This window comes from Branchiibius sp. NY16-3462-2, assembly GCF_001594145.1.
Classification (GTDB): domain Bacteria; phylum Actinomycetota; class Actinomycetes; order Actinomycetales; family Dermatophilaceae; genus Branchiibius.
Map to the genome: position 1 here is coordinate 1 of NZ_LVCF01000007.1, position 57,671 is coordinate 57,671.

The 57,671-nt window shown below is 68.6% G+C and carries 52 protein-coding genes, 2 pseudogenes and 1 riboswitch (1 of these 55 running past the window's edge); of the genes and pseudogenes, 23 read left to right on the forward strand and 31 right to left on the reverse strand.

Going from position 1 to position 57,671, the window contains the following annotated elements:
• Positions 1–185 precede the first annotated feature (185 nt).
• The gene (locus AZH51_RS04450; protein WP_291521762.1) at positions 186–1,637 is read left to right on the forward strand and encodes a YdiU family protein; all 1,452 of its coding nucleotides are present in this window, start codon (positions 186–188) and stop codon (positions 1,635–1,637) included.
• Here the strand turns inward: AZH51_RS04450 and hflX are convergent, their stop codons facing one another.
• The 4 genes from hflX to miaA are packed head-to-tail and all read right to left on the reverse strand — an operon-like array spanning position 1,638 to position 5,595.
• On the reverse strand, positions 1,638–3,107 hold the full coding sequence (gene hflX / locus AZH51_RS04455) for a GTPase HflX (protein ID WP_291521764.1): 1,470 nt from the start codon (positions 3,105–3,107) through the stop codon (positions 1,638–1,640).
• Between the two features lie 43 nt (positions 3,108–3,150).
• Complete coding sequence (locus AZH51_RS04460; protein ID WP_291521766.1) at positions 3,151–3,762, reverse strand: methyltransferase; 612 nt, start codon at positions 3,760–3,762, stop codon at positions 3,151–3,153.
• Positions 3,762–4,625 (reverse strand): diaminopimelate epimerase, encoded by an 864-nt coding sequence (gene dapF, locus AZH51_RS04465; RefSeq protein WP_291521768.1) that lies wholly within the window; start codon positions 4,623–4,625, stop codon positions 3,762–3,764. Before dapF ends, AZH51_RS04460 begins: the two co-directional genes overlap by 1 nt.
• Positions 4,626–4,629: 4 nt before the next feature.
• Positions 4,630–5,595: a tRNA (adenosine(37)-N6)-dimethylallyltransferase MiaA gene (gene miaA / locus AZH51_RS04470; protein ID WP_291521770.1), complete on the reverse strand. Its 966-nt coding sequence runs from the start codon at positions 5,593–5,595 to the stop codon at positions 4,630–4,632.
• Between the two features lie 101 nt (positions 5,596–5,696).
• On the opposite strand from miaA, the gene AZH51_RS04475 reads away from it, so the two are divergent.
• From AZH51_RS04475 to AZH51_RS04490, 4 genes are read left to right on the forward strand one after another with little or no spacing between them, the layout of a single operon-like run.
• Positions 5,697–6,950, forward strand: a complete 1,254-nt coding sequence (locus tag AZH51_RS04475; RefSeq protein WP_291521772.1) for an FAD-dependent oxidoreductase — start codon at positions 5,697–5,699, stop codon at positions 6,948–6,950.
• Positions 6,947–7,666 (forward strand): DUF1365 domain-containing protein, encoded by a 720-nt coding sequence (locus AZH51_RS04480; RefSeq protein ID WP_291521773.1) that lies wholly within the window; start codon positions 6,947–6,949, stop codon positions 7,664–7,666. Before AZH51_RS04475 ends, AZH51_RS04480 begins: the two co-directional genes overlap by 4 nt.
• Complete coding sequence (locus AZH51_RS04485) at positions 7,663–8,931, forward strand: cyclopropane-fatty-acyl-phospholipid synthase family protein (protein ID WP_291521775.1); 1,269 nt, start codon at positions 7,663–7,665, stop codon at positions 8,929–8,931. Before AZH51_RS04480 ends, AZH51_RS04485 begins: the two co-directional genes overlap by 4 nt.
• The gene (locus tag AZH51_RS04490; RefSeq protein ID WP_291521777.1) at positions 8,928–10,205 is read left to right on the forward strand and encodes a cyclopropane-fatty-acyl-phospholipid synthase family protein; all 1,278 of its coding nucleotides are present in this window, start codon (positions 8,928–8,930) and stop codon (positions 10,203–10,205) included. The genes AZH51_RS04485 and AZH51_RS04490 overlap by 4 nt, the downstream gene beginning before the upstream one ends.
• Positions 10,206–10,213: 8 nt before the next feature.
• Here AZH51_RS04490 and miaB read toward each other — a convergent pair whose 3' ends face one another.
• On the reverse strand, positions 10,214–11,743 hold the full coding sequence (gene miaB / locus AZH51_RS04495; protein WP_291521779.1) for a tRNA (N6-isopentenyl adenosine(37)-C2)-methylthiotransferase MiaB: 1,530 nt from the start codon (positions 11,741–11,743) through the stop codon (positions 10,214–10,216).
• Between the two features lie 65 nt (positions 11,744–11,808).
• Between miaB and AZH51_RS04500 the strand changes: the two genes are divergently transcribed.
• Positions 11,809–12,681, forward strand: coding sequence for a diacylglycerol kinase family protein (locus AZH51_RS04500; protein WP_291521781.1), 873 nt, complete (start codon positions 11,809–11,811; stop codon positions 12,679–12,681).
• On the opposite strand, the gene AZH51_RS04505 is transcribed toward AZH51_RS04500, so the two are convergent.
• The 7 genes and pseudogenes from AZH51_RS04505 to AZH51_RS04535 all read right to left on the reverse strand — a co-directional run bounded on the left by AZH51_RS04505 (position 12,678) and on the right by AZH51_RS04535 (position 17,002).
• Positions 12,678–12,992, reverse strand: coding sequence for a SelT/SelW/SelH family protein (locus AZH51_RS04505; RefSeq protein ID WP_291521783.1), 315 nt, complete (start codon positions 12,990–12,992; stop codon positions 12,678–12,680). The two genes, AZH51_RS04500 and AZH51_RS04505, sit on opposite strands and share 4 nt — an antisense overlap.
• Positions 12,985–13,533, reverse strand: coding sequence for a regulatory protein RecX (locus tag AZH51_RS04510; RefSeq protein WP_291521785.1), 549 nt, complete (start codon positions 13,531–13,533; stop codon positions 12,985–12,987). The genes AZH51_RS04505 and AZH51_RS04510 overlap by 8 nt, the downstream gene beginning before the upstream one ends.
• On the reverse strand, positions 13,533–14,213 hold the full coding sequence (locus AZH51_RS04515; protein WP_367188027.1) for a hypothetical protein: 681 nt from the start codon (positions 14,211–14,213) through the stop codon (positions 13,533–13,535). The genes AZH51_RS04510 and AZH51_RS04515 overlap by 1 nt, the downstream gene beginning before the upstream one ends.
• Positions 14,199–15,059: pseudogene (locus AZH51_RS04520) on the reverse strand (recombinase RecA); the annotation flags it as partial. The pseudogene AZH51_RS04520 and the gene AZH51_RS04515, both read right to left, overlap by 15 nt.
• Positions 15,054–15,680, reverse strand: a pseudogene (gene recA, locus AZH51_RS04525) (recombinase RecA); the annotation flags it as partial. The pseudogenes AZH51_RS04520 and recA, both read right to left, overlap by 6 nt.
• A gap of 287 nt (positions 15,681–15,967) precedes the next feature.
• A complete protein-coding gene (locus AZH51_RS04530) occupies positions 15,968–16,771 on the reverse strand; it encodes a transglutaminase family protein (protein WP_291521787.1) in 804 nt (267 codons plus the stop codon).
• A complete protein-coding gene (locus AZH51_RS04535) occupies positions 16,772–17,002 on the reverse strand; it encodes a DUF3046 domain-containing protein (protein WP_291521789.1) in 231 nt (76 codons plus the stop codon). It abuts the gene before it with no gap.
• A 66-nt stretch (positions 17,003–17,068) separates the two neighbouring features.
• On the opposite strand from AZH51_RS04535, the gene AZH51_RS04540 reads away from it, so the two are divergent.
• The 4 genes from AZH51_RS04540 (at position 17,069) to AZH51_RS04555 (ending at position 24,705) form a co-directional block, all read left to right on the forward strand.
• Positions 17,069–18,028 carry a nitrilase-related carbon-nitrogen hydrolase gene (locus AZH51_RS04540; protein WP_291521791.1) on the forward strand — a complete coding sequence of 320 codons (960 nt, stop codon included), beginning with the start codon at positions 17,069–17,071 and terminating at the stop codon, positions 18,026–18,028.
• Positions 18,025–19,050: an agmatine/peptidylarginine deiminase gene (locus AZH51_RS04545; protein ID WP_291521793.1), complete on the forward strand. Its 1,026-nt coding sequence runs from the start codon at positions 18,025–18,027 to the stop codon at positions 19,048–19,050. Before AZH51_RS04540 ends, AZH51_RS04545 begins: the two co-directional genes overlap by 4 nt.
• Positions 19,051–19,181: 131 nt before the next feature.
• Positions 19,182–23,852: an ATP-dependent helicase gene (locus tag AZH51_RS04550; RefSeq protein WP_291521795.1), complete on the forward strand. Its 4,671-nt coding sequence runs from the start codon at positions 19,182–19,184 to the stop codon at positions 23,850–23,852.
• A gap of 4 nt (positions 23,853–23,856) precedes the next feature.
• Positions 23,857–24,705, forward strand: a complete 849-nt coding sequence (locus AZH51_RS04555) for a DNA-formamidopyrimidine glycosylase family protein (RefSeq protein ID WP_291521797.1) — start codon at positions 23,857–23,859, stop codon at positions 24,703–24,705.
• Between the two features lie 9 nt (positions 24,706–24,714).
• Here the strand turns inward: AZH51_RS04555 and AZH51_RS04560 are convergent, their stop codons facing one another.
• The 4 genes from AZH51_RS04560 to rimO form a co-directional block, all read right to left on the reverse strand.
• Positions 24,715–25,002 (reverse strand): helix-turn-helix transcriptional regulator, encoded by a 288-nt coding sequence (locus AZH51_RS04560; RefSeq protein WP_291521799.1) that lies wholly within the window; start codon positions 25,000–25,002, stop codon positions 24,715–24,717.
• A gap of 89 nt (positions 25,003–25,091) precedes the next feature.
• Positions 25,092–25,565: a CinA family protein gene (locus AZH51_RS04565; RefSeq protein WP_291521801.1), complete on the reverse strand. Its 474-nt coding sequence runs from the start codon at positions 25,563–25,565 to the stop codon at positions 25,092–25,094.
• Positions 25,562–26,275 carry a CDP-diacylglycerol--glycerol-3-phosphate 3-phosphatidyltransferase gene (gene pgsA, locus AZH51_RS04570; protein ID WP_291521803.1) on the reverse strand — a complete coding sequence of 238 codons (714 nt, stop codon included), beginning with the start codon at positions 26,273–26,275 and terminating at the stop codon, positions 25,562–25,564. Before pgsA ends, AZH51_RS04565 begins: the two co-directional genes overlap by 4 nt.
• On the reverse strand, positions 26,272–27,705 hold the full coding sequence (gene rimO, locus AZH51_RS04575) for a 30S ribosomal protein S12 methylthiotransferase RimO (protein ID WP_291521805.1): 1,434 nt from the start codon (positions 27,703–27,705) through the stop codon (positions 26,272–26,274). Before rimO ends, pgsA begins: the two co-directional genes overlap by 4 nt.
• 109 nt (positions 27,706–27,814) lie before the next feature.
• On the opposite strand from rimO, the gene AZH51_RS04580 reads away from it, so the two are divergent.
• Entirely contained in the window at positions 27,815–28,972 is a 1,158-nt protein-coding gene (locus AZH51_RS04580; protein ID WP_291521807.1) for a dipeptidase, read from the forward strand.
• Here AZH51_RS04580 and AZH51_RS04585 read toward each other — a convergent pair.
• The 3 genes from AZH51_RS04585 to AZH51_RS04595 all read right to left on the reverse strand — a co-directional run bounded on the left by AZH51_RS04585 (position 28,954) and on the right by AZH51_RS04595 (position 34,029).
• Entirely contained in the window at positions 28,954–29,478 is a 525-nt protein-coding gene (locus AZH51_RS04585; protein WP_291521809.1) for a hypothetical protein, read from the reverse strand. The two genes, AZH51_RS04580 and AZH51_RS04585, sit on opposite strands and share 19 nt — an antisense overlap.
• Positions 29,451–31,910 carry a DNA translocase FtsK gene (locus AZH51_RS04590; RefSeq protein WP_291521984.1) on the reverse strand — a complete coding sequence of 820 codons (2,460 nt, stop codon included), beginning with the start codon at positions 31,908–31,910 and terminating at the stop codon, positions 29,451–29,453. The genes AZH51_RS04585 and AZH51_RS04590 overlap by 28 nt, the downstream gene beginning before the upstream one ends.
• A gap of 286 nt (positions 31,911–32,196) precedes the next feature.
• Positions 32,197–34,029: an NAD(P)/FAD-dependent oxidoreductase gene (locus AZH51_RS04595; protein ID WP_291521811.1), complete on the reverse strand. Its 1,833-nt coding sequence runs from the start codon at positions 34,027–34,029 to the stop codon at positions 32,197–32,199.
• A 105-nt stretch (positions 34,030–34,134) separates the two neighbouring features.
• Between AZH51_RS04595 and AZH51_RS04600 the strand changes: the two genes are divergently transcribed.
• The 5 genes from AZH51_RS04600 to AZH51_RS04620 all read left to right on the forward strand — a co-directional run bounded on the left by AZH51_RS04600 (position 34,135) and on the right by AZH51_RS04620 (position 39,683).
• Positions 34,135–35,319 carry a GAF domain-containing protein gene (locus AZH51_RS04600; RefSeq protein ID WP_291521813.1) on the forward strand — a complete coding sequence of 395 codons (1,185 nt, stop codon included), beginning with the start codon at positions 34,135–34,137 and terminating at the stop codon, positions 35,317–35,319.
• A gap of 29 nt (positions 35,320–35,348) precedes the next feature.
• Positions 35,349–35,465, forward strand: a riboswitch (SAM riboswitch).
• 62 nt (positions 35,466–35,527) lie between these two features.
• Positions 35,528–36,976 carry an aminotransferase class V-fold PLP-dependent enzyme gene (locus tag AZH51_RS04605; protein ID WP_291521815.1) on the forward strand — a complete coding sequence of 483 codons (1,449 nt, stop codon included), beginning with the start codon at positions 35,528–35,530 and terminating at the stop codon, positions 36,974–36,976.
• 128 nt (positions 36,977–37,104) lie between these two features.
• Positions 37,105–37,932, forward strand: coding sequence for a DUF4097 family beta strand repeat-containing protein (locus AZH51_RS04610; RefSeq protein WP_291521817.1), 828 nt, complete (start codon positions 37,105–37,107; stop codon positions 37,930–37,932).
• Positions 37,929–38,552 carry a PadR family transcriptional regulator gene (locus AZH51_RS04615; protein WP_291521819.1) on the forward strand — a complete coding sequence of 208 codons (624 nt, stop codon included), beginning with the start codon at positions 37,929–37,931 and terminating at the stop codon, positions 38,550–38,552. The genes AZH51_RS04610 and AZH51_RS04615 overlap by 4 nt, the downstream gene beginning before the upstream one ends.
• A 9-nt stretch (positions 38,553–38,561) precedes the next feature.
• On the forward strand, positions 38,562–39,683 hold the full coding sequence (locus AZH51_RS04620) for a citrate synthase (RefSeq protein WP_291521822.1): 1,122 nt from the start codon (positions 38,562–38,564) through the stop codon (positions 39,681–39,683).
• Here AZH51_RS04620 and AZH51_RS04625 read toward each other — a convergent pair.
• The 3 genes from AZH51_RS04625 to AZH51_RS04635 form a co-directional block, all read right to left on the reverse strand.
• Positions 39,635–40,801 (reverse strand): citrate/2-methylcitrate synthase, encoded by a 1,167-nt coding sequence (locus AZH51_RS04625; RefSeq protein ID WP_291521824.1) that lies wholly within the window; start codon positions 40,799–40,801, stop codon positions 39,635–39,637. The two genes, AZH51_RS04620 and AZH51_RS04625, sit on opposite strands and share 49 nt — an antisense overlap.
• Positions 40,802–40,848: 47 nt before the next feature.
• A complete protein-coding gene (locus tag AZH51_RS04630) occupies positions 40,849–42,549 on the reverse strand; it encodes an NlpC/P60 family protein (RefSeq protein WP_291521826.1) in 1,701 nt (566 codons plus the stop codon).
• Positions 42,550–42,669: 120 nt separating this feature from the next.
• Entirely contained in the window at positions 42,670–43,326 is a 657-nt protein-coding gene (locus AZH51_RS04635) for a SatD family protein (RefSeq protein ID WP_291521828.1), read from the reverse strand.
• Positions 43,327–43,384: 58 nt separating this feature from the next.
• On the opposite strand from AZH51_RS04635, the gene AZH51_RS04640 reads away from it, so the two are divergent.
• Complete coding sequence (locus AZH51_RS04640) at positions 43,385–44,371, forward strand: endonuclease/exonuclease/phosphatase family protein (protein ID WP_291521830.1); 987 nt, start codon at positions 43,385–43,387, stop codon at positions 44,369–44,371.
• Positions 44,368–45,114, forward strand: a complete 747-nt coding sequence (locus AZH51_RS04645) for a hypothetical protein (RefSeq protein ID WP_291521832.1) — start codon at positions 44,368–44,370, stop codon at positions 45,112–45,114. Before AZH51_RS04640 ends, AZH51_RS04645 begins: the two co-directional genes overlap by 4 nt.
• 8 nt (positions 45,115–45,122) lie before the next feature.
• Here the strand turns inward: AZH51_RS04645 and AZH51_RS04650 are convergent, their stop codons facing one another.
• Both AZH51_RS04650 and dapA read right to left on the reverse strand, forming a co-directional pair.
• On the reverse strand, positions 45,123–46,805 hold the full coding sequence (locus AZH51_RS04650; protein WP_291521834.1) for a ribonuclease J: 1,683 nt from the start codon (positions 46,803–46,805) through the stop codon (positions 45,123–45,125).
• A gap of 37 nt (positions 46,806–46,842) precedes the next feature.
• Positions 46,843–47,730: a 4-hydroxy-tetrahydrodipicolinate synthase gene (gene dapA, locus AZH51_RS04655; RefSeq protein WP_291521836.1), complete on the reverse strand. Its 888-nt coding sequence runs from the start codon at positions 47,728–47,730 to the stop codon at positions 46,843–46,845.
• Positions 47,731–48,102: 372 nt separating this feature from the next.
• On the opposite strand from dapA, the gene AZH51_RS04660 reads away from it, so the two are divergent.
• The 3 genes from AZH51_RS04660 to AZH51_RS04670 are packed head-to-tail and all read left to right on the forward strand — an operon-like array spanning position 48,103 to position 50,371.
• Positions 48,103–48,915, forward strand: a complete 813-nt coding sequence (locus tag AZH51_RS04660; protein ID WP_291521838.1) for a thymidylate synthase — start codon at positions 48,103–48,105, stop codon at positions 48,913–48,915.
• Positions 48,915–49,847, forward strand: coding sequence for a dihydrofolate reductase (locus AZH51_RS04665; RefSeq protein ID WP_291521840.1), 933 nt, complete (start codon positions 48,915–48,917; stop codon positions 49,845–49,847). The genes AZH51_RS04660 and AZH51_RS04665 overlap by 1 nt, the downstream gene beginning before the upstream one ends.
• Positions 49,847–50,371 carry a GNAT family N-acetyltransferase gene (locus AZH51_RS04670; protein WP_291521843.1) on the forward strand — a complete coding sequence of 175 codons (525 nt, stop codon included), beginning with the start codon at positions 49,847–49,849 and terminating at the stop codon, positions 50,369–50,371. The genes AZH51_RS04665 and AZH51_RS04670 overlap by 1 nt, the downstream gene beginning before the upstream one ends.
• Here AZH51_RS04670 and AZH51_RS04675 read toward each other — a convergent pair.
• Genes AZH51_RS04675 through dapB form a run of 3 tightly spaced genes read right to left on the reverse strand, consistent with a single transcriptional unit; the run spans position 50,349 to position 52,201 of the window.
• Positions 50,349–51,047, reverse strand: a complete 699-nt coding sequence (locus tag AZH51_RS04675; RefSeq protein ID WP_291521845.1) for a type 1 glutamine amidotransferase — start codon at positions 51,045–51,047, stop codon at positions 50,349–50,351. The two genes, AZH51_RS04670 and AZH51_RS04675, sit on opposite strands and share 23 nt — an antisense overlap.
• Entirely contained in the window at positions 51,044–51,454 is a 411-nt protein-coding gene (locus tag AZH51_RS04680) for a hypothetical protein (protein WP_291521846.1), read from the reverse strand. Before AZH51_RS04680 ends, AZH51_RS04675 begins: the two co-directional genes overlap by 4 nt.
• A 3-nt stretch (positions 51,455–51,457) precedes the next feature.
• Positions 51,458–52,201 (reverse strand): 4-hydroxy-tetrahydrodipicolinate reductase, encoded by a 744-nt coding sequence (gene dapB, locus AZH51_RS04685; protein WP_291521848.1) that lies wholly within the window; start codon positions 52,199–52,201, stop codon positions 51,458–51,460.
• A gap of 126 nt (positions 52,202–52,327) precedes the next feature.
• On the opposite strand from dapB, the gene AZH51_RS04690 reads away from it, so the two are divergent.
• Both AZH51_RS04690 and AZH51_RS04695 read left to right on the forward strand, forming a co-directional pair.
• Positions 52,328–54,130, forward strand: a complete 1,803-nt coding sequence (locus tag AZH51_RS04690) for an MFS transporter (protein WP_291521850.1) — start codon at positions 52,328–52,330, stop codon at positions 54,128–54,130.
• Between the two features lie 8 nt (positions 54,131–54,138).
• A complete protein-coding gene (locus AZH51_RS04695) occupies positions 54,139–55,050 on the forward strand; it encodes a cytochrome c oxidase assembly protein (RefSeq protein WP_291521852.1) in 912 nt (303 codons plus the stop codon).
• On the opposite strand, the gene AZH51_RS04700 is transcribed toward AZH51_RS04695, so the two are convergent.
• The 4 genes from AZH51_RS04700 to AZH51_RS04715 all read right to left on the reverse strand — a co-directional run.
• A complete protein-coding gene (locus AZH51_RS04700; protein WP_291521854.1) occupies positions 55,037–55,768 on the reverse strand; it encodes a glutamine amidotransferase in 732 nt (243 codons plus the stop codon). The genes AZH51_RS04695 and AZH51_RS04700 overlap by 14 nt on opposite strands.
• Entirely contained in the window at positions 55,765–56,442 is a 678-nt protein-coding gene (locus AZH51_RS04705) for a sirohydrochlorin chelatase (RefSeq protein ID WP_291521856.1), read from the reverse strand. Before AZH51_RS04705 ends, AZH51_RS04700 begins: the two co-directional genes overlap by 4 nt.
• Positions 56,439–57,389 (reverse strand): hypothetical protein, encoded by a 951-nt coding sequence (locus AZH51_RS04710; RefSeq protein ID WP_291521858.1) that lies wholly within the window; start codon positions 57,387–57,389, stop codon positions 56,439–56,441. Before AZH51_RS04710 ends, AZH51_RS04705 begins: the two co-directional genes overlap by 4 nt.
• Positions 57,390–57,490: 101 nt before the next feature.
• Positions 57,491–57,671, reverse strand: partial view of a polyribonucleotide nucleotidyltransferase gene (locus tag AZH51_RS04715; protein ID WP_291521859.1) — the 3' portion only. The gene runs 2,228 nt beyond the window's last position; 181 of the gene's 2,409 nt are visible here — the last part of the coding sequence; its start codon lies beyond the right edge, outside the window; it ends in the stop codon at positions 57,491–57,493.

Here is a 57,671-nt window from a genome sequence, read left to right on the forward strand (position 1 = left end):
ACACCACGCGCGACCTGCTCAGCGCTCATACCCTGCGACAACAACCGCAACGCCCGACGACGCTCTGCAGACAAATCTCGCAACACAACCTCCACGGTTCGTGTTGCACCCACCGCCTGAACCAGCCGGCGATTTCGGGTGAATCGCGTTCCAAAAGTGGGGAGGTAGCCGCCTACCGTGGAGAAGTGACCGTCACCGCATCCGCGCTACTCGAGCACCGCTTCGCCGACACATTGCCGGAGTTGTCGCTCGACTGGCAGGCGGTACCGGCTCCTTCGCCGTCGTTGCTGGCGCTGGACGAGGACCTCGCCCGCGAACTGGGTCTGGACCCGGACTGGCTGCGCTCCCCCGCCGGCCTGCGGTTCCTGATCGGCAACGACGTGCCCGAGGGTGCGCGGCCGGTGGCGCAGGGGTACGCCGGGCACCAGTTCGGCGGGTACTCACCGCGACTGGGCGATGGCCGGGCGTTGCTGCTCGGCGAGATCGTGACACCCGACGGTTCGCTGCGCGATCTGCACCTGAAGGGCTCGGGGCGCACCCCGTTCTCCCGCGGCGGCGACGGTTGGGCCACCGTCGGCCCGATGCTGCGCGAGCAGGTGATGGCGACCGCGATGCACGCCCTCGGGGTGCCGACGACCCGCTCGCTGGCGGTCACCGGCACCGGGGCCGAGGTCGCGCGCGAGACTCTGCTGCCGGGCGCCGTGCTGACCCGGGTCGCGAGCAGTCACCTGAGGGTCGGGACCTTCCAGTACGCCGCGGCCCTGGTCGCCGGTGGACACGCGCCTGCTGGGCTGCTGGACCGGTTGACCGAGCACGCGATCGACCGGCACTACCCGCAGTTGACTGACGCGGACCGGCCGGGGCTCGCGCTGCTGACCGCGGTCGCGCAGGCGCAGGCGCGACTGGTGGCGCACTGGATGAGCCTGGGTTTCGTGCACGGCGTGCTCAATACCGACAACGTCCTGATCAGCGGCGAGACCATCGACTACGGGCCGTGTGCCTTCGCCGACACCTTCGACCCGTCGGCGGTCTTCTCGTCCATCGACCAGGGTGGTCGCTACGCGTCCGGGAACCAGCCGCGGATCACCCAGTGGAATCTGGCCCGGTTCGCCGAAGCGCTGCTGCCGGTGATCGACGAAAACGTCGACACCGCAGTCGAACTGGCCAGTGAGGTCATCAACGATTTCCCCTCACACTACGACGACGCGTTCGCCGCTCGGATGGCCACCAGGTTGGGCCTGGATCCCGAGACAGCGGATCGCGCCCTGGTGAAGGACCTCGTCGAGCTGATGCAAACGGAGCAGGCCGACATCACGCTGCTCTTCCAGGACCTCACTCGGGTGGCAGGGGGCGAGGTGGGCACCTTTGCCGACCGACCGGCGTACGCCGAGTGGCTGGCCCGGTGGCTGACCCACCACCCCGACGCGCAGGCCATGGCGACCGCGAACCCGGTCTACATCCCGCGCAACCACCTGGTGCAGGCAGCGCTCGATGCCGCAGTCGCGGGCGACCTCGAACCCGTCAACCAACTACTGGACGTGTTGCGCGAACCCTTCACTGTCCGTGCGGGGTTCGAGGACTACGCCCGGCCAGCGCCCAGCGATTTCGGCGACTACGTCACCTACTGCGGAACCTGATCACACGGCGTACGCCGCGAGCTCACCTTCCAGCGTCGGGGTCACCTTGGCCTGGACCCGGGTGCCGTCGGCCGTGTGTTCACTGGCCAGCACTTCTCCCTCGGAGTGCACGCGCGACACGAGGTCGCCACGGTCGTAGGGCAGCAGCACGTCCACCCGGATGTCCGGCCTCGGCAGTTCGTCGGCAATCAGAGCCAGCAGTTCGTCGAATCCGGCTCCGGTGCGGGCGGATACGACGACCGAGTGCTTCTCGGCGCGGGTCAACCGGTCGATCACCTCGGGCTCGGCGACGTCAGCCTTGTTGATCACGATGACCTCTTTGACATCGGTCGCGCCAACGTCGGACAGCACTGCGCGCACGGCGGTGATCTGCGACTCGGGGTCTGGGTGCGAGCCGTCGACCACGTGCAGCAGCAGATCGGAGTCGCCGACCTCCTCCAGCGTGGAACGGAACGCCTCGACCAGCTCATGCGGCAGTTCGCGCACGAAGCCGACGGTGTCGGTGAGTGTGTACGGCCGGCCGTCCGGGGTCTGGGAGCGACGCACCGTCGGATCCAGGGTCGCGAAGAGCTGGTTCTCGACCAGCACACCCGCGCCGGTCAGCCGGTTCAGGATCGAGGACTTGCCGGCGTTGGTGTAACCCGCAATCGCCACGGACGGGACGTGATTGACCTTCCGGGAGTGCCGTTTGGTGTCACGCACCGTCTTCATCCCGGACAGTTCCCGCTTCAGCTTGGAGATGCGGGAGTTGATCCGCCGGCGGTCCAACTCGATCTTGGTCTCACCGGGTCCGCGGGAGCCCATACCCTGACCGCCAGCGGCCTGGCCACCGGCCTGCCGGGACATCGACTCACCCCAACCACGCAGTCGCGGCAGCAGGTACTGCAACTGGGCCAACTCGACCTGCGCCTTGCCCTCCTTGGACTTGGCGTGCTGGGCGAAGATGTCCAGGATCAGCGCGGTCCGGTCGATGACCTTCACCTTGACCACGTCCTCCAGGGCGCGGCGCTGGCTGGGCGCGAGTTCACCGTCGGCAATGACGGTGTCAGCGCCCTCCGCGATCACGACGTCGCGCAGTTCTTTGGCCTTACCGGAGCCGAGCCAGGTGCCGGGGTCGGGTTTGGTGCGCCGTTGCAGGACACCGGCCAGCACTTCGGACCCGGCGGTCTCGGCCAGCGCAGCCAACTCACGCAGGTTGGCCTCGGCGTCCTCGACGGTGCCCTCGGTCCAGACGCCGACCAGCACGACGCGCTCGAGGCGCAACTGGCGGTACTCGACCTCAGTGACGTCCTCGAGTTCGGTGGACAGTCCGCCGACGCGGCGCAGCGCGGATCGGGCCTCCCGGTCGAACTGGTCACCGTCGGTGCCCTCGTCCTCGACCAGGAAGCCGTACTCGTCGTAGCGTTCGTCCTCGCCGGTCTCCGCCAGGGCCTCGGCGCGACGGTTCAGGATGGTGTGTTCAGCAGTCATGTTCTTCATAGGGTTACAGGTGAAAACGCTGGGCGCGAGTGCTTTATGCCTCCGTGGGGGCGTTGACCTGCAGGATCCGGAAACCCCGCACGCTGGTCAGCCGCGTGGTCTCCAGGGCCGGGAACTGGTCGATGAGCCACCGTTGCAGGGAATCCGAGCCGAGGTTCTTGGCCACCACCAGGTACGCCGATCCGCCCGGCACCAGCCGCGGCAGCCATGTGTGCAGCATCTCGTGCAGCACCTCCTTGCCGACCCGGATCGGCGGATTGGACCAGATGACGTCAAAACGTACGTCGGGTGGCACCTCCCCTGGTGACGCCACCTGGACACCGTCGAGACCCAGCGACGCGGCGTTGACGGCGGTGAGGTCGCGGGCCCGGGCGTTCACGTCGACCGCCCACACCTGCGCCTGCGGTCGCAGCAAACCGAGCGTCAACGCGATCGGACCCCAACCACAGCCCAGGTCCAGGAACGTCCCGGCCTGCGGAGGGGGCGGTACGTGGTTCAGCAGGACGGTCGTGCCCTGGTCGAGGCGGTCCGGTGAGAACACCCCACCGGCCACCTGCACGGCCCGCGTCTGGCCGGCGAGCGGGATCCGGATCTCCCGGCGCTCGCTCGCGCTGGCCGGTTCGGCGGTGAAGTAGTGCTCGCTCATCAGTCCGGCAGGCTGACCTGTCCCGCCGCCACGATGTGTGCCGGGCCGGCCAATCCCACGCCGCCGCCGTCGATGTCGACCATCAGCGTGCCCCCGCGCACGTCCACCCGCCACGCCAATTCATCACTCGGCGTACCTGCCCACCACCACGTCGCCAGGGCGGCGGCAGCGGCGCCGGTGCCACACGACAACGTCTCCCCGACACCGCGCTCGTGCACGCGCATCGAGATGTGCCGGGGACCGATGGCCCGGACGAATTCGACGTTGGTGCCGTGCGGCGGCTCGGGGTCCACCCGCGGCGCCACGGACAGATCCAGGTGTTCCAGGGAGATCGACGGGGGCAACGCGACGACGGTGTGCGGGTTGCCCAGGTCGAGGCTGATCGCCGGCAACGGGTCCGGCGAGCCGACGACCTGCACCACGCTGTCCATCCCCCGGCCGCGCGCCTCATCGGCGCGCGACAGCGTCCAGGGGCCCAGATCGGTCCGGAAGCCGTGCTCGACCCGGCTGATCAGCTTGCGCCCGGCGCGGGTCGCGATGGGGAACTCGACGTTGCCCACCAGACCTCGATCGGCGAGGAACTGGGCGAAGACCCGGGTTCCGTTGCCGCACATCTCCGCCTCGGAGCCGTCGGCGTTGCGGTAGTCCATGAACCACCGGGCGTCCGGTGCCGCCTCGCCGACCTCAGCCGGCGCGGCGGCGAGCGGCGCGACCCGGATGACCCCGTCGCCACCGATCCCCGCGTGCCGGTCGGCGAGGAAACGCACGTCCGTCTCGGACAGTTCCAGCGAACCATCCAGGTCGGGCACCAGCACGAAATCATTCAGCGTGCCGTGTCCCTTGGCGAAGTCGATGGTGCGCACGCGGTCAGTCTGCCGCAGTGGCGCTGGCGGCGCGTACGACGTCCATCGCCCGATCGAGCAGGTCCGGCGCGTCGTGGTCCAGCCAGTGCACGCGCCGATCGGGTGCAAACCACGAACCCTGCCGTCGCGCCAGCCGCCGGGTGGCGGCGATCGTCGCCTCGATCGCTTCCTGCTCGGCGAGCTGGCCGTCGATCTGCTGCAGGGCCTGCGCGTAGCCGATAGCGCGGGACGCCGTACGCCCCTCCCGCAGGCCGTCTTCGAGCAGGAACTCCACCTCGTCCAGCAGACCCTCGCGCCACATCTGCTGGGTGCGCGTCGCGATCCGCTCGTCCAGGACGGGGCGCTCGGCGCGCAGACCGATCAGCACGGCCGGCTCGTGGAACTCCCGGCGCGGCAGCGTCGCGCTGAACAACCGTCCCGTGAGTTCGATCACTTCCAGCGCGCGCACGATCCGTCGGCCATTGGTCGCCAGGATCTGGGCGGCGGCGACAGGATCAGCCGCGGCGAGTTCCAGATGCAGGCGAGCGGCGCCCTCGGTGGCCAGGCGCGCCTCGTAGCGCTCCCGGACCCGCGGATCAGTGGGTGGAATCTCGAACCGGTCCAGCACCGCGCGCACGTACAGGCCCGAACCGCCAGCCAGGACGGGCACGTTGCCGCGGCTGCGGATGCGGGCCATATCCAGACGTGCGGCGCGTTGATAGGCGGCCACGGAGGCTTCGTCGCGAACGCTGAGCACGTCGATCTGATGGTGCCGGATGCCCTGCCGCTGCTCCGGCAGCACCTTGGCGGTCCCGATGTCCATGCCGGCGTAGAGCTGTGAGGCGTCCGCGTTGATGACCTCACCGCCCAACCGGTTCGCCAGCGCGATCGCCAGGTCGGACTTGCCGGTAGCGGTGGCGCCAACGATCGCCACCACGGGGTCAGGACGGGCGGACTTCGTGGCGGCCGGTTCGTTATCGTGATCGTGCATCCGTCCTATCGTCCCAAGACGCACAACGGCAGGAGAACCGAGTGCCCCCATCCGGAAGCCCGGTGGCGTCGAACGACGAGCATGGCACTTCTGGAGTTGATGTGAGCCGCCGTACAGCCGTGGTCGGGTCCGGCGTCTCGGGACTGGTCGCGGCGCACGTTCTGAGCCGCTCGAGCCGTGTGACGCTCTATGAGGCGGACGACCGGGCGGGCGGGCATGCCCACACCCACGACGTCGCCCTGGCCGACGGCACGGTGGTACCGGTCGATTCCGGCTTCATCGTGCACAACAACCGCACCTACCCCACCCTGGGCTGGCTGTTCGCCGAGTTGGGCGTCGCAACGCAGCCGACGGATATGAGCATGTCGGTCTTCTCCCCGGCTGAGGGATGGCAGTACGCCGGTGGCCAGGGTCTGCGGGGCATCTTCGCCGATCTGCGGACCAGCAGCCGTCCTGCGTTCCTGCGGATGTTGGTCGAGGTGCGCCGGTTCCACCGGGCGGCCCAGGCCTTCCTCGAGGGCGACGAGCCCGAGGTCCCGCTGCGCGACTGGCTGGCGCAGCGGGAGTTCAGCGACACCTTCCATCGCTATTTCATGACCCCCCTGGTCGCTGCTGTCTGGTCCTGCGAGGACGACAACGCGCTGGAATACCCGGCGCGTTCACTGTTCACCTTCCTGCGACACCACGGGATGCTCAGCGTCGGCGGGTCGCCGGCGTGGCGCACCGTGGTCGGTGGCTCCCGCGTCTACGTCGACAAGGTGCTCGAGCGGGTGGCCGACGTCCGGTTGACCACTCCCGTCGTCGGTATCTCGCGGCGCGCCACCGGCGGAGTGCGGATCGTCGACGCCTGCGGCGGCAGCGAGGACTTCGATGCCGTCGTCGTGGCGACCCATCCCCAGCAGGCGCTGGCCATGCTGCCGGAGCCGACCCAGGTGCAGCAACGGGTGCTCGGCGCGATCGAGTACAGCATCAACCAGGCTGTGCTGCATAGGGATTCATCACTGCTGCCCACCGCGCCGTCGGCTCGTGCGTCGTGGAACTACCGGCTGGACGGTGATGCCGGCGTGTTGGTGACCTACGACCTGACCCGGTTGATGCACTTGCCGTCACCCGCCGGCGAACGAATCCTGGTGACGCTCAACGGAGCGGACCGCATCGACAAAGCCGCGGTGATCGCGGAGATGACCTACGAGCACCCGCTCTTCGATTCTCGGACGGTTGCTGCGCAGCAGGAGCTGTCCGGGTGCAGCGACGACACCATCGCCTTCGCCGGTGCCTATCACGGCTGGGGGTTCCACGAGGACGGTGCGCTTTCCGGTCTGCGGGCAGCCGGGCGGATCGGCGGGGTGTGGTGACCGCCCGGCCTTACCTGACATCGGTGCGGCACATCCGGACCGGCCCCGTCGGCAACGACTTCCGCTACCGCGGGATCGCCTGGTTGGTCGATCTCGACGGTTCCGCGCCGTTGCCGCGCTGGCTGTCCCCCGTCGTCGGCTTCCGGGCCCGTGACCACCTCGGTGACCCCCACACCTCGTGGCGGGACAACGTGATCGCGTTCGCCGCAGCGCGAGGTATGACGGTGGGCGACGGTCCGATTCAGGCGTTCAGCGGTGCGCGCACGCTGGGCTATGCGTTCGATCCCATCACTCTCTACTGGTGCCACCAGCCGTCGGGCCGTCTCACCTGCGTCATCGCCGAAGTGCGCAACACCTACGGCGACCGGCACGTCTACCTGGTGCAGCCGGACGACCGCGGGGGCGCCCGCACCGACAAAGCGATGTACGTCTCGCCGTTCAACGACGTCCGCGGCTACTACCAGCTGAGCGTCCCGCCGCCAGCACCGGATCTTGACGTGCGGATCGTGCTCCACCGCGATGGGCAGCCACCGTTCGTCACGACGTGGACCGGGAAACCCGCGCGCTCGACCGCGCAGGTGGCGCTCGCAGTGCTGCGAACCCCGTTGGCCGCGCATCTGGTAACTGCCCGCATCCACTGGCAGGGCGTGAAACTCTGGCTACGACGACTACCCATCGTCGCCCGACCACAGCACCATCCGCAGGAGGCGGTATGACCACCCTCGCGAACACGTCGGTCAGCATCGACCCGGTCCGCTGGCCGGATGTTGCCTACATTCCGGGCAGCCTGAAGGCCGTTGCTGCTCAACGGATTGCGCAGTCCTTGTTCTTCCGTGCGGTCCACCAACTGCCGATCCGGGTACACCTGCCCGGCGGCGCTGTCATTGGTGGAGCGGCTCACGATGCCAGCGCGCCGGAGATGACCGTGCATCAACTTCGACCGTTCGTGCGCCGTCTCGGCGACAGCGGGCTGATCGGCTTCGGAGAGTCCTACCTGGCCGGCGAATGGGACAGTGCCCGGTTGGCGGACCTCATCGCCGCGTTCGCCCAGGGGGTCGACGATCTGGTTCCGGCGCCCCTCAAACGGTTGCGATCGGCGTACCTGCGTCGTCAACCGACCACGACCCGGCCGAGCACCGAGAACTCACGCAGCAACGTGGAGCGGCACTACGACCTGTCCAACGACATGTTCGCGACGTTCCTGGACGAGTCGATGACCTACTCGTCGGCGCTGTTCGATCCGGCCGCCACGGGCACGGCCAGCGCCGCGGACCTGGTCACCGCCCAGCACGCCAAGATCGACCGCATGCTCGACCAGGGCCGGGTCGGTCCCGGCAGTCGGGTACTCGAAATCGGTACGGGCTGGGGCGAACTCGCACTGCGGGCTGCCCAGCGCGGTGCGAGCGTGCACAGCATCACGTTGTCCTCCGAACAGTTGGCATGCGCCCGCGCCAAAGCACAGGCCGCCGGTGTGGCTGACCGGGTCGAGATCGAGCTGGGCGACTACCGCACGGTGCGTGGCACGTATGACGCCGTGCTGTCGGTGGAGATGATCGAGGCCGTGGGACTGGAGTTCCTACCCACCTACTTCCAGACCCTGCGGTCCTGCTTACGGCCGGGCGGCCGTGCGGTGGTGCAGGCGATCACCATGCCGCACCACCGCATGTTGGAGACGCGCAACACCTACACCTGGATCCACAAGTACATCTTCCCCGGTGGCGCCCTGCCGAGCCTGGAGATCCTCGAATCCACCGCTGCGGCAAGTGGATTGCGCCCCGGCGGCACGTTGTCGATGGGTCAGAGCTACGCCCGGACCCTCGACGCGTGGGCCGATCGCTTCATCGGTGCCACTGACCGGTTGGAGTCGCTCGGTTTCGATGAGGTGTTCCGGCGGATGTGGGTGTTCTATCTGCGCTACTCCGAGGGCGGGTTCCGGTCGGGGTACCTGGACGTGCACCAACTGACCTACGACGTCGCGTGAGCGGGATCGCCGGGCGGATCGCGCGCGCCCTCGAGCCAGTCGTCGGCGGCGACCTGCCCGTGCACCTCACGGCGTGGGACGGAAGCACCGCCGGTCCGCAGGACGCTCCCCACGTGAGGTTGAACTCCCCCAATGTGTTGCGCCGATTGCTCTGGGCGCCAGGGGAACTGGGCGCGGCCCAGGCGTACGTCACTGGAGAGCTGGAGGTCGAGGGCGACCTCGTGGCCGGGTTGCGGCACGCGTGGTCCGTCGTGGCTTCGCGCAACCTGTCCGGCGTGCGGGTGACCCCGCGGCTGCTGGCCTCGGTGGCGGCGCTGGCCAAGGACGCCGGCGTCATCGGCCCGCGGCCGCCGGTCCCGGACAGCCAGGTCGTCGTGCGCGGCCGGCTGCATTCGAAAGCGCGCGACGAGCAGGTCATAGCCCACCATTACGACATCACCAGCGCCTTCTACGAGGCGGTGCTGGATGAGCACATGGCCTATTCATGCGCCTACGTCACGGGTGCCCCGCTCGACGGCGCGGAGACGCCGACCTACCGGCTGGAGGACGCACAGCGCGACAAACTGGACCTCGTCTGTCGCAAACTGGGCCTGGACCAACGGCCCGGCCAGACGTTGCTGGACGTCGGGTGCGGGTGGGGATCCTTGTCGTTGTACGCCGCGCGCACCTACGGCGTCCGGGTGACCGGGGTGACGATCGCTGCTGAGCAGAAGGCATTCATCGACCGCCGGACGGCGATGGAGGGCCTGGACTCGTTGGTGACCATCCGCCTGCAGGACTACCGGGACGCCGACTGCGGACCGTTCGACGCGGTGGCGTCCCTGGAGATGGGCGAACACGCGGGCGACAAGGGTTATCCCGACTTCGTGGAAACGTTGCGGCGCAACGTCGCTGAGCACGGACGAGTGCTCGTCCAACAGATGAGCCGGCAGGGCAAACACCCCGGCGGGGGCCCGTTCATCGAGTCGTTCATCACGCCCGACATGACGATGCGGCCGGTCGGCAACACGATCGCCCTCCTCGAGCGGGGTGGCCTGGAGGTCCGCGATGTGCAGGCGTTACGCGAGCACTACGCGTGGACCGCCCGCGCCTGGACCACCCGGTTCGAAGCGCATAAGGAGAAGTTGCGCGACCTAGTCGGCGACGAACAGGTCCGGGTGTGGGAGCTGTACCTGGCGGGTGGCCAGCTGGCGTTCGAACAGGGCCGGATGGGCGTGGACCAGATCCTCGCGGTACGCCGCGGTGGGACAACTCCCACACGTACTCCGCGCTGAGGTGGTTCTCAGCCGGCCGAGCACACCGGGATCGGCGGCTGTTCCGGGCGGCCGACCGAGGGTAGACCCAGTGAGACGGCTGGTTTGCGAACGCCGCCCTCGCTGTCGGCCTGCAGCGACTGCCAGGCGTCCCCACCGCGGGTCCGGATGACCTCGAACCGGCCACCCGACGTAGCCGAGTCGGCCACCAGGTGGTGTGGCGCGGCGTACGTCAGGTCGACGCTGACCAGGTCACCCGGACGCGGACGCTGGCCGCCCTCGGGCACGGCGAAGTGCACCAGCCGGTTGTCGCGTGCACGGCCGGACAACCGATGGGTCGCCTCGTCCTTGCGGCCGCCCGCGGCGACGAGAACCTCGACCTGCCGCCCGACCAGCGTTTTGTTCTCGGCCCAGGACACCGCCTCCTGCAGGGCGAGCAGCCGGTCGAAGCGCTCCTGGACCACCTGCTTGGGCAACTGCCCGTCGAGCGTCGCAGCGGGGGTCCCGGGACGCGGTGAGTACTGGAAGGTGAAGGCCGAGGAGAACCGGGCGGCCTCGACCACCCGGAGCGTCTCCTCGAAGTCTTCGTCGGTCTCACCCGGGAAGCCGACGATGATGTCGGTGGTGATCGCAGCGTCCGGGATCGAGGCCCGCACATCGTCCAGGATCCGCAGGAACTTCTCCGAGCGGTACGAACGCCGCATCGCCTTGAGCACCTGGTCGGAGCCGGACTGCAGCGGCATGTGAAGGGACGGCATGACATTCGGCGTCTGCGCCATCGCGTCGATGACGTCCTGGGTGAACGCGGCCGGGTGCGGGGAGGTGAAGCGCACCCGCTCCAGACCGTCGATCTCTCCGCACGCGCGCAGCAACTTGCCGAACGCCTGACGGTCACCGAACTCGACACCGTAGGTGTTGACGTTCTGGCCCAGCAGGGTCACCTCGACGACGCCCTGGTCGACCAGCGCCTTGATCTCAGCCAGGATCTCCCCCGGGCGACGGTCGCGTTCCTTGCCCCGCAGCGACGGCACGATGCAGAAGGTGCACGTGTTGTTGCACCCCACGGAGATCGACACCCAGCCGCTGAACGCCGAATCGCGGCGCGTGGGCAGTGTCGACGGGAACGTCTCCAGGGACTCGAGGATCTCGACCTGGGCCTCGCGGTTGTGCCGCGCCCGCTCGAGCAGCACCGGCAACGCCCCCACGTTGTGGGTACCGAAGACGACGTCCACCCACGGGGCGCGGTCCACGATCGTGGCGCGGTCCTTCTGGGCCAGGCAGCCGCCGACCGCGATCTGCAGGTCGGGGTTGGCGTCCTTCGCGGGACGCAGGTGGCCCAGTTGGCCGTACAACTTGCCTGCGGCGTTCTCGCGGACAGCACACGTGTTGAAGACCACCACATCAGCGGTGTCGGGCCGGTCCTGGGCGGGTAGCGCCGCGATGTCCGTATAGCCCGCGGTCTCCAACAGGCCCGCGATCCGCTCTGAATCGTGGACGTTCATCTGGCAGCCGTGCGTGCGCACGTCATAGGTCCGGCGGGTGTCCTGCGTGGTCGACATAACCCGTCAATGGTAGCCGCGCAAAACCGGGCTTCACGCCAGCGCCGTAGCCCTACGATCGGGCGATGCAGCGGTTGCATGTGATCTGCAACCCGGCTGCGCGGGGAGTCGACGATGCCCTCGTGCAGCGGGTAGCAGCCACGCTGCGCTCGGCCGGACACGGCGTCCGTGTGTCGCGCTGCGGGGCGATCGCGGGCGCCGGCGATCTGATCGCGGATACCGCAGCGCGTGGCGAGCGAGCCGTGCTGGTCGGCGGCGACGGATTCCTGCACACCATGACCGGGCCGCTGGTCGAGCACCACGTGGACTTCGCCCTGGTGCCCGCCGGCCGGGGTAACGACTTCGCCCGGCAACTAGGGATTCCCTCCCATCCGCAGGCTGCGGTGCGGCTGGCCGGCGCGGGGCTGGTGACTCCGGTCGACGCGCTGCGGGTGCATGCAGACGGGCAGGTGACCTATGCCGCGACGCGTGTCTACGCCGGTATCGACTCGCAGGTCTCGCAGGTGGTCAACGGGTATCGCCGGGTGCCTCCTGCGCTGCATTACGCCCTGGGAGCGGTGCAGTCGATCCTGACCTTCACTCCGCGCTCGTACCGGGTCGAGGTCGATGGAATCGGCCACGAATACGTGGGCGTTTCCGCGATCGTCGCCAACGGTGGCTACTACGGCAACGGCATGCACATCGCGCCCGACGCGACCCCGGACGACGGCCTGCTGGATGTCGTCCTGCTCGGCGCCCCGAACCGGGCACGGTTGCTGCGGCTGCTGCCGACTGTCTACCAGGGGACGCACATCAAGGCGCCGGAGGTGACCGTGCTGCGCGGTCGGACTGTGCGCATCGAGAGCAGCGGGGTCAGCGCGTACGGCGATGGTGAGTTCATCGCGGAACTGCCGGTCACCGTCGAGGTCTTCCCCGGAGCGCTACGTGTTGTCCGTTAGGGCGCCCCGTCTGAGGTTGTCTCGTCGGACCCGGTCGGGCGACTCCGGTCGGCGTGGCCCAGCGGTCGCTCCGGCCAGGCAACGTCACGCACCCGCCGTTTGAGCTCGGCCGCATCCGGGAACCCGCCGTCCCGCCGCCGGTCCCAGATGACTTCGTCGCCGATCGCGATGGTGAATACACCGCCGGTCCCCGGCACCAACGTCACTGACGCGAGATCGGTGCCGAAGCTGGACAGCACCTCGCCGGCCAGCCACGTGGCCCGCAGCAACCAGTTGCACTGGGTGCAGTATTCGATCCGGATGTCAGTCATCGCTCACCTCTTGCTCCTGCAGCACCTCTCGGACCACCGCCATCACCAGTGACGGCGAATAACCTTTACGGGCAAGCATTCCCGCCAACCGGCGCTGTTGGACGATGTACTCGGCGCCGTGCATGGTGCGTACCTTCTTGCGGGCGAGCGCGAACGCGCGGTCGCGCTCTGACTCGTCGTCGATGCCGTCCAACTGCTCGCGGATCAACTCATCGTCGACCCCTTTGCGGCGCAGCTCCTGGGCGATCCCCCGCCGTCCCAGCCCTCGCGTGGCCTGCTGGGAGCGGACAACCATGCCGGCGAATGCCTCGTCGTCCACCAGCCCGACGTCGGTCATCCGGTCCAGCACCGTCTGCGCAACCTCATCCTCGCAGCCCTTGGCCCGAAGTTTGTCCTCGAGCTGTTGACGACTGCGCGGTGCCATCGTCAACTGCCGCAACACGATGCTGCGGGCCACGTCATACGGGTCGGGTTCCCGGTCGGCGGCGTGCTCAGGTGCCGCCGACCGGGTCCTGCGTCCGGGAGGTCCGGGACTGCCCATCAGAACTCGACCGGGATGTCTTCCTCGGCGGGGGCGTCGATGCGCGGTCCGACGCCGAGCTTCTCCTTGATCTTCTTCTCCAACTCATCGGCCAGGTCGGGGTTGTCGCGCAGGAAGTTGCGCGCGTTCTCCTTGCCCTGGCCGAGCTGGTCGCCCTCGTAGGTGTACCAAGCACCCGATTTGCGCACGAACCCGTGCTCGACGCCCATGTCGATCAGACCGCCCTCGCGGGAGATGCCCTGGCCGTAGAGGATGTCGAACTCGGCCTGCTTGAACGGCGGGGACACCTTGTTCTTGACGACCTTGACGCGGGTGCGGTTGCCGACCGCGTCGGTGCCGTCCTTCAAGGTCTCGATCCGGCGCACGTCCAACCGCACGGAGGCGTAGAACTTCAACGCCTTACCGCCCGTGGTGGTTTCCGGGCTGTTGTGCACCATCACGCCGTCGACGAAGTAGTTGTGGGTGCCGGCTACCTCGATGTCGAACCGGTGCATCGACCGGGTCTGCGGTTTGACGTGGACGTCGAGGACGCGAGCCGGGATCAACACCTCCTGCGGCTGCGTGAACTGCGGGGTGACATCGAACCGGCCCTGCAACGACGGCAGGAGTTTGTAGGCCATCGACGGATGCACGTACGGCGCCACCAACTCCAGGAAGGTGTCCGTGCCCGCCCGGGTCATGGTCAGAACAGCCTTAGCCCGGGCTCCTGAGGTGCGCACGGCGCACTCAACCCCGTGCGTGTCGCGAAGGTAGTCGGCCAACCGCTGCCGTGAACCCTCACTGAGCGCCTCGACGCAGAACTGCACGCGGCCGCTGCCACCCGCCGTACGCTGCTGCACGCCCTTGGACCGTACGGCCAGCGAGCCGTCGTCCATGTACCAGACCGCCAGTGCCAGCGGCGTCAACGCCTTGAGGTACTCCTCGCTGAGGTGCTTCTTGCCGTCACCCCAGTAGACGACCTCGCGCAACTCCGAGAGCTCCGGCAGCGGCGAAAGGTCAACGTGCACAGCGCCGTTCGGGCGCACCGTGCGGGACTGGCCGATGTTGCCCAGCAGTTCGCACTTCCAGTCGAGGTACTCGACCTGCTTCGCGCCGTGACCCATCCGGTACCGCACTCCGCGCCGACCCCGGGTGTTCGGGGCAAGATGCCCGTCACCCATCAGTCCACCGAGGATGGCCTGCCACTGCTGATCGCTGAGGCGAGCGGTCTCGCTGACCATGACCCGGTCGCCGGCGATGATGTCACCGGCCTCACGCCAGCCGCCGGGGGTCCTGATCAGGTGGTTCTCGGTTGCCGCGAACTGGGACTTGCCGTTGCCGCCGGACTTCTCCACGGTGAACTGCAGGAACCGCTGCGCCGGACCATTGTCGAACCAGTTGGTGACCGGTCGGTTCACGATGCTGTTGGTGGCCGGATCGTAGGTGCGCACCTCGACGGCCATCTTCTGGTTGACGATCTTGCCGATCTTCTCCTGGGTACCGTCGGCCAGCGTGACCCGCGTCCCGTAGGAGAAGCAGCCGAACATCACACCGATCTTCTCGCGCAACTGGTTGATGAAGATCGCCGTCGTGCCGGAGTTGTTGAGGGCACCGGTGATCTTGCGCAGTGCCTGGCTCATCAACCGGGCCTGCAGACCGACGTGACTGTCGCCCATCTCGCCCTCGATCTCGGCGCGCGGCACCAGGGCGGCGACGGAGTCGATGACGATGATGTCCAACGAACCGGACCGGATCAGCATGTCGGCGATCTCCAGCGCCTGCTCACCGGTGTCCGGCTGGCTGACCAGCAGTGCGTCGGTGTCGACGCCGAGCGCCTTGGCGTACTCCGGGTCAAGAGCGTGCTCGGCGTCGATGAAGGCCGCGATTCCGCCGGCCCGCTGCGCGCTGGCGACCGCGTGCAGGGCGACGGTGGTCTTACCGCTGGACTCCGGGCCGTAGATCTCCACGACACGACCACGCGGCAGGCCACCGATCCCGAGCGCCACATCCAGGGCGATCGAACCGGTCGGGATGACATCGATCGGCGGACGGATGTCGTCGCCCAGGCGCATGACCGCGCCTTTGCCGTGCGACTTCTCGATCTGCGCCATCACGGCGTCGAGGGACTTCAACTTGTTGTCACGCGGATCCGCGGATGCTGCGGCCATCGGCCTTCTCCTTGCTCGTATCGGGACGCGCCTACCGGCGACCCTGCGGCATCGGCACGCTCCGCCCCCTTCGAGCTGACCAGCAACCCGGAGTACGACGTCGACGACGCGATAGGTCAGACGCTAGGTGCGACCACCGACAACCACGTGAACAAGATCCTGCGTGTGTGGATAACGGGTCGCGGTGGAGCACCTGTCCACAACCTAACTGACGGTTCGGACATCCGTACGAACGACACGCACCTGCGTGTCGGCCCCTGCGTGTCCGACCTGCCGGTCGCCGCCGATCAGCGACCGAGCTGGACCATTCCGGTGTGGTTATCCAGGGGCAGCGCCGGTTGCATAGTCGCGGTCACCGTCATGTCCCCGAGGCTGACCTGCCCGCCGTACACCGACATGAATGAGGTGTCCGCCGCGTCCCGGCCGGTGGCGATCCGCAACAACGACTGACGGGGCGCAAGGCCCGTTGCGTCCAGACACCACCACTGCCCGTCAACGTAGGCTTCCGCGACCGCGTGGAAGTCCATGGGCGACAATCCCGGCGCGTAGACGGCGACCAACCGGGCCGGCACATCCCGCGAGCGCAGCGCAGCGACCGTCAGATGAGCGAAGTCCCGGCAGACGCCGGTGCGCTGCAGGAAGGTGTTGATCGCGCCGTCGGTCGGCCGCGACGAGCCGCTGATGTACGCCGTACGCCCCCTCACCCAGTCCGCCACGCCGATCACCAGATCGGACCCGCTGCGCCCTTCGAACAACTCAGCCGCTGTGCCGAAGAGCGCATCGGACTCGGCGTACCGGGAGGGCACCAGATGGTTCAGTTGCTCGGCCACGCCCTCGTCGGCGTACTCCTCGACGCCCTCGACCGTCGCGTCGTAATGGATCGTCACGTCCCCCGCGGGCAGGTCGAGCACGTGACGTACGCCGTGGTGGGCCGTTGCCACTTCCTGGGCCTGCAGCTGCTGGTCACCCGCCGCGATCTGCAGATGCTCGTCGATCTCCAGGCCAGGACACCGCGCCACCGCGATGGCGAGCACGAGGCGGGCGGGGGCAGCGGCCTGCAGGGACAGGTCGGCAGTCACAGTGCGTTGCATCTAGACGTCTCTCTCGCGAAGGGGCAGGTCGCGGCCGAAGCGCCGCTCCGGCGGGATCTGCAGGTCGTCACACAGCGCCGACCACACCTCTTTGGGCCGGACGCCGTCGTCCAGGGCCGTCATGACGGTGCGGTCACCCAGCGCGTGCAGATGATGACCGGACGCCAGCGTCCGGGCGTAGGCGTCGCCGAACTCGTCGTTCATCAATCGCCAGAACTCGCTGGTGCGCACGCCGCCATTGTTCCAGGCCCACCGAAGCGCTGCCCACGACGGGGCAGGCGCCGTACATTGCTGCTCATGCAGTTGATCGTCGCTGACGGCCCCCTCCCCTCCTTGTCCCGCGTGCACGAACCCCGCCGACCCACCGTGCGGGTCGGCCTGGTGCAGCACGCCTGGGACCCCGACGCGACGCGCCTGAAGGCGACCCTGCGCGAAGGTGTCGAACAGGCGGCGGGCGCGGGCGCGGCGTACGTTTTCCTGCCCGAACTCACCCTGTCGCGCTACCCCGCCGACACCCTGCCCACCGGGGTGCCCAGCGCCACCGCTGAGTCGCTCACCGACGGACCAACGATCACGTTTGCCCGCGAAACCGCTACGGACCTGGGCATTTTCGTCCATGCGTCGCTGTATGAGAAAGCGGATGCCGACGACGGACTGGGCCTGAACACCGCGATCCTCGTCGGTCCGGACGGCCGGCTGCTGGCCCGCACCCGGAAGACCCACATTCCGGTGACTGCCGGCTACTACGAGGACAAGTACTTCCGTCCGGGACCGGCCGAGGACGCTTACCCGGTGGTGGCCCTTCCGGACTCGGCCATGAACCTGGGGCTGCCGACCTGCTGGGACGAGTGGTTCCCGGAGGTCGCCCGCAGCTACGCGTTGGGTGGTGCCGACGTGCTGGTCTACCCGACGGCGATCGGTTCTGAGCCGGACCACCCGGAGTTCGACACCGAGCCGCTGTGGCAGGCCACCATCGTCGGGCACGCGATCGCCAACGGGCTGTTCGTGATCGTGCCGAACCGCACGGGCACCGAGGGGCTGATCAGCTTCTACGGCAGTTCGTTCATCGCCGATCCGTACGGCCGGATACTCGTGCAGGCACCGCGTGACGAGCAGGCGGCCCTGGTGGCCGACCTCGATCTGGCCCAGCGCGCGGACTGGTTGGACCTGTTCCCGTTCCTGGCCACCCGGCGCCCCGACACGTACGCCGAGCTGGCGGCTCCGGTGCGCCCCGAGCACCAGCGGGGGCTGTCGTGACCGCGTGGTTCATGCCGCCGGAGACCGCACCACACCGGCGGACCTGGATGGCCTTCCCCTCGGCGGGCTACACGCTCGGCGACACCCAGGAGGACGCCGAGATCGCCCGCGCCACGTGGGCAGCGGTCGCCAATGCGGTGTCGGTCTTCGAACCGGTCACCATGCTGGTCACCCACGACGACGCCGAGGTGGCCCGTGAGTTGCTCGATGCCGGCATCGACCTGATCGAGACCGAACTGGACGACGCGTGGATGCGTGACATCGGTCCGACCTTCGTTCTCGGCGCCGGCGGCCAGCTCGGTGCGGTCGACTGGGTCTTCAACGGATGGGGCGGGCAGTCGTGGGCCTCGTGGGGCCACGATGCGCGGGTGGCGGGGACGGTTGCGGCACAAGCCTTCGCGGAGCTTATCGAGTCACCCATCGTCAACGAGGGCGGCGGTTTTCACGTCGATGGCGAGGGAACCGTGCTGCTCACGGAGACCGTCCAGCTCGACCCGGGCCGCAATCCGTCGCTGACGAAGCAGGACATCGAGGCCGAGTTCACCCGCACCCTCGGCGTCGACACCTTCATCTGGCTGCCCCGCGGCCTGACCCGCGACTACGGCGAGTTCGGCACGCGTGGGCACGTCGACATCGTCGCGACCTTCCCCTCCCCTGGAGTCGTGCTCGTGCACGACCAGGAAGATCCGTCGCATCCGGACCACGCAGTGACCCAACAGGTCATCGAAGTCCTCTCTGCTGCAACGGATTCCCGGGGACGCTCCCTGGAAGTCGTCCGGATCCCGGCGCCCGCGAACTGCTACGACGAGGACGGTCCCAACGACTGGTCCTACGTCAACCATCTGGTGGTCAACGGTGGGGTCGTTGCGTGCATCTTCGATGACGAGAACGACGACCGGGCGCTGGACATCCTCGAAGCGGTCTACCCCGGCCGGGAGGTCATGGGCGTCGACGCGCGCGAACTGTTCGCCCGTGGCGGTGGCATCCACTGCATCACCCAGCAGGAACCTGCCGCGCACTGACGCGTCTCCTCACGGGCGGGTTCGGATACGACCGGCGGGTTTGGCCTCATCGGACCCGCAATCTGTATCCGAACCCGGTGGAAGCCCCATCGGAACCAGGCTGTCGGTGGCGCGTGGCACCCTGAGCGGTGATGACCACCGTCCTTGATCGCTTCTCCCCCGCCACCCGCGCGTGGTTCGAGGGCACGTTCCGCGCGCCCACCCCGGCCCAGGCCGGATCCTGGGAGGCGATCAGCAGCGGCCAGCACACCCTGGTCGTGGCGCCGACCGGATCCGGCAAGACTTTGTCGGCGTTCTTGTGGTCGCTGGATCGGCTTGCCGCAGAGGGCGTTCCTGAAGATCCGCAGAAGCGCTGCCGGATCCTCTACATCTCGCCGATGAAGGCCCTGGCCGTCGACGTGGAGCGCAACCTGCGATCACCCCTGGTCGGAATCACGCACGCCGCCACACGATTGGGTGAGCCGGAGCCGGACATCACGGTCGCCGTACGATCCGGTGACACCACGGCACAGGACCGGCGGGTCTTCGCCAAGACACCGGCCGATGTGCTCATCACGACCCCCGAGTCGCTCTTCCTGCTGCTGACCTCGGCCGCCCGCGAATCCCTGCGGGGGGTCCAGAGCGTGATCATCGACGAGATCCACGCGGTCGCGGGGACCAAGCGCGGCGCCCACCTGGCGTTGTCGCTGGAGCGGCTCGATGAGTTGCTGGAGCACCCCGCCCAGCGGGTGGGCCTGTCCGCAACGGTCCGGCCCGTCGAGGAAGTGGCGCGCTACCTGGCCGGCGGGCGGCCGGTCAGCATCGTGCAACCGCCCATCGACAAGTCCTGGGACCTGGAGGTGGTGGTGCCCGTCCCGGACATGTCCGAGCTGGGTCAGGTGACCGGGGACCTGTCCGGTGCCGCTGCGGGGCCGGTGGAGCGTACGTCGATCTGGCCCCACGTCGAAGAACGCATCGTGGATCTGGTGGCCGAGCACCGCAGCACCCTGATCTTCGCCAACTCCCGCCGGCTCGCCGAGCGCTTGACCGCGCGACTGAACGAGATCTGGGCCGAACGACTGGATCCCGATGCGGCGCAGGAGGTTTCGGGACCACCGGCCCAGGTCATGGCCCAGGCAGGCGCCACCAAGGGGGCACCACCGGTATTGGCCCGGGCGCATCACGGCTCGGTCAGCAAGGAGCAGCGCGGCGAGATCGAGGACGCTCTCAAACGCGGTGATCTGCCCGCGGTGGTCGCCACCAGTTCTCTCGAACTCGGCATCGACATGGGCGCGGTGGACCTGGTCATCCAGGTCGAATCACCACCCAGTGTGGCCAGTGGTCTGCAACGGGTGGGCCGGGCCGGGCACCAGGTGGGCGCCACCTCGCACGGCGTGCTCTTCCCCAAGTTCCGCGGGGACCTGCTGCAGACCACCGTCGTGGCGCAGCGGATGCGCACCGGGCAGATCGAGGCGCTGCACGTGCCGGCCAATCCGCTGGATGTGCTGGCCCAGCAGATCGTGGCGATGTGCGCGATGGACGACTGGACTGTCGACGATCTGGAGCGGGTGGTGCGCCGCTCCGCGTCCTTCGCGACGCTGGCCCGGCCGCTGCTGGAGTCCGTGCTGGACATGCTGTCCGGGCGCTACCCCAGCGACGAATTCGCTGAGCTACGAGCGCGATTGGTGTGGGATCGCATCGCTGGCACGCTGTCCGGGCGCCGCGGCGCGCAGCGGCTGGCCGTCACCAGCGGGGGCACCATCCCCGACCGCGGCCTGTACGGCGTGTTCCTGGCTTCCGGGACCGGTCCGGGGCGCCGGGTGGGTGAGTTGGACGAGGAGATGGTCTACGAGTCCCGGGTCGGCGACGTCTTCACGCTCGGGACCAGTAGCTGGCGCATCGAGGACATCACCCACGACCAGGTGCTGGTCTCACCGGCGCCGGGCCAGCCCGGCAAGTTGCCGTTCTGGAAGGGCGACACGCTGGGGCGTCCCGCCGAGTTGGGTAGAGCCGTCGGTGAATTCGTCCGGACGGTGAGTGCGCAGGACGATCCCACGGCCCGGGATGAGCTTCGCGCGGCCGGCCTGGACGACTGGGCCTCGGACAACCTGTTGGGTTATCTGCGTGAGCAGCAGGAAGCCACCGGTCAGTTGCCGACCGACCGGCAGATCGTCGTCGAACGTTTCCGTGACGAACTGGGCGATTGGCGCATCGTCATCCACTCGCCGTACGGTGCCCAGATCCACGCACCCTGGGCCCTGGCCATCTCCGCCCGGCTGCGCGAGCAGTTCGGCCTGGAGGTCCAGGCCATGCACGGCGACGACGGAATCGTGTTGCGAATGCTGGACTTCGAGGTCGACGAGGGCGACCAACCGGTCGGGCAACGGCTGCTCGATGCGATCCTGCTGGACCCCGACGAAGTCGCCGAATTGGTGACGCGGGAGATCGGCGGCTCGGCGCTGTTCGCCTCCCGGTTCCGCGAATGCGCGGCGCGCGCCCTGCTCATCCCCCGCCGCCAGCCCGGCCGCCGCCAGGCGTTGTGGCAGCAACGTCAGCGGTCCGCGCAGTTACTCGAAGTGGCGTCCCGCTACCCGTCCTTCCCGATCATCCTGGAGGCGGTCCGTGAGTGTGTGCAGGACGTCTTCGACGTTCCCGCGCTCACCGGGTTGATGCGCGACATCGGGTCACGGCGGGTCCGCGTGACCCAGGTCGATACCCCCAACGCGTCCCCGTTCGCGCGCAGCCTGCTCTTCGGGTACGTCGCGCAGTTCCTCTACGAGGGCGACTCACCGCTGGCCGAGCGCCGGGCCGCGGCCCTGGCGATGGACCCGTCCCTGTTGGCCGATCTGCTCGGCCACGGTGAAGGTGCCGCCCTACGCGATCTGCTGGATCCCCAGGTCGTTGCGGCCACCGAGCAGGAGTTGCAGCGGCTCACCCCCGAACGCGCGGCTCGCGACGCCGAGGACGTCGTCGACCTGTTGCGCGCACTCGGTCCGCTACCCGCCGATGAGATCGCGCGGCGCACTGCCGTCGAGGGCCGTGATCAGGTGCCGCAATGGCTGGAGCAGTTGGAGCAGAGCCGCCAGATCTTCCCGGCCCGGTGGAGTGGCGTCGAGCACTATGCCGCTATCGAGGACGCCGGCCGCCTGCGGGACGCGCTCGGTGTCGGCCTGCCGCCGGGTATCGCTAGTGCGTTCACCGACAGCGTCCCGGACCCATTGGGCGATCTGCTGGCCCGCTACGGCCGCACCCACGGGCCGTTCGCGGTCGACGACCTCGCCGAGCACTTCGGTCTGGGCCGGGCGGTTGCAAGCACCGGTGCGCGGCGGTTGGTGGCGGAGGGTCGCCTGGTCGAAGGAGAACTGCGCCCGGACGGAACCGCGGGTGGCCTGGACCTGTGCGATCCCCAGGTGCTGCGACTGTTGCGACGGCGGTCACTGGCGAGCCTGCGCGCGGAGGTCGAACCGGTGCCGGCCCAGGATTTCGCCCGGTTCCTGCCCGCCTGGCAAGGCATGGGCGCCGGACAGCGCGGGATGGACGGGTTGTTCCGCGCCGTCGAGCAACTGGCCGGTGCACGACTGCCGGCCAGTGCCCTGGAGACCCTGGTCCTGCCCGCCCGGGTGCCCGGATACTCCCCGGCCATGCTCGATGAGGCGATGTCCACTGGTGATGTGCTCTGGCAGGGGCACGCGACACTGCCCGGGGACGACGGCTGGGTCTCGTTGCATCTGGCCGACGCGGCACCGTTGACGTTGCTCACCGGTGACGGCGGCGCCGACGGACCGGTGCACGAGGCCATCCGGCTCGCCCTGGCCGGGGGCGGCGCCTTCTTCTTCCGGCCGCTGCTGGACGCCGTCCGCCGGGCCGGGCAGGAGAAGGTCAGTGAGAAGGAACTCGTGGCGGCGTTATGGGATCTGGTCTGGGCCGGAGAGGTCAGCGGCGACACCATTGCGGCGTTGCGGGCGCGCCTCGGCGGCGGCCGGCCCGCGCACCGGTCGCGAAGCCGTGCCCCGCGCCGGGCCCATTGCGGCCGACCAGGTGGGGTCTCGTTGGGTTCGGGTCTGGCGGGCGGCGGGGCGACGCCGGCGGATGCCGTGGGGCGATGGACCCTTCTGCCGCTGCCCGATGCGAATCCCACCACGCGGATGCTGGCCAGGGCCGAAGTCCTGCTGGACCGTTACGGCGTGGTCACCCGCGGGTCGGTGACCGCCGAAGGGATCGACGGCGGTTTCGCCGGCATCTACCGCGTCCTGGCTGCTGCAGAGGAAGCCGGCCGGGTGCGGCGCGGCTACTTCATCGAAGGCCTCGGCGCGGCCCAGTTCGCCTCCGGGGGTGCGGTCGACCGGCTCCGGGCATCCAGCAAACCCGTTGGCACCACACGCAATCCATGGGACGGCCCCGCGCCGGTGGATCAGAGTCGCACCCTCGTCCTCGCCGCGGCGGACCCGGCGAACCCCTACGGCGCCGCCCTGCCGTGGCCGGACCGCACCGCAGACCCTGCCGGCGACGATCTGGGCAAACCGGCCCGCTCCGGCCACAAACCCGGCCGCAAGGCCGGTGCATTGGTGGTGCTGGTAGAGGGCGCTCTGATCCTCTACGTGGAGCGTGGCGGCCGCACGCTGCTGTCCTACTCCGATGACCCCGCGGATCTGCGAGCGGCCGCGGACGCGCTTGCCCTCGCGGTCCGCGAGGGCGCCCTCGGGCCGCTCACCGTGCGGTCGGCGGACGGTGACCCGGTCCTGGGTTCGGACCACCCGCTCGCGGCTGCATTGGCCGAGGCCGGATTCCATGTGACCCCTCGGGGCCTGCGGATCCGGACCTGAGCCAGTGCCCGAAGGAGACGTCGTCCACAAGACCGCGGATCGGCTCAATGCGGCGTTGGCCGGAGCGCCGTTGGTCGGTGTGGATCTGCGCTGGCCGAACGTGCCCGATGTCGAACTGCGGGGCCGCGACACCGTGGAGGTGGTGGCCCGGGGCAAACATCTGCTGCACCGGATAGCAGGCGGGGTCACGTTGCACACCCATCTGCGCATGGAGGGTTCGTGGCGCATCCGACCCACGGAACAGGTCACCCCCGCAGTCGCCCGGCGCGCCGATATCCGGGCCATCGTCGCCGACGAGCAGTGGGCCGCGATCGGCTACCGGTTGGGCATGCTCGAACTGCTCGCCACCGCCGATGAGGACCGGGTCGTCGGGCACCTCGGACCAGACATTTTGGCCGCGGACTTCGACGCGACCCGTGCGGTGAGGAACCTGCGGGCCAACGGTGAGCGCACCATCGGTTCGGCATTGCTGGATCAACGGAACGTCGCTGGGATCGGCACGATGTTCGCCGCCGAGTCGCTGTTCGCCACCCGGACCCCGCCGTGGCAGGGTGCGGCCGACAGCGATGTCGAGGCCATCCTGGCCAGCGCCCGGCGGATGATGCTGCGTTCGATGCAGCAGCCGATCCGCGACGTCATGGAGCAGGTGTCGACCCTCGAGGAGTCTGCTGTGCACGCCCGTAACGGCCGGCCCTGTCTGCGCTGCGGCGGGACGGTGCGCGTGGCCATGATCGGTGACCCGCCCCAGGAGCGCACGATGTTCTACTGCCCCACCTGCCAGGGCGGTCTGGGGCCGACCGACGACGGTAAGCGGCAGAACCCGCTGAGCTCAGGCCCGCGCAGCCAACGGTAGAAAGGCGGCTCAGGCGGCGGACACGACCGGGGCGGCGACGGGAACAGGCAGCCGGACGAGCGACTCCAGGGCTGCCACCCGATCGGAGACGAGCAGCAACGCCTCGGACATGGGCACATCCAGCGCATCGCAGATCATCGCCAACACCTCGGAGGAGGCTTCTTTCTCACCGCGCTCGATCTCGCTGAGGTAGCCCAGGGAAACGCTCGCCGCGGCAGAAACGTCGCGCAGGGTGCGGCCCTGGCTCTGACGCAGGCGGCGCAGCACGTCACCCAGCTCACGCCGTAGGACGATCATGGCGTCACCTCCTGCCCACCGGGTCCAAGCCGGACCTGCTGGTCCGATGGGGACAACTGTAGCCGCCACCCCGGACATTCCCGAGGGGGTTACGCCGCGCCGCGTGCCGCATCGATCAGCAGCCCCAGCGCAGCTTCGACGCTGGCTGCCCGGATTTCCTCCCGGGATCCGCCCAGCGACAGGATGCGCACGTCGTCCCCCGATTCCCAGGCGACGGCCACGAAAACCCGGCCGACCGGTGCGTTGCCCTGCGGATCCGGCCCCGCGACCCCGGTGGTCGCAATGCCCAGGTCGGCGCCGAGCACCCGGCGGACCCCGTGCGCCATCTGCCGGGCGACCTCCGCCTGGACCGGCCCACCGGCCCGCAGCAAGAAGTCGTCCACGCCCAGGACGCTGTGCTTGGTGTCGGTCGCGTAACTCACCACGCCGCCACGGACGACCATCGATGCTCCGGGGATCCCGGTCAGAGCAGCAGTGACCAGACCACCGGTCAATGACTCGGCGACAGCGACCGACAGACCGGCCGCCGTCAACTCCCGGATGGCCGGGGACGCCGCAGTCACGCCGCAGCCTTGCCCTGGCCGGCCGTCGTTCCGCCGGACGCCGGCCCCGAGGTCCCCGCCGACCGCAACGCCATCGCGCGGAAGACGTAGTCGACACCCGTCACCACGGTCACGACGAGCGCCGCGATCATGATGACCCACGCCACGATGTGCAGGAACCCAGTCAGCGGCAGCACGAACAATCCGATGGCCAACGCCTGCAGGAGGGTCTTCAACTTGCCGCCCCGGCTGGCCGGCAGCACACCGTGCTTGAGCACGATCAGACGCAGCACGGTGATGCCGATCTCCCGCACCAGGATGACGATCGTCAACCACCAGGGCAGGGCACCGATGATGCTCAGGCCCACCAGCGCCGTACCCATGAGGGCTTTGTCCGCGATCGGGTCGGCCATCTTGCCGAAGTCCGTGACCAGGTTGCGCGAGCGCGCCAGATGACCGTCCACCTGATCGGTGATCGAGGCCACCGCGAACACGACGAACGCCGCAACCCGCCACCAGGTCTGGTGTCCGCCGTCGTGCAGCAGCAGCCAGCCGAAGACGGGGACCAGCAGGATCCGCAGGACGGTCAGTCCGTTGGCGATGTTCCACACGCTGACGTCGTTCGGCGGCGTCGACGCCGGGTCGGGTTGTAGCGCCGGCGCGTGCGCCTCGATCCGCTGGCGCATCTGCTCGGCGGTGAGCGGCTCGCGCCGGGATCGGTGCTCGTTCACGCCCTGCGCTCCGCAACCAGGTCGATCCCGACGGTGTCGATCACGGTGGCGCGCACGATGTCGCCGACCGAGAGGTCGGCGACATCGCCGGTCAGGATGGTCTCGCCGTCGACGTCGGGACCCTGTTGCCCGGCCCGGCCGCGGATCTGGTCATCGTCGGCGTCGTCCGGGTCGCCGAGGGATTCCACGAGTACGTCGATCTGCTGGCCGACGCGCTCAGCGGCCCGTTGCGCGGTCAGCTCGTCGGCCAACGCCTGGAAGTGCGCCACTCGGGCAGCGATCTCGTGCTCGGGCAGCTTTCCCTCGTAGCTCTCCGCCTCGGTGCCGTCCTCGTCGGAGTATCCGAAAACGCCGATGACGTCCAGATCGGCGTGGGTGAGGAACTGCTCCAACTCGTGCAGATCGGCGTCGGTCTCGCCGGGGAACCCGACGATGACGTTGGACCGGATTCCGGCCTCGGGGCTGCGCCGACGAACGTCGTCCAGCAGCGTCAGGAAGGACTCCCGGGAGCCGAACCGGCGCATCCGGCGCAACAGTGGCTCGGAGGCGTGCTGGAAGGAGATGTCGAAGTACGGCACGACGCCGGGCGTCGAGGTCATGACCTCCAGCAGGTCCGGCCGGATCTCCGCGGGTTGCAGGTAGGACACGCGAACCCGCGAAATCCCTTCCACTGCAACCAGTTCCGGCAGCATCGTGTCCAGCAGCCGCAGGTCGCCCAGATCCTTGCCGTACGACGTGGAGTTCTCGCTGACCAGGAAGATCTCGCGCACATCGTGCTGACCGAGCCAGCGCGCCTCAGCCAAGACGTCCGCCGGCCGGCGCGACACGAAGGCACCGCGGAAGGACGGGATCGCACAGAACGCGCACCGCCGGTCGCACCCGGAAGCGATCTTCAACGGCGCCCACGGGCGACCGTCGAGGCGCGCCCGGATCACCCGCGGTGCGGCGACCGGCGACTCGATCGCGACGTCTGCGGCGGGGGCCCGGACATCACCGTGCCCGGGCAACGCGACCGCGCTGTCCTGCCGGGCCGCTGGAGAGATCGGCAGCAGCTTGCGGCGATCACCGGGGGTGTGCGCAGCAGGCGCGTGACCGGCGAGGATCGCCTGCAGATGCGAGGACATGTCCTGGTAGCTGTCGAAACCCAGCACGGCGTCTGCTTCGGGCAGTTGCTCGGCGAGGTTCTTGCCGTAGCGCTCGGCCAGACAACCCACGGCCACGACCGCCTGGGTGCGGCCGGTCTCCTTCAGGTCGCCGGCTTCCAGCAATGCGTCGATCGAGTCCTTCTTGGCCTGTTCGACGAAGCCGCACGTGTTGATGACGGCGACGTCGGCCTGGGCGGCGTCGTCGACCAGTTGCCAGCCCTCGGCGCTCAGGCGCCCGGCCAGTTCCTCGGAGTCGACCTCGTTGCGTGCACATCCCAGGGTCACCAGCGCCACGCTGCGACCCGCTATCTCGTCGACGCCCCCAAAAACCCCGCCCGCCAGTCTATGGCGCCGATGCACAGGTTCCGAACCGCCGTTGTGATCGAATGGCCAGGTGCCTGACGCTTCTTCGCTACTGATCATCGACGGCCACAACGATCTCCTCTGGGAGGCCCGCAAGCAGGTGGGTTACGACTTCGACCGGCTGGACGTGGGTGCGGACACCACCGGGCGCACCCACACCGATATCCCCCGGTTGCGTGCCGGTGGCGTCGGTGGGCAGTTCTGGTCGGTGTTCGTCCCGTCGGACCTGCCCGGCGCGACGGCCGTGACCGCGACGCTCGAGCAGATCGATGCCGCCCATCAACTGATCGCACGGTACGACGACCTGCAGTTCGCGCGCAGCGCCGAGCAGGTGCGGGCTGCCCTGGCAGACGGCCGCATCGCCAGCCTCCTGGGCGCTGAGGGCGGTCAGTCGATCGACTCCTCACTGGCCGCGCTACGCATGCTCTACGTGCTGGGTGTGCGCTACATGACGCTGACGCACAACGACAACACACCGTGGGCAGGCTCAGCGACCGATGTCGAACTGCCCGGCGGGCTGACTGCGTTCGGAGTCGAGGTGGTCCGGGAGATGAACCGCATCGGCATGTTGGTGGATCTGTCGCACGTCGCGCCCAACACGATGCAAGCCGCTCTCGATGCGACCCGCGCGCCGGTGATCTTCTCCCACTCCAGTGCCCGGGCAGTCTGCGATCACGTGCGCAACGTGCCGGACGACGTACTGACAAGGGTCTCGGACAACGGCGGCATCGTGATGGCCACGTTCGTGCCCGGATTCATCTCCCCGGCGGTCAAGGACTACTGGAAGGAACAGCAGGACGCGGCCATCGCGGCGAGCATCGATCCCAAGGATCACGCTGCGATAAAGGCGTTCCGCGCCGAGTTCGAGAAGCAGCACCCGGCGCCACGCGCCACGATCACTGACGTCATCGCCCACCTGCAGCACCTGCGTGAGGTCGCCGGGATCGATCACGTCGGTCTGGGCGGCGACTACGACGGCGTCGACCAACTACCCGACGGGTTGGAGGACGTCAGCGGTTACCCGCGGCTGTTGGCCGCGTTGCGGGACAAGGGCTGGTCGCAGGAGGATCTTGCCAAGCTGGCCAACCGCAACATCCTGCGCGTGCTGCACGACGCGGAAGCCGTTGCGGCCGACCTGCAGGGCAGTGAACCGCCGAGCCTGGTGCGGTATCAGTCCGCGACGTCCTGACGCAGCCGGCCGGCGTGGACGCCGGCCGCGATGAGGGCCGGGATCCAGCCGACCAGCAGGGCCCAGCCCGCCCCCGCCTGCAGGCCGGAGGGCAGCACGTCGAGGCTGGAGATGGTGGGCGACCCAGCAGCGGTGATGACGACGGCGGCTGCCCCAGCCAGGGCGCCGGCGACCAACATCACCCCCCAGGTGGCCCACATCATCGTGTATCCGAAGCGGCCTGGCGTGACCTCCCTGGCAGCAGGTGACACCAGGATCACCGGAACCAGCAGGACGACGAGCAGCGCCACCACGAAGTTGGGCAACGGGTGACCGTCGTCCGACCACGGCCACAGGACCAGCGTGGCCATCCGCACCAGCCCCGACCAACCCAGGTTGTTGGGCTGCAGCAGCGAGCCGAGCAGACTGGAGGCAGCCAGGCACAGTGCCCCGGCGAGCCCGGCCGTCAGACCGACGCCGAAGGCACCGGTCCAGCGACTCAGCGGCCGTGCTCGGTCAGACTCCACGCGTCCTCGGATCCGTCCTCGTCCGACGACGTCTCGGCGTCGTACACGTCCTGCGCGGCGGGCACATCCTCACCTCGCAACAGTGCCAGAGTCGTCGGCAGGTCGTCGGGCTTGACCAGGACGTCACGGGCTTTCGATCCTTCCGAGGGACCGACCACACCGCGCGATTCGAGCAGATCCATCAACCGGCCCGCCTTGGCGAACCCCACCCGCAACTTGCGCTGCAGCATCGAGGTCGAGCCGAACTGGGTCGTCACGATCAACTCGGCGGCCTGCAGCATCAGATCCAGGTCGTCGCCGACCTCTTCGTCGATCTGCTTCTTCGGGGCGACGACCGTGACGTCGTCGCGGTAGTGCACCTGTAGCTGGCTCTTGACGTGCGAAACCACTTCGTGCACTTCGGTTTCCGTGACCCAAGCACCCTGCACGCGGATCGGCTTGGAGGCCCCCATCGGCAGGAAGAGCGCGTCACCCTGGCCGATCAGCTTCTCCGCCCCTGGCTGGTCGAGTACCACTCGGGAGTCGGCCAACGACGAGGTCGCGAACGCCATCCGGGAGGGTACGTTGGCCTTGATCAGGCCGGTCACCACATCGACCGAGGGACGCTGCGTCGCCAGCACCAGGTGGATACCGGCGGCCCGGGCCAGCTGGGTGATGCGGACGATTGATTCCTCCACGTCACGTGGCGCGACCATCATCAGGTCGGCCAGCTCGTCCACGACCACCAGCAGATACGGGTAGGGCTGCAGGTCGCGTTTGCTGTCCGGTGGCAGCGTGACCTTGCCCGCGCGGACGGCCTTGTTGAAGTCGTCGACGTGTTTGAAGCCGAACGCGGCCAGATCGTCGTAGCGGGTGTCCATCTCGCGCACCACCCACTGCAAAGCCTCCGCGGCCTTCTTCGGATTGGTGATGATCGGGGTGATCAGGTGCGGAATGCCTTCGTAGGCAGTCAGTTCCACGCGCTTGGGATCGACCAGGACCATGCGGACCTCTTCAGGGGTCGAACGCATCATGATCGAGACGATCATCGAGTTCACGAAGCTGGACTTACCGGCTCCGGTCGCTCCCGCGACGAGCAGGTGCGGCATCTTGGCCAGGTTGGCCACGACGTACCCGCCTTCGACGTCCTTGCCCACCCCCATCACCATCGGGTGCTCGTTGCTGCGCGCCGCCTGGCTGCGCAGCACATCGCCCAGGCTGACCTTCTCGCGGTCGGTGTTGGGGATCTCGATACCGATCGCGGACTTGCCCGGGATCGGGGACAGGATCCGCACGTCGGCCGACGCCACGGCGTACGCGATGTTCTTGGACAGCGCGGTCACCCGCTCGACCTTGGTCCCCGAGCCCAGTTCGACCTCGTATCGGGTGACCGTCGGGCCCCGGGTGAACCCGGTGACCTGGGCGTCCACGTCAAAGGACTCCAGGGTGGTGCGCAGGGCCTCGACGACGCGGTCATTGGCTTCCGAGCGCGATTTCGGGGGCGTGCCCGGCAGCAGGATCTGGTTGGCCGGGAGGGTGTAGGTGACGTCGCCGCCGAGCGCGAGTTGCTCGACGCGCTGCGGGATGGGGGCCACCGGCGGGGCCTCCAGCGGCGGCGTGACATCCACCGGTTCGGGCGCCGCCTTCTCCCCCGGTCGCAGAACCCGGCCATCGGGTGACGTGCGTTCCGGCGCCGGGGCCGGTCCGCCCTTGGCCCGGACGGGCAGCACCTGGGCGGCCTGTTCGAAGGGTTCGTCCCCGTCCAGAGCCGGGTCGTCGGAGGGCGTACGCCGACGTCCCCGCCTGCGGGGTCGCCCACCATCGATCTGGTCACCGTGCAGGTCCTGCGCCACCGCGTCGACCGGACCGGACCCGTCGTCCTCGGGGCCGTGCTGACCCATCAGCCAGCGGTAGGTGTGCTGGATGCGGACCGGCACCTCGCGTACCGGAGTCGCCGTCATCACCAGCACCCCGAAGATGGTGACGATCACCAACACTGCCGCAGCACCCCAGGAGGAGATGGCAGCGGCGATCGGGCTGGAGGCCAGGAAGCCGACCATGCCCCCGGCGCTGCGAATGTCATCGGTCATGGCCGGAGCCGGGATGCCCTTGACGGTGCTGATCAGGCCACAGACCCCCGCCAGGAAGAGGGCGAGGCCGATCAATACCCGGTGCGTGGCCTGGTGACCCTTGGGCGAGCGCAACAGGTGACCGCCCAGCAGCACCAGGATGATCGGTAGAGCGAGGGCCACCATGCCGAAGGTTCCGGCGGCGACGGCGTAGATCGCATTACCGAAGGTGCCGCTCACCCCCCACCACTCGCGCAGCGCAACGACCACCGCGAGGGCGATCAGCAGGAAGCCCAGACCGTCGCGACGCTGCTCCGGGGTGACTTCGCGACCGGACATCGCGACGCTGCGCGCGGTCCCGCCGGCGGCGTGCGACACACCCATCCACGCCGACTGCACCGCGCGCACCGGCATCGGCAGTCCGCCGCTGCGTGCTTTCGTGCGGCTGGCCGGGGCCGAGGCGCGGGGAGCCTTGGCTGCAGGGCGGGCTGACTTCGCACCGGAGGGTTTCGCGCTCGAGCTGCGAGCCCGGCTCTTGGTCGAGGAGGTCCCGCGGCTCGCGGGCTGACGGGTGGCCACCGAAACAGGCTAGAGGACAGTCACATCTTTCACTTGCGTCACACGCCGCCGCGATCAGCGCGAATCGCACCGATCGCGGCGGCGGCGCGACCTACGCGGTGTGATGCACCGGTTGCAGCGCGTAGACCGGCGTGTCCAGCCCTTCGTAGCGCGCCTTCAACTGCAACGCCAGGTAGAGCGAGTAGTGCCGGGACTGGTGCAGGTTGCCCCCGTGCATCCACAGGTTCGGGACGTTCGTGGGCTTCCACATGTTGCGTTGTTCGCCCTCCCACGGTCCGGGGTCCTTGGTGGTGTCCGAACCCAGCCCCCAGCACTTGCCGAGCTGATCGGCGGTCTGCGGGTCGATGAGGTCGGCGACCCAGCCGTTCATCGAGTTGTAGCCGGTGGCGAACACGACCAGATCAGCGGGCAGTTCGGTGCCGTCGGCCAGGACCACCGCGTCCTTGCTCAGGTGGTCGATCTGTCCGTGGACCAGCTTCACGTCACCATTGGCCACCAGATCCGCCGAGCCGACGTCGATGTAGTAACCGGAGCCGCGTCGCAGGTACTTCATGAACAGGCCCGAGCCGTCATCGCCCCAGTCGTGCCAGAACCCGGCGCCCTCCAACCGGTCGTAGAAGTCCTTGTCGACCTCGGCCATCTTCTCGTAGGCCGGGATCTGGAACTGGTGCATGATCCGGTAGGGCAGCGAGGCGAAGATCAGGTCGGCCTTCTCCGTGGTCACTCCCGCGTCCACGGCCCGCTCCGAGTACAAGTCGCCCAGGCCGTACTCCATGAGCGACTCACTCTTGACGATGTGCGTCGAGGAGCGCTGCACCATCGTGACGTCGGCGCCGTTCTCCCACAGCGCCCCACAGATGTCGAAGGCGGAGTTGTTGGACCCGATGACCACGGCGCGCTTGCCGGCGTAGGCGTCCGGGCCCGGGTGGGCGCTGGAGTGGTGCACGTCGCCCTCGAAGACGTCCATGCCCTCGACCTCGGGCATCCGGGGTTTGCCCGACATCCCCGTCGCGAAGATCAACTGGCTGGGCCGCAACGTCACCGGTTGTCCGTCGCGCTCGACCTGCACCGTCCACTCACCGCGCTCCTCGGACCACGAAGCGCTCTTGGCCTCGGTGTTGGACCAGTAGGGCACCTCCATGACCTTGACGTAGGACTCCAACCAGTCGGCGATCTTGTCCTTGGGTGCGAAGACCGGCCAGTTGTCCGGGAACTTCAGGTAGGGCAGGTGGTCGTACCAGACCGGGTCGTGCAGGCACAGCGACTTGTACCGGCCCCGCCACTGGTCACCGGGCCGGGGGTGTTTGTCGATCACGAGCGCAGGCACGTCCAACTGCCGCAACCGGGCGCCCAGCGCGATGCCGCCCTGGCCGCCGCCGATGATGAGCGCGTACGGCTGGGTAGTGGAGCCCAGGGACTCGGCCTCCTCCTGGCGACGATCGGCCCAGGTCTTGCGATCGCGCCGGGCGCCGTGCTCGGCACCCTTGGCGCGCCGTACGCCGCGTGGTTCCTCGTGGCCCTTCAGCTCCCGCAGGGCGGTGAGCAGCGTCCACGCCTTGTCCTCACCCTCCTCCTGCGTCAGCCGCACCAGACCCTGGCCGCGGCCGATCCCGGTCTCGAAGGTGAACCACGCGGTCACCACACCCCCGTCCTCGGTGGTCGGCTCACTGGTCTCGAAGGAAGCCGGGTCGGTGCGCTCGAGCGTGTCCGTCAGCAGGTCACTGACGCCATCACGGCCCTCGACGGTGACGAGGTTCCAGGTGAACGACACCAGATCCCGCCAGTAGCTGTCCGTCGCGAAGAGCGCAGCAGCAGCCGGGATGTCCCGATCGCGCAACGCGGTTTCGAACGAGGACAACCAGTTCTGGGCCCGGGTCTGTGCGTCGGTCGCCGTCGAGACCGGGTGATCGGCAACGTGGGTCATGGGCTCTCAACTCCTTCATGTCGTACGGTGTGATCTACAGCACACCGCCCCGGCCACCGGGGCGGAACCGTTGCATCACGTTGCACGCGGCGAAAGTGGGATCCGATGCGCTCGACGTCAGCGGCGGCCGTCGCGCCCGGCGTCGACCTGGGCCTGCACGCGCGGCACCTGGTGCGCCTGCACGACGCCGTCCTGTCCGGATCGCGGCCGCCGGAGAAACCTCGTCCGGTCGTAGCTCGCTCCTGGGCGCGGATGATGTCCCTCGGCCTCGATCCGGACCGCCCGTTGCATCGCGACATCCTGCCGATCGACCAGGTAGCAGCGCGGCGGTCCGAGAGCGCACTGGCCCTGGTCGCCGACCAGATACGCAGCGTGCTGACCCGGGTTGCCGACGCTTCCCTGTTCATCGTGGTCATCACCGACCGGGACGGCGTCATCTTGTGGCGCGAGGGCTCACCAGCCATTCTGCGGCAAGCGGATTCGTTGGGATTCGCCCTCGGCGCGCAATGGGCGGAGACCTACGTCGGCACCAACGCGATCGGGACAGCGCTGGCCGAGCAGGCGCCTGTCCAGCTGTTCTCCGCCGAACACTTCGAGCAGCGCCAGCACCCGTGGTACTGCACCGCGGCGCCGGTCCACGATCCGCGGGACGGATCGCTCCTGGGGATCGTGGACGTGAGCGGGCCGGCGATGACCCTGCACCCGGCCCTCGTGGCGCTGGTCGACAGTGCCGTGCAACTGGCCCAGGGCGCCCTGTGGCAGCACCACGAGCGGCAGTTGCGTCGGCTGCGTGAGCAGTCGGGTCACCTGATCGCCACGGCCGGCAGTCCCATGTTGCTGGTCGATGACCACGGGTGGGTCGCCCATCGCGCAGGGGTCAGCGTGCGCGACCGCATCGCAGCGCCCCGAGCAGACCGGCCGTTGGCCGTGCCGGGGCTGGGTATGTGTCTGCCCGAGCGGGTCGGCGACGGCTGGCTGGTGCGCCCCGCCCCCAGCCCCCGGCGACTGTCCGCCCGGCTGGGTCGCGACGACACGCTGCACCTGGCGGGCGGACGCGAAGACCAACCGTGGACGGTGCCGCTCAGTCGCCGGCACGCCCAGATCCTGCGCCTGCTCGCGGGCGCACCGCAGGGCATGACCGCCGCCGCCCTGAGCACCCGGCTCTTCGGGGATGGCGAGCACGAGGTGGCCGTCCGCGCCGAGATCAGCCGGTTCCGCCGCGCCGCAGGGGCGCTCATCACCGCGGCGCCGTACCGCATTGCGGACGGCATCGACGTGTCGTGCGACTGATCGGGTCCGCGCTGCTACAGTTTTGGCCAGGTCAAGAGTCTCAGTCGTAAGCCCCGGCTGACTGAGCGGCAACCCTCCTTCCGCGGTGGGGTGCTCCGGGTGACGACCCGGCCGGATCGCAAACAGCGTGACGGCAAGCGCGGACCAGTTCTCCGCTCGCCTCCTTCGGCGCGCTCGCTGGTCCCTTGGACCGACGAGGAGCGTAGCTATGAGCATCACCAGCACCGTCACGAGCATCACCCGTACGCCGAGCACCGGCTTCCCCGACCAGGCGCCGACCGCCGTCCCCCATCCCGAGCACCCCAGCGCCCGCCGGTTGAGCATCGTCACCGATCTGCCGCGCCGTGGTCGCGGCGGTCTCACCGCGGCCGGTCTGCCGTGCACGGTGGCGCACGAGATCGGCGTACCCACGGTGCATCGCACAGTCGTGGACATCGCAAACTTCGACCACGGCGCGACCACGCCCGCACTGGTCGCCGTCAAGGAGACCGTCGACAAGGTCAGCCCCACCTATGGCTCGGTGCACCGCGGCGCCGGATTCGCCAGCCGCGTCACCACCGGCTGGTTCGAGGAAGCTCGCGCCGAGGTCGGCCGGTTCGTCGGTGCCCGGCCTGACGACGAAGTGATCTTCACGCGCAACACCACCGACGCACTGCGACTGCTCGCGCACGCGTTGCCGAGCGACGCGCTGGTCTTCGCCTGGCAGTCGGCGCACCACGCGGCGTTGCTGCCGTGGCCGGCCGGGCGCACCACGGCCCTGCGGGTGCCGACCAGCGTCGCGGATGCAGTGGATCTGCTGCAGACAGCGCTCGCGACTGCCGACCCGTCCGCCCCCAAGCTGGTGGTCCTGACGGGCGCGTGCAACGTCACCGGTGAAGTGTGGCCGGTCCGCGAACTCGCCTCTGTCGCAGCCGCGTTCGATGCCCGGGTGGTCGTCGACGGCGCCCAATTGGTGCCGCACCAAGCGGTCGACCTGGATGACCTCGGAGCGGACTGGATCGCGTTCTCCGGTCACAAGATGTACGCCCCGTACGGCGCCGGCGCCCTGGTCGGCCGGGCAGACTGGCTCGACGCCGCCGAACCGTATTTGCCCGCCGGTGGCGCCACGCACACCGTGTCCGATGACGGCATCCGGTGGCAGACCGGTCCGGCCCGACACGAGGGCGGCACCCCGAACGCCCTCGGCGCCATCGCCATCGCGGCCGCCTGCGCCACGCTGACCCGGCACCGCGAGGCCATCGACCGGCACGAGGAGGCCCTGGCCGCGCGTCTGCGCTCCGGCCTGGGCGACATCCCCGGCGTCCGCATCGTGTCGGCCCTCGGACCGGACCGGCCGAACGTCGGCGTGGTCACCTTCACCGTCGATGGCTGGGACAGTTCGCTAGTCTCGCAAGTGCTTTCGGATGAGGACGGCATCGCGGTGCGCGACGGACGCTTCTGTGCGCACCTGTTGTGCGACGCCGTGGTGGGGCAGAGCGCCGCTGCCGTGCGCGCGAGCCTCGGCCTGGCCACGACCGTGGATCACGTGGACCGCTTGATCGCCGGCGTACGCCGATTGGTCACCTCCGGCTCCGCCCTGCCCTACCGCCATGTGCCCGGTCAGGGCTGGGAAGCGATCGGCGACCCGCGGGACCTGAGCCAGCCCCGCCCCTGGTAGCACCCATACAGACCGACACCACCCGCCTGCCCTTCGCCCTCTCCCCAGCCGGGTTGGCTCTTGCGACCTTCCTCACTCGCGATATAACGTGTTCTCGACAACGCGATATATCGTGATGGGAGAGGTAGATGCAGGCCTGGGAGATCCGTGAGCCGCAAACCCTGAAGATCGGCGACGACGGGCCCGCGACCGTTCGCACCGTGTCGGTGTCGATCGTCGGCGGCCAGGTCGATGTCGTCACCCACGGCGACGCGGCCGGTGCGACCCTCGAGGTCCACGAATTGCGCGGTCGACCGCTGCAGGTGACCTGGGACGGAAACACGCTGAAGGTCACGCACCTCAAGGTCGAGGGCGAGAACATCTGGGAGACGCTCAAACGTCTCGGTTCATCAGCAGCGCAGGACCGGGCCCGCATCTCGATCGCTGTCCCCGAGGGCGTCACTGCGAAACTGAACACGGTTTCCGCGCAGGTGCTGGCCAGCGGCCTGACCCGACCGGCGAAGATCAACACCGTCAGCGGCGGCATCACACTCGACCACATCACCGACGCGGTCGACGTCAACACCGTCTCAGGGACGATCGAGCTGCACGGCCTGGTCGGCTCCCTGAAGGCCAACGGCGTCTCCGGCAACATCACGGTGCATCGCAGCCGGATCGACCCGGTCAAACTCAACACCGTCTCCGGCGACATCACCCTGGACCTGCTCAGCGCCAAGACCTCGATCTCCTCGACCGCGGTCTCCGGTGATGTGCTGGTCCGTGTGCCCGACGCCGACGGCTTCGACGTGCAGTTGAGCAGTCTCAGCGGTGCCGCGATCGTGGACGGGCAGCGCATCGGCAACCCCGGCACGCGTGGTGGCGGCCGGCTGTCGGAGGGAAATCCCACGCTACGGATCAAGGCGAGTTCAGTGTCCGGCGACGTCGTCGTGATGCGAGCACAGGCGGTCGAGCAATGACACCGATCTTCCAACACGGCCAGCTACGGCTCTACCTGTTGGCCCTGCTCGACCAGGGTCCGCGGCACGGCTACGACATCATCCGGGACCTGGAGGAACGCTTCGGCGGGCTGTACACCCCGAGCGCTGGCACGGTCTATCCGCGCCTGGCCAAGCTCGAGGAGGAAGGCCTGGTGTCGCGGACCGACGACGGCCGGAAAGCGACGTACGTCATCACCGAGGCCGGGCGCAAGGAGGTGCGCGACCGCAAGGAGGACCTGGGTGAACTCCAGGCTGACCTTGAACGGTCGGCCCGGGAACTGGCCGATGAGGTGCGGGCTCGGGTCCACGGCAGCGCCACAGACCTGCGGGCGGAGTTGAAGGCGGCGGCACGGGAAGCGCGACGGACGGCAACCACCGTGCCCGGTGCGAACAAGATGGAATCGCCCGCGTGGCAGGGGTTCTCCGGCTCCGGCCCGGAGATCGCGGCTATCGAACGGAGCCTGCGGGATCTGAGCAAAGCGGTCCGCAAGGCCGCGACCGGCAAGCACACCACCCCGCAACTACGCCAGACCGTCCTCGCGGCACTGGAGGAGGCGCAGCGGCAGGTGCGCGACGCCCTACGCCAGGCCGGGTCCTAACCTGGCTGGGTGAGCGACACCGTGGATACCCAGCAGGCCGCTGACCTGCTCGGTGTCCAGGTGTCCACGATCTATGCGTACGTCAGTCGCGGCATCCTCTCGCCGCTGCCGGGCCAACCTCGCTCGCGGGGTTCACGATTCGACCGCAATGCAGTTGCCGGCCTGGTGCAGCGCCGGAAGCGGACCCGCGCGGGGACGTTCGAGCTCGCGGTCCAGACCCAGATCACCCGGATCGACCCCGCGGGCCGGTTGTTCTACCGCGGGCGGGACGTCGCCCAACTTGCGGCGACCGAGCGCTTCGAGGATGCCGCTGAAATCCTCTGGGGCACTGACGATTCCACAACCTGGCCGCTGATGGCCGAAGCGATCGATCCGCGTGAGGTGCCCTCCGGCGACCGCATCCGGGCGGCCATCCTCAGTACCGGTCTCGGTCGCCACGACGACTTCCCCACCGCGGCGCGGCGCTCCATCAACGCCGCCGTGGCATCGCTACCGGTGATAGGCACCGAGTCCACCGGAACCATTGCGGAGCAGCTGTGGCCGAAACTCACTGCCCAGCAGCCGGATCCGCAGCGGATCAGCACGTTGAACGCAGCGTTGATCCTGCTCGCCGACCATGAACTGGCCACCTCGACGGTGGTGGCCCGCGCCACCGCGGGCACCCGCGCCGATCCGTACCACGTGCTGCTCGCCGGTGCTGCCGCGCTGGCCGGACCGGCGCATGGGGCGGCCTCCGGCGCGGCGTACGACGCCCTGATCGTGAGACCCGAACTCGCCCAGGTGCCAGCCGGTTTCGGTCACCTGGTCTACCGCGACACCGATCCGCGATTCGACGCACTCATCGCGACGATGGAACCGTGGGCGCCCCAGGTGGTGCGGCGCGTCGACGACCTGACCATCGCCGTACGCCGAGTGCATGGCGCTGCGCCGAACGTCGACCTGGCGCTGGCCGCACTGAGCATCGCCGCCGGCGCGGAACGGTGGGCCGGCGAGGTGATCTTCCTGATCGCGCGCCTGGCGGGATTCGCAGCACACGCCATGGAGGAACAGGGACAGCCGCTGCGGTTCCGGCCGCAGGCGGACTACATCGGCGATCCCGGCACCGGCACCGGAGCGGCCGGACCGCAGTAACGCGACGACGGTCGGATGATCTTGGTGTCCGCAGCCTGTTCGAGGATGTGCGCCGTCCACCCCACCACCCGGCTCACGGCAAAGGTCGGTGTGAACAACGTCCGGTCCAGGCCGCACGCATCCATCACGACCCCCGCGTAGTACTCCACGTTGGCCCGCAACATGCGCCCCGGTTTGGCTTCGTCCAGTACCGCCACGACTTCGTTCTCGGCAGCGATCGCCAATTGCGCTGTGTCACCACCTAATTCGGCTGCCGTCTCGCGCAGCAGCTCCGAGCGAGGATCCAGCCCTCGGTAGATCGCGTGGCCGAAGCCCATCACCCGGTCCCCCGCGGCGAGTTGGGCCCTCGCCCAGACGGCCGCCCGGTCGGCGGTGCCGATCGCGTCCAGCGCATCGAGCGCCCGGCTCGGTGCACCGCCGTGCAGCGGGCCGGACAGAGAGCCGAGGGCCGCCACGACGCAGGCAGTGGTGTCGGCGCCGGTGGAGGCGACCGTGCGCGCGGTGAAGGTCGAATTGTTGAAGCCGTGGTCAATCGTCAGGATCAGGTAGCGGCTCAGGGCCCACACCTGCTGCGGCGTCGGATCCGCTCCGGTCACCAACCACAGATAGTTGCCGACGTAGCCCAGATCCGGCCGCGGATCGCGCGGCTGCTCACCACGGGCGACCGCGTGACATGCGGCCACCAGCCAGGGCAGGCCGGCTGCGACACGCAGCGCCGCCGACTCCCGCTCGGCCGTCGCCAGATCCCACAGCGGCCGGTCGTGGGTCAGCGCGCCGAGTGCCGACAGGGCCGTGCGCAGATCGGCCAACGGTGTACCCGAGGAACTCGCCCGGATTGTCTCGAGGAGCGAATCACGCACTGATGCAGTCACTTCCGCAGCGGCCCGAATCGTGTCACCCCACTCCAGAGACTCCTGCCGTGTCGCCGGGAGCGTGCCTCGCAGGACCAGATGCCAGGCGTCCTCGAAGGTGCGGTGCCGCGCGACCTGGGTGGCGTCGTACTGGCGATAGTGGAAGAACCCCTCCTGCCCACGGACGTCACCGACCCCGGTGTCCGCCACGATCAGGCCAGCCAGTCCGCGAGGCGCCCGCGGCGCCGTATCTGTATCGATGCTCATGAGGCACAGCCTGGGCGCGGCCAGCGGCAGCGCCAATGTTGACGCCGTCAACCTGCCGAGGTCGCATACACCGGCGATCCGGGTTCGACACCCGCACCATCGGAGGGCGACACCAGCAGCGCCACCTCGGCGCCAGCGGGGACCCGATAACTGCCGCGGGCACTCGGAACGATGCCGACGGCCGCTCCGGCGCCGGCGAAGATCAGCGTCCCGCCTGTGGCGTTAACCCGGGAGCCGGCGGTGACCCGCTGCCACCCGGGTCGTTCCAAGGGTCCGGATGGTTGCTGCGGCAGCGCGACTGCCCAGGAGTTGAGCGCCCAGTACGTCGCGTTCGCAGCCTGCGGCACGGATGCCAGGGGTGACCGGAGACCGGCCGCGGCCATCGATGCGGCGGCCGCGCGCGCCGTACCCCTGACCTGCGCACTCGCGACCGGCCGACGAATGCCCACCAGATAGGGCCAGCCCCCGGTGAAGAGGCGTCCCTTGGTGTAGAGCGGGACGTAGCTGACTCCGGCGTGAATCGCCTGGATCGTCATCCCGTTGCCGATGTACATCATCACGTGGCGAGCATGGCCGGCGCCGTCGCGATCGTAGGTCCCGCTGAAGAGCAGGTCACCGGGCAGCAATGACCTCAAGGCCGTCACCGGCTGCAACTCGTCGTCGTGCAACAGCTGGTTGGACAGGTCGCTCGGCGGGTACTGGTCGTACCAGTTCGAGACCTTGGTGAGGTCAACGCCGCCGGCGCGGTACGCCTGCAGCACGAGCCCGGCGCAGTCGTACCCCACCGACCTCCCGGGATTGCCGGTGCCGCCCCACAGGTAGTCGGTGCCCAGGTTTGATCTGGCGAATTCAATTGCGGCAGCAACGTGTTGGGCGCGACTCGCGCTCGGTCCGGCTCCCAACGGGGCAACCCAGGTCGAGACATTGAACGGGCTCGGCGATCGCAGCCGACTCCATACCGTGGCGTCCAGCTTCGTGACCGGCGGATAGCCGCCCTTCTTCATGAAGGCATCCAGCGCCGCCTGGGTCTTTGTCCCCCACCGGTCCGTGATCTTGCCCGGGTCCATGCCGATCGCGCGCTGCATCAGATAGACCGCGGTGCCGTTGTATCCGGGGTATTGCACGTTGCCAGCCCCGCTACCGGCCTGGGCGAGATAGGGATTGGCGTACGGCGCGGCCGGGCACCATCTGCTGTCCGGCGTCAGATTGCCCGTCCTGGTGAAGGGCTGAACGGTGGTCGCGCAACGCGCCAGCGGCGTCTCGGTACCGGTCGGCCACCCGGCGCCCGTCAGACCGCCCAGGGCAGTGAAGCGGGCGAACATGGGTCCGCCCACGACGTACGCCGATCCGGTGATCGTTCGGTAGGCGGCCGCAGTGGACGGGGTCTGGGAAGGTCGGGCCAGGGCCTGGGCAAAACCGGTGTATCCGTTGATCCGGGTGACCTTTTGGGTGTCCTGGGTCGGCCAACCCCACGAGGGCACCCAACCCGACTGGATCCCCGAGCCCACGACGAAGGCGCCACCCGTCGTCGCGGCAACAACACCGTGTTGATACCTCCGGTAGACCCCCGCCAGGCCGTAGGCGGTCGCCCGCTCGAAGTCCGCTGTCGGGTTGCCCAGCCCTGGTGTCCGGGCGGCCTTGGCGCGGGCGGCAGCGATCAGGTCCGAGGTGTCATCTGCGCGGGCGCTGGGCGTGCCTATAGCCAGAGCGAGCCCGGCAAGCGTCACAGCGGTGAGGATGCGCTTCATCACTCCGCCATCTTCACGATGCGGTCCCATCACGGGTCGGTGGCTGGAGAACTGAACGGGTCACACCCTACGGCGGGCGCCTGCACACCCGGTGACCTATCCACCGTTCGTCGGCTGCAGTCAGATCCCCCGCAAGAGGGCGGCGTCGCGCACGATCGCGTCCAGACCGTCCCGCGAGGCGCGCTGACTGACCGCCGACGCCGAAATCCCCTCGGCCTGCGCGATCTGCCGTTTAGTCTCCTGGCGCAACATCCGGTGCAGGATGCGCAGGGACCGGTCGTCGAGCCGGGCCAGCAGATGATCGCGGGTGGCCAGCGCAGCGTTGACCGCGTCCTGCAGTTGCTCCTGGTCCGGCCCCAGGCGGGCGATCGTGCGCACCGTGCGGCTGGATGGGGCACGCTCCAACCGCTCGGCCTCGACGATCGCGTCCCGGGCCGCCCACCAGCCGGGACCGTCCTGGACACCGGTACGCCGATCGAGCACCTGGACGTGGCCCCAACCCAGCCCGCAGCGCAGGTCGGCATCCGGCCGCCCGACGCGCAGATCCATCCGGATGAGCAGGGCCGCATGCAGCGCGGCACCGATGGTGCGGAAGCCGCCCTGGAACTCATCTCCCGCCTGGATCTGCAGAGGCGCCGTCGCGACGAGATCCCCGCCGAGCGCGTCGGCGCCTTCTGCGAGCGCCGCAGTGAGACGATCGTGCAAAGCACGACGGTCGGTTTCCCCTCGGGAGCCCACGAGATCACCGATCAGCGTCGCGACGACTGCCCCTGTCATGAATGAAGGATATGACTTTATTTTCCGGAAATGAAGTCCCTAGCTTCATCTGTACCGAATGAAGGTCGCCGTGCGCTCCGCGATCACCGCTCTGGGCTGGCTGGTCCTGGCGTTGACCGCCGGCGCGCTGGCGACCCGTTGGCTGGACACCACCCGGTGGCACCTCCCGGTGGTCCAGTCGGCCTTCCCGATCGCCGGCTGTGTCGCCGTCGCGCTGGCACTGACCGCCCTGGTGGCAGCCGCCGTCACCCGGCGCTGCCGGTTCGCAGTCGCCGCCTGTGTCGTCGCCCTTCTACCGCTCGCCCTGGCCGCAGGCGCCGTCCGATCGGACACGATCGCCGCAGCGGACTCTGACGAGATCCTGATGTTCTCCAACATGCGGGCGGGCGGTGCGGATCCGGCCACTCTGATCCATCTGGTCAATGAGCACCACGTCGACACCCTGGTCCTTGCCGAGGTGACTGCCGACGGGTTGGCCGGCCTCGACCGGGCCGGCCTGTCCGCCCTCCTGCCCCACCGCGAGGGGCGCACCGCCTACCCCTACGCGGGCACCATGGTGCTCAGTCGCCACCCGTTGACGTTGCGCGGCCTGGGCGTCGACGGTGCCGGTTTCTACCAGCCCATCGTCACCGTCGAGGCGAGCCACAGCTATCTGCTCCACGCGGTCCACACCTATGCGCCGATCGGCCGCAACACTCCGTTGTGGCGTGAGCAGCTGGCAACCCTCCAGCGGTGGCGGCAGGCCCAACCGACTACCGAAACCATCGTGATGGCAGGCGATTTCAACGCCTCGAGCGCGATGCCGGGATTTCGCGGCATCGCGGACACCATGACCGACAGCCTGCGTGCCACGGGCGCCGGCTGGGTGCGGACCTGGCCCAACGAGTCCCGGATCCCGCCCTTCATCCAGCTGGACCACATCCTGGTGCGGGTGCCCGGCAAGCCTTCGCCGGTCGTCGCCTCCGGGGTGGACCAGGTCGGCGGCACTGATCACTACGCGGTCTGGGCGAGGCTGTCGGTGGCCCCTGGCACCATCGGTTCGTGACCAGTTTCGCCATCACCCTGATCGCGATCGGCATTGCGGATCTGACCCACGGCGCCGGTCCGGTCCGCGGTGCCCGGCTCCTGGTCGGGCCCGTCGTGGTGCTGGTCCTCGGTGTGCTGACCGATGCCCACGGCGCAGCGATACCGCTGCTGATCGTGGGTGCGCTGACGTGTGTGCTCTGGCAGGTGCTGTCCGCTCCGGGTGATTCGGGTACGCCGCATCCCGCCTTCGCGTTCACCGCGCTCGCGCTGGGGCTGGCAGTGCTCCTGCTGTGCTGGAACGCCGGACCGCCGGTAGGCGGCGTGCTCGCACACTGGGCCGATCGCGCAGCGATCCCGGGGCTGGACCGGGTCGGCGTCGACGGAGCCGCCCTCATCATCGGTCTGTTCCTGGTCCAGTTGAGCACGGGGAACGTCATCGTGCGGTTGATCCTGCGCGCGATCGGTGCGATCCGGCCGCCGGGTCAGCCCCAACCGTCCGACACGCTACGCGGAGGGCGGCTGCTCGGGCCGATGGAGCGGGTGTTCATCCTCGGGTTGGCACTGGCCGGTCAGGTGACCGCGGCCGGCATCGTGATCGCCGCCAAAGGGCTCCTGCGGTTCCCTGAGCTGACGGTCCGCCGGGATCGCACCGAGACCCAGGGTGTCGGCATCGATGCGGTGACCGAGTACTTCCTGGTCGGCAGCTTCGTCAGCTGGCTGGTCGCCCTGAGCTGCGTCGCGGCCGCCCACCTGCTCCTCTAGGGCGAAACTCAGGCGTCGATGACGATCGGGATGATCATCGGCCGGCGGCGCAGTTTGCCACCGACGAAACCACCCACCGTGCGCCGGATGATCTGCTGCAACTGGTAGGTGTCCGTGATGCCCTTGGCCCGGGCCTCTTCGAGCGCCTGCTCGACCTTGGGTCGCACCTGGTCGAAGACCGCTTCGTCCTCGGCGAACCCACGGGTCTGGATCTCCGGACCGGCCGCGATCTTGCCCGATGCGGCATCGCGCACCACGATGATCGTCACGAAACCCTCGTCGCGCAGGATCCGGCGATCCTTGAGCAAGGTCTCGTCCGTCGTACCCACCAACGAGCCGTCGACGTAGACGTAGCCACAGGGCACGGCGCCGGTGATCGCCGCCTTCCCGCGCACCAGATCCACGACCACACCGTTCTCGGCCAGCAGGACCTGTTCGCGCGGGACACCCGTGGCCACGGCCAGTTCACCGTTGGCCTCAAGGTGGCGCCACTCGCCGTGGATCGGCAGCACGTTCCTGGGTTTGACGATGTTGTAGCAGTAGAGCAACTCCCCCGCCGACGCGTGCCCCGACACGTGCACCAGCGCGTTGCCCTTATGAACCACCTTGGCGCCCAAGCGCATCAGGCCGTTGATGACGCGGTAGACGGCGTTCTCGTTGCCGGGGATCAGCGACGAAGCCATCAGGACGGTGTCGCCGGGGCCGACGTCGATGTTGTGGTCGCGGTTAGCCATCCGCGACAGCGCCGCCATCGGCTCACCCTGCGACCCGGTGCAGATCAGGACGATCTTGTTGTCCTCGAACTTGTCGAGCTTCTTGGCATCGACCAGCACGCCGTCCGGCACGTGTAGGTAGCCCAGGTCGGCAGCGATGCCCATGTTGCGCACCATCGACCGGCCGACCATGGCGACCTTGCGGCCGTGCTTCTGCGCCGCGTCCAGGACCTGCTGCACGCGGTGCACGTGGGAGGAGAAGCAGGCCACGATGATGCGGCGTTCAGCCTGCTGGAAGACCTGCTCGATGGCCGGGGTGATGCTCTTCTCCGGGGTGGTGAAGCCCGGGACCTCGGCGTTGGTGGAGTCGGTCAGGAACAGATCGACCCCCTCCTCGCCCATCCGCGCGAACGCCCGCAGGTCGGTGATCCGCCCGTCCAGCGGCAACTGGTCCATCTTGAAGTCGCCGGTGCACAGCAGGCTGCCGCCCGGGGTACGGATGAAGACCGCGAGCGCGTCCGGGATCGAGTGGTTGACGGCGACGAACTCGCAGTCGAAGTTGCCCAGCTTCTCGCGTTGTCCTTCGCGAACTCCCATGGTGTACGGCGTGATCCGGTGCTCCTTGAGCTTCGCCTCGATCAGGGCGAGGGTCAGCGTCGATCCGATCAACGGGATGTCCGGCTTCAGGCGCAGCAGGTAGGGCACCGCACCGATGTGGTCCTCGTGGCCGTGGGTCAGGATGATGGCCTCGACGTCATCGAGGCGGCTCTCGATGTACTCGAAGTCCGGCAGGATCAGGTCGACGCCCGGATGATCCTCGGGGAAGAGCACGCCGCAGTCGACGATCAGCAACCGGCCGTCGTACTCGACGACGGTCATGTTGCGGCCCACCTCGCCCAGTCCACCGAGGGCGACCACCCGGACGCCGTCGCGGGCAAGTGGGGGTGGCAGGGTCAGTTCGGGGTGCGGATGGCTCACCGCTCTATCGTGCCCTATCCCCTGGGACGCCAGAGGGTCAGGACAAACCGGAGGCCGCGAGCGCCGTACGCAACAGGTCGTGCTGCTCCTGGTTGGCGGGCAGCAGAGGCAACCGGCAGAAGTCGGAGTTGATCACGCCGAGTTGCTTCAACGCGGCCTTGGCCATGATCGCGCCCTGGGTGACGGTCATGATCGCGTTCATGGCCGGGATCAGGGCGGTGTGGATCGCACGGGCCGTGGCCAGGTCGCCTCGGTCGACGGCCTCGATCATCGCGCGGAACTGGTTGCCCGCGACGTGTCCGGTCACGGCCACGTGGCCGACCGCGCCGATCGCCAGCCAGGGCAGCGCGAGCACGTCGTCGCCGGAGTACCACAGCAGGTCGGTCTCGGCCATCAACTGGCTGGCGGCGTAGAGGTCGGCTTTGGCGTCCTTCAGGGCCCGGACCTGCGGGATCTCAGCGAGCGCCCTGATCGTGTCACTGGCCAGGGGCATTCCGGTGCGCCCGGGGATGTCGTAGAGCATGACGGGCACGTCGGCCGCCTGGGCGATCGCTCGCACGTGCTCGACGATGCCGGCCTGCGGCGGCTTGTTGTAGTACGGCGTGACGACCAGTGCGTTGTGCGCTCCCGCGGCGACGAGGGCGTTGGCGGCGGCAACCGAGTGCCGGGTGTCGTTGGTGCCGACACCGGCAGTGATCCTGACGCGGTCGCCGACGGCCTCGACGACCGCCCGGACGGTCTCCACATTCTCTTCGTCAGTAGTGGTCGCCGACTCCCCCGTCGTGCCGTTGACCACCAGGCCGTCATGTCCGTTGTCGGCCAGGTAACTGGCCAGCTTCTGCACCCCGTCGAGATCCAGGTCGCCGTCGTCGGTCATGGGCGTGACCATCGCGGTGATCATGCGCCCGAACGGAGTGTCAGTCATGAGGCCAGATTAGTGCGCGGTGACCGGTGCTCCACGAGGCCGGAATCCGCGCTATCCCGCCGTTCGCGGGGTTCGCCGCAAGTCGTGCGGAGTCGGTGCCAGCCAGCCCCGGATCCTGCCGTGCGGGCGGGCGCAATCGCAAGAAAATCGATCCGTCGGCGCGGGCGCCGGACCGGGAGTTATGAAATCGCGTTGTCACCCGCTCGGGGGTCCGGGTGACAACGCGATCACCAGGTACATCGTGCAGGGTCTTCCCAGTGTTACTCAAAGTTTCAAATATGTTCTGGATCACGCCCCTGGGCCGGTAACACTTTGGGCTACTGCTGTCCTGCGTTCTCGGTGTAGTCGGGGTCCGCCGCTAGGGTTGCCCTCGTGCGGCAATACCTCGATCTGCTGAATCACGTCCTCGAGCACGGCCAGGCCAAGGAGGACCGGACCGGCACCGGGACCCTGTCCACCTTCGGCTATCAGATGCGGTTCGACCTCGCGGACGGTTTCCCGGCGCTGACCACCAAGAAGCTGCACCTGCGCTCGATCATCGGCGAGTTGCTGTGGTTCCTGCGTGGCGACACCAACGTGGCCTGGTTGCACGAGCGGGGCATTAGCATCTGGGACGAATGGGCCGATGAGTCCGGTGACCTCGGCCCGGTCTACGGCCACCAGTGGCGCTCCTGGCCGACGCCGTCCGGTGACACCGTCGACCAGATCGCCAACGTCATCGAGGCGATCCGCACCAACCCCGACTCCCGAAGGCTGATCGTCTCCGCCTGGAACGTCGCCGAGGTCGACCAGATGGCGCTTCCGCCGTGCCACACGATGTTCCAGTTCTACGTGGCGCCCGCCGACGCGACCGGTCAGCGTCGGCTGTCCTGCCAGCTCTACCAGCGCTCGGCGGACGTCTTCCTCGGGGTGCCGTTCAATATCGCCTCCTACGCCCTGCTGACGCACATGGTCGCCCAGGTGACCGATCTGGTCCCCGGTGAGTTCGTGCACACCCTGGGCGACGCCCACCTCTACAGCAACCACATCGAGCAGGCCCGGTTGCAACTGACCCGGCAGCCCGGCCCACTACCGACCCTGCGGCTCAATCCGGCGCGGCGAGCGATCGACGAGTTCGATCTGGCGGACATCACCCTGGAGGACTACGTCGCCGCTCCGACGATCAAGGCCCCGATCGCAGTCTGATGACGATCTCCTTGATTGCCGCCGTTGCTCGCAACGGCATCATCGGTCGCGCCGGTGGCATGCCCTGGAAGGTGCCCGGCGAGATGGCGCACTTCAAGAAGACGACCATGGGTTATCCCCTGGTGATGGGGCGCACGACCTTCGAATCGGTGGGTGTGCTGCCCGGCCGCAAGATGGTGGTGCTGACCTCCGATCCGCAGTGGACCGCGCGCGGCGTGACCGTCGCGCACAGTGTGGACGACGTGCTGCTGCTCAGCCAGGAGCGGGACATCTTCATCGCCGGCGGCTCGAAGGTCTACGAGCAATTCCTGCCGTACGCCGACCGCCTGGTCCTCACCGACATCCCGTTCGCCGCCGAGGGAGACACCTCGTTCCCCGGCTGGCCGATCGCCAAAGACCCTGCCTGGCAACAGGTTTCGAAGGAGGATCACCCGGGCTTCATCGTCCGGACCTACGAACGGACCCGCCCGCGCACGCAGGTCATCCGCGCACCGTGGGCAGCCGCCGGCGCCGACAAGAAGGTCGGCGCCAGCTGCGCGATCATGCGCGACGGCCGTGTGCTGCTCACCCGCCGCGAGGACAACGGCTTGTGGTGTCTGCCCGGCGGAGGCGTCGACGCCGGTGAGACCTGGGCGCAGGCGGCGGCGCGCGAAGCAGCGGAGGAGACCGGTCTGCAGGTGCGGATCGACTCGGTCCTGGCGGTCTATGCCGACCCCGACGCGGTCATCGTCTACGCCGACGGCCGGCGCAACCAGGTCTTCGGGGTCTGCTTCCGGGCCAGCACCGACGACGAGGCCGGGCTGTCCGACGAGGTCACGCAGGTCGGGTGGTTCACCCGCTCGGAGACGATGCGCCTGCCGATCGTTGTCACGCACCGTCCCCTGGTCGATGCTGCGTTCGAACCTGTCGATACCCCAACGGTGTTCACCTGATGGCTGATGCATCCGTGCGGTTAGCGGGACCCCAGGACGCCGACGCGATCGGCGAGGCGCAGGCGGATCTGTTCCGATCGGCGTACGGCGAGCTGCTCGCTGCCGAGGTGCTGGAGGCGATGACGCCGCAGGCCTTCGCCGACGGGTGGCGCACGTCGCTGACCAACCCGCCCAGCAACGAACACTTCCTGCTCCTGGCCTCCGACGAGCGGGCGCAGGTCGTGGGGCTCGCGGCGGTCGTCCCGAGCACGGAGCACGGCGTCGCCGAGCTGAGCCTCTTCGGGGTGCGCCCTGCCGCACGCGAACAGGGCCACGGCTCAAGGCTGTTGAACGCGGTCGCCGACCTGCTGAAGGAGGGCAACGCCGTCGCGGTCGAGGTGTGGATCCCCGCCACCGACGAGCAGTTGCGGGCCTTCCTGACCGCGGCCGGGCTGGCTCCCGACGGGGCCTGGCGGGACCGGGAGATTGACGCCGACGGACGCACCACCCGCGAGGTCCGGCTCAGCGCAACCCTTGGCGAGTGACGCACAGGTCAACGAACCGCGCGAACCACGCCGACCAGGTGTCCTCGAGTTCGTCTGCGGCACTTGCGGCTTCGGCCCGCACCTGATCCGGATCGAAACCGCGTGACCGGATCGAGTCGTCCGACCAGCTCTGCACCCGCTGCCCTGACGCCTCCGGGTGGAACTGCACACCCCAGGCCGCACTGCCGACCCGGAACGCCTGGTGCGGCACCCGCTGTGAGGACATCAACCAGACCGCGTCCGGCGGCAGCGCCGTGATCTGGTCCTGGTGACTCTCGACCGCGCGCACCTCGCCGGGCAACCCGCCGAAGACCGCGTCGCCGGCCGCTGCGGGACTGACCCGCAACGGCGTCACCCCCTTCTCGGGTAACCCGTACGCCGACCGGACCGCACCGCCGCAGGTGTGGGCCAGTAGCTGAGCACCCAGGCAGATCCCGAGCAGCGGTGTCCCGGTCGCAACGGCCGCGTTGATCAGGTCCCGCTCGGCCGGCAGCCACGGCGCCTCGTGGTCGGCATCCGGCATGAAGCCGCCGCCGAGAAGCACGAAACCGTCGAAATCCGTTGCTGTTGGTACCTTTTCGCCGGCGTGCGCCCGCAGGACCGTCGCACCGGGCAGCCAGTCGGTAAGCCGCCCCGGGCCGCTGTCCGGGTCGTTCTCGATGAGTGCGAGCTTCACTCGTCGAACCCGTGCTCACTCAGCCACGCCTTCGACACGCGTTTCGGCACCCGCAGGATCCAGCCGTCGAGCAGCACTTCCTCCAACCGCTCGGGATCGATGCGGTCGAGCACCAGCAGGGCCGAGGGCCAGGAGCGGAAGTGCGGGATCGTGAAGAAGACGTCCGGATCCTCATCGATCAGCGCCGCCCGCTCGTCCAATGACGCGACCCGCACGGCGATCACCGTGCCGTCCGGCCAGGCCTGCCCCAGTTCGGCGAGTTGGTCCAGATCGGACTGATTGGCCGCGCGCACCCACGCGATCTGCCCCGCCTTGGTCCGCCAACACAATGCGCCCCAGCCGTTCTCGATCTCGGTGACGCCCGGCAGGTCGGCCAGCACGCGGCGTACGTCATCGAGGGTCGCCATGGCTCAGAGGTCCAGATAGTGCTCGAGCCCGACGGTCAGACCCGGGTGGTCGGCGACGGCCCGGACTCCGGCCAGGACACCGGGCATGAACGAGGCCCGGTCGAACGAGTCGTGCCGGATGGTGAGTGCCTCCCCCGGTCCGCCGAAGAGGATCTCCTCGTGGGCGACCCGACCGCGCAGACGTACGGCGTGCACCGGGATCCCGTCCACGCGGGCACCCCGGGCGCCCAGCGGGTCCGAGGTCGTGGCGTCGGGGACGTCACCCAACCCGGCCTCGGCGCGGGCGGCCGCCAGCACGCGGGCGGTGCGCGCCGCCGTACCCGAAGGAGCGTCCACCTTGTCCGGGTGGTGTTGCTCGATGACCTCGACCGATTCGTAGTAGGGCGCGGCCCGGCGGGCGAACTCCAGCGCCAGCAGGGCACCGATCGCGAAGTTGGGGGCGATCAGCACGCCGACCCCGGGATGGTCCGCCAACTGGGCGCGCACGGCGTCCAGGCGTTCGTCGGTCCAGCCGGTGGTCCCGACCACGCAGTGCACGCCGCGCTCGATGCAATACGCGACGTTCTCCGGCGCCGCGTCGGGCACCGACAGGATCACCGCAACCGTTGCCCCGCCGAGGTCACCCAGCGCGTCGTCCTTGTCGAACGCCCCGGCCAGCTCCAGATCGGCCGCTGAACCCACTGCTCCGACGGCCTCGGTCCCCATCCGGCCCTGCGCCCCGATCACTGCAACTTTGGTCTTCGTCACAGGCGCCAGCGTACGGGGGCCGGGTTGCCGGGAGTGGAGCATAGGTTCTATATTGATTACCTAAGCTAACTTTCTCGCGATGGGACACCGGCGTCCCTGGCGACCCCCGAGCAACGAAAGACTTCTGTGAGCGCCGTACCCCCAGAACCGATTACCGAGCCCGGTGAGGCCGAGACCGACCAGCAGCAGCGCGGTCGGCGGCGTCGCTATGAGGCCGACCATCCCCATTACAAATGGATCGCCCTGTCCAACACCACGCTGGGCATCCTGATGGCCACGATCAACTCCTCGATCGTGATCATCTCGCTGCCGGCCATCTTCCGCGGCATCAACCTCAACCCCCTCGACCAGGGCAACGTCAGCTACCTGCTGTGGATGCTGATGGGCTTCCTGGTCGTCTCCGCCGTGCTCGTGGTCACCCTGGGCCGCCTCGGCGACATGTACGGCCGGGTCAAGATCTACAACCTCGGCTTCGTGGTCTTCACCCTCGCCTCGCTGGCGCTGTTCCTGTGTCCGTTCGACGGTTCGGCCGGCGCGATGTGGCTGATCATCGGGCGCATCATCCAGGGCATCGGCGGCGCCATGCTGATGGCCAACTCGGCGGCCATCCTGACCGACGCCTTCCCCGCGCACCAGCGCGGAATGGCCCTCGGGATCAACCAGGTGTCGGCCATCGCCGGATCCTTCCTCGGCCTGATCATCGGCGGTGTGCTGTCCGAATGGCACTGGCGCGCCATCTTCCTGGTCAGCGTGCCGATCGGCATCGCCGGAACCATCTGGGCCTACGCCTCCCTGCACGAGTTGGGCACCACCCGCCGCGGCAAACTCGACGTCCCCGGCAACCTCACCTTCGGTATCGGCCTGACCGCGATCCTGGTGGCGATCACCTACGGCATCCAGCCCTACGGCGGTCACCTGATGGGCTGGACCAACCCGTGGGTGCTCCTCGGACTCATCGGCGGCGCGCTGCTGCTGGTCGCGTTCTGCATCATCGAGTCCAAGAGCAGCGACCCGATGTTCTCGATGTCCCTGTTCAAGATCAAGGCGTTCAGCGCCGGCAACCTGGCCGGTCTGCTGGCCTCCATCGGCCGCGGTGGGATGCAGTTCATGCTGATCATCTGGCTGCAGGGCATCTGGTTGCCGCTGCACGGTTACGACTACGAGTCCACGCCTCTGTGGGCCGGAATCTACCTGCTGCCGTTGACCGTTGGCTTCCTGATCGCCGGGCCGGCGTCGGGCTTCCTGTCCGACCGCTTCGGCGCGCGGGCCTTCGCCAGCGGCGGGCTGCTGCTGAACGCGGTGACCTTCATCGGTCTGATCCTGATCCCGGTGAACTTCTCCTACCCGGTGTTCGCGTTGCTGCTCTTCCTCAACGGGATCGGCTCGGGCATGTTCTCCGCACCCAACACGACCGCGATCATGAACAGCGTGCCCGCCAACCAGCGTGGGGTCGCCTCCGGGATGCGCGCGACGTTCTTCAACGCCGGCACGTCGCTGTCCATCGGCATCTTCTTCTCGCTGATGATCGTGGGCCTGTCCGGTTCGTTGCCCGAGGCGATGCACTCCGGTCTGACCGGCCAGGGCGTGCCCGAGGCGATCGCGGGTGGCATCGCCGCGCTGCCGCCGGTCGCGATGCTGTTCGCTGCCTTCCTCGGCTACAACCCGATCGAGTCCCTGCTCGGTCCGACCGGGGTGCTGCACCACCTGCCGAGCGGCAACGTCGACACGTTGACCGGCAAGGAGTTCTTCCCGCACCTGATGTCCGGCCCGTTCCACGACGGTCTGGTGGTGGTCTTCATCAGTGCCGCGATCATGATGCTGATCGCTGCCGGTGCCAGTCTGATGCGCGGCAAGAAGTACGTGCACGATGACACTGCGCCGGAGCCGGCGGTCGATGCTGGGAAGGAATCCCAGCTGGCTGGACGATAATCACCGCCGTGAACGCACCGGCCCCCTCCGCTTGGCTGACCTCCTGGTCACTCGACGCGGTGGGGGCCGTCGGCGTTGTGGTGGCCGTGTTGTTGACCATCACGTACGCCGCGGGCTTGGTCCGTGCCCACCGTGCCGGGATGCCGTGGCCGGCGTGGCGTGTCGCTACCTACCTGCTGCTCGGGATCGGCAGTCTGCTCTACGCGACGTGCGGTCCGATCGGGGCTCTGCGATCGACGTACCTGTGGATGTTCGCCCTGCACGTCGCGGTGCTGGGCACCCTCACTCCGGTGGGTCTCGCGATGGGCGATCCAGTGCGGCTGCTGGGCTGGCAGCACCTGTTCACCGGGCGGCTCGCGCGCATCGTGACGTTCCCGCTGCTGGCTGTGATCGTCGATGCCGCAGGCATTCTCGCGGTGTTCCTGACCGGGTACGGCCAGGCGGCGCTGGATTCCGGTGTCATCGGCGTGGTGCTGGTGCTGCACATGCTGATCGTCGGTCTGGTCTTCTCGCTCCCGCTCCTGGAGGAAGGCGTGCTGCCCGACTGGGCGACACCGCCGGTGCGGACGTTGATCGCGTTGGGCGACGGACTGATCGACGCGATCCCGGGCATCGTGGTCATGACGATGACGACGTTGCTGATGCCGCGCTTTCCTGGTTTCGCACGGGCCGGTGCGGATCCGCACCTGCAGCAGAAGTGGGCTGGCGGTGCACTACTGGCAACGGCCGAGTCGATCGGATTGCCCATGATCGCGGTGCTGTTCGCACAGTGGATGCGGCACGACGAGCGTCAGGCCGCGCAGGTGGATCTGGTCCTTGATGCGACGCGGCCGGTGAGCGACGATCCGGATGAGCCCGAGACCGATCGGCCCTGGTGGCTGGACGATCCGCGTTTCGCCCACCGGTTCAAGCAGGACTGAACGCCCGCGCGAATTCCACGAACCGCCGCAGTACCTCGGGCGGATGGGTGACATCGGTGGCCCGGGCCAGCGCCATGATCGCGTCCGCTTCCTGCGGGTCGAAATACCCCGCGTCGCGGTAGGTCGTCATCCGCACGTGCAGGCCGTCGGCATCCAGCTCGGGATGGAACTGGGTGCCGTACGCGGCCGGGCCGATCCGTAACGCTTGCACCGGAGCGGCAGGCGAGCCGGCGAGGATTACGGCGTCCGCAGGCAGCGTGGACACCGCCTCCTTGTGACCGACGATGGCGCTGAACACCTCCGGCAGGCTGCCGAAGACGGGGTCGGCCCGCCCGTCAACGGTGAGGGATACAGGGACAGCCGCGATCTGCTCGCCGAAAGTGCTGTCGACCACACCGCCCCGGCGGCGGGCCATCAGGCCCAATCCGTAACAGGCGCCGAGCAGCGGAATCTGTTCTGCCAGAGCGATATCGACGACCTGGCCCAGGTCGTCCTCCGCCCTTTGCTGCTGCGGCGATTTGGCCGCATCGCTGACGTTGAACGGGCTGCCGCCGATGATGATCCCGGCGTAATCGCTCGGATCGCCGGTGAAGGGTTCGCGGTCGACGGCGTGCCGCTGCAGGTCAGATCCCAGACCGGTGAACCGGGCGAACGCTGCGTATTCGTCGTCTGCGGCGGCCTGTTCGGGTCGCACTCCCAGAAGGATGAACGGTTTCACCGTGCTTCCTCGAACCGTCGCACGATGAGGGCCGCCAGCCGCGGGTCCGGACCCAGCGGTTCGGTCACCACGTCGGCGCCCGCTTTCTGCAGTTGATCGTGGAAGTACCCGGGTGCCAGCAGGTACGACGCGACGACGACCCGCGGGTTTCCGTCGCGGGCCGCACGGACCGCTTCGGGGACATTCGGTTCGGCGGACGCGCCGTAACCCACCGTCACCGGCCGGCCCAGCCGCTCGGCCAACTCGCGAGCCGCTTGCTGGGGCGCGTACTTCGCATCCGGACGGCTCGACCCAGCAGCGGCCACGACCAGCGCATCATTGCGTTGGAGACCGGCCGCCGCGATGCGCTCGGCCAGGATCTCGGACAGGACCGGGTCAGGGCCGAGCGGGTCTGCGCTGCGGGCGTTTTCTAACGGTGCCACGGCGTCGGCGATGTCGACCTGGACGTGGTAGCCGGTGGCGAGCAGCACCGGCACGACGACCACTTGGGGTGCATCAGGTGCCCACCGGGCCACTACGTCGACGACTGACGGACTCTGCACATCGACGTAGGCGCGTTCGACCTGCAGATCCGGCCGGGCATCGCGCACCATCTCATGCAAGTCCGAAACGACTTGCTGTCCTTGCGGATTCGCGGTTCCGTGGGCGCACAGGATCAGCACGGGCCGAGTCATCGCCGCGGCTTCCGGCTGCGTCGCAACACATAGGCGGTCGGGGTGACGTTGTTGTAGCGCACGATCCGCTGGGCGACGACCTTCAGCCCGCGCGCCCGCTGGACTGCCTGTTCGAAGAACCGCTTGTCGTCGGTCAGCAAGACGGCTCGACCATCCACTGCAAGCACTCTTTCGACCTCTTTCAGGATCGCTGGGTAGAGCATGCGGTTCTCCTGGTTCGTGCCGACCTTCTTGCCGAACGGTAGATCGGAAACTACCCGGTCGATGAACAGATCGGCCAGGTCGAGCGCGGTGGCGTCCCCTCGGCGTACGTCGATCCGGGCGGTCAGACCACGTTCAGCCACGTTGGCAGACGCGTCGGCGATCGCGGCATTGTCCGCATCGATCGACCAGCCGTGGCCCTCGGGACGCTCGATCGCGTCGATGATCGGGATGCTCGCCACTCCCCCGCACGGATCCAGCAACTTCATGCCGGGTTTGAGCTTTGCCAACCGCAACAACCCGGCGGCCACCGTCGGCGGGGTCGTTGCCGGAAGGCGGCGCATCCGGCCGAAACGGGCCGCCCACGCAAGCGGACCGAGCTCGACCCGGCCACGACCCGGGTCCAGGTTGACCTGCCAGTCACCGGGTCGGTTCACCCAACCGGTAGCTGCCGCAACCGAATCCACCAGCTCCTCGCGCGCGGCTGGCTCGGTGACCTGGACCCGGAATCCGGTGACATCGTCGACCAGTGGGGCTACGAGTGCCTGCAGTTGACCGGGGGTTCCGTCCCAGGGCAGCGCGACCGTGTCGATCATCGTGTTCAGCACGGGCGGTAGTTGCTCGGCGGAAACTTCGCCAGGGCCCACCTGACGGGACCGGACGGCGTACTGCTCCATCAGGTCTCCTCGCACCAGATCCTCGAAACCGACCGCGCAGGTCAGAATCGCACGGTTGTCATCAGGCACCTGCCCAGCCTACGGCGCCGCCGCTGACGGCCCACGCCCACTGAACCAAACGGCCCGGCTCCCTTCTCGGGGAACCGGGCCGATCGGCGTACGTCGATCAGTTACTCAGCGTCGGAGCTCACCGGCTCGGCGCCGGACTGCTCACCCTCGTTGCGGTTGCGGTTGCCACCGCCGCGACGGCGACGGTTGCGCGGACGACGCTCGCCACGCTCGTCGGAGGAATCCGAAGCGTCTTCTGCCGCAACGTCATCCACGTCAGAGGACTCGACCGAGGCAGACTCG

Excerpts from the sequence above, each read along its gene's own strand:
- AZH51_RS04640 (WP_291521830.1), top strand. The coding sequence starts at position 43,385 with ATGAAGGTCGCCGTGCGCTCCGCGATCACCGCTCTGGGCTGGCTGGTC.
- AZH51_RS04500 (WP_291521781.1), top strand. The coding sequence starts at position 11,809 with ATGCAGCGGTTGCATGTGATCTGCAACCCGGCTGCGCGGGGAGTCGAC.
- AZH51_RS04530 (WP_291521787.1), bottom strand. The coding sequence starts at position 16,771 with ATGCAACGCACTGTGACTGCCGACCTGTCCCTGCAGGCCGCTGCCCCC.
- AZH51_RS04505 (WP_291521783.1), bottom strand. The coding sequence starts at position 12,992 with ATGACTGACATCCGGATCGAATACTGCACCCAGTGCAACTGGTTGCTG.
- AZH51_RS04600 (WP_291521813.1), top strand. The coding sequence starts at position 34,135 with ATGCGCTCGACGTCAGCGGCGGCCGTCGCGCCCGGCGTCGACCTGGGC.
- AZH51_RS04510 (WP_291521785.1), bottom strand. The coding sequence starts at position 13,533 with ATGGGCAGTCCCGGACCTCCCGGACGCAGGACCCGGTCGGCGGCACCT.
- miaB (WP_291521779.1), bottom strand. The coding sequence starts at position 11,743 with ATGTCGACCACGCAGGACACCCGCCGGACCTATGACGTGCGCACGCAC.
- AZH51_RS04560 (WP_291521799.1), bottom strand. The coding sequence starts at position 25,002 with ATGATCGTCCTACGGCGTGAGCTGGGTGACGTGCTGCGCCGCCTGCGT.
- AZH51_RS04595 (WP_291521811.1), bottom strand. The coding sequence starts at position 34,029 with ATGACCCACGTTGCCGATCACCCGGTCTCGACGGCGACCGACGCACAG.
- AZH51_RS04630 (WP_291521826.1), bottom strand. The coding sequence starts at position 42,549 with ATGAAGCGCATCCTCACCGCTGTGACGCTTGCCGGGCTCGCTCTGGCT.
- AZH51_RS04705 (WP_291521856.1), bottom strand. The coding sequence starts at position 56,442 with ATGACTCGGCCCGTGCTGATCCTGTGCGCCCACGGAACCGCGAATCCG.
- dapA (WP_291521836.1), bottom strand. The coding sequence starts at position 47,730 with ATGACTGACACTCCGTTCGGGCGCATGATCACCGCGATGGTCACGCCC.
- AZH51_RS04485 (WP_291521775.1), top strand. The coding sequence starts at position 7,663 with ATGACCACCCTCGCGAACACGTCGGTCAGCATCGACCCGGTCCGCTGG.
- AZH51_RS04590 (WP_291521984.1), bottom strand. The coding sequence starts at position 31,910 with ATGGGTGTGTCGCACGCCGCCGGCGGGACCGCGCGCAGCGTCGCGATG.
- AZH51_RS04615 (WP_291521819.1), top strand. The coding sequence starts at position 37,929 with ATGACACCGATCTTCCAACACGGCCAGCTACGGCTCTACCTGTTGGCC.
- AZH51_RS04540 (WP_291521791.1), top strand. The coding sequence starts at position 17,069 with ATGCAGTTGATCGTCGCTGACGGCCCCCTCCCCTCCTTGTCCCGCGTG.
- AZH51_RS04610 (WP_291521817.1), top strand. The coding sequence starts at position 37,105 with ATGCAGGCCTGGGAGATCCGTGAGCCGCAAACCCTGAAGATCGGCGAC.
- AZH51_RS04605 (WP_291521815.1), top strand. The coding sequence starts at position 35,528 with ATGAGCATCACCAGCACCGTCACGAGCATCACCCGTACGCCGAGCACC.
- AZH51_RS04515 (WP_367188027.1), bottom strand. The coding sequence starts at position 14,213 with ATGACCCGGGCGGGCACGGACACCTTCCTGGAGTTGGTGGCGCCGTAC.
- AZH51_RS04460 (WP_291521766.1), bottom strand. The coding sequence starts at position 3,762 with ATGAGCGAGCACTACTTCACCGCCGAACCGGCCAGCGCGAGCGAGCGC.
- AZH51_RS04550 (WP_291521795.1), top strand. The coding sequence starts at position 19,182 with ATGACCACCGTCCTTGATCGCTTCTCCCCCGCCACCCGCGCGTGGTTC.
- AZH51_RS04635 (WP_291521828.1), bottom strand. The coding sequence starts at position 43,326 with ATGACAGGGGCAGTCGTCGCGACGCTGATCGGTGATCTCGTGGGCTCC.
- hflX (WP_291521764.1), bottom strand. The coding sequence starts at position 3,107 with ATGACTGCTGAACACACCATCCTGAACCGTCGCGCCGAGGCCCTGGCG.
- AZH51_RS04665 (WP_291521840.1), top strand. The coding sequence starts at position 48,915 with ATGACGATCTCCTTGATTGCCGCCGTTGCTCGCAACGGCATCATCGGT.
- AZH51_RS04680 (WP_291521846.1), bottom strand. The coding sequence starts at position 51,454 with ATGGCGACCCTCGATGACGTACGCCGCGTGCTGGCCGACCTGCCGGGC.
- miaA (WP_291521770.1), bottom strand. The coding sequence starts at position 5,595 with ATGCACGATCACGATAACGAACCGGCCGCCACGAAGTCCGCCCGTCCT.
- AZH51_RS04670 (WP_291521843.1), top strand. The coding sequence starts at position 49,847 with ATGGCTGATGCATCCGTGCGGTTAGCGGGACCCCAGGACGCCGACGCG.
- AZH51_RS04625 (WP_291521824.1), bottom strand. The coding sequence starts at position 40,801 with ATGAGCATCGATACAGATACGGCGCCGCGGGCGCCTCGCGGACTGGCT.